The organism is Lactococcus sp. EKM203L, from assembly GCF_011800585.1.
In the GTDB taxonomy this organism is placed as follows: domain Bacteria; phylum Bacillota; class Bacilli; order Lactobacillales; family Streptococcaceae; genus Lactococcus; species Lactococcus lactis.
The window spans coordinates 374,224-431,894 of the sequence record NZ_JAALEQ010000003.1; the positions used below are offsets into that span (position 1 = coordinate 374,224).

Below are 57,671 nucleotides of genomic sequence, written 5' to 3' on the forward strand. Positions count from 1 at the left end.
TACGACCTCTTCATTTTTGATTTCGGGAACTTGTTGACGCATTTCTTCAATGATTCCTGACAAAAAATGATTTGTTCGTAAAGCCTCAGTATTTTGGACACAATCCTCTAATAATTGTTCAGGAAGAATAATTTGACTTCCCAACTTCTTATAAGATTCAACCAATTTTTTTGAGTCATGCAAATGTGCTAAAATATGATTAATTTGGCGGTCTTCCATATCCTCAGGACTTAGTGTATGACCGTCAATCCAAGGTTGAGCAGATAAGGTATCGCCTTCAGCCGTACGTTTTGTCCATAAGACTTTTGGCGTGATTCCCTCAAGATAAATACTCGGCAAAAATGGACTGCCGTTTTTTTTAATAAAAACGCGTTCCTGATCACTTTTCCCAAAAAATGCATTGCCAGAGCCACCTTTAACAGGCGTCATATCCCAATCGGCTTTCATCATCCTTATCTCCTCCTTTCCTTTAAAAATCTATTAATCATTATTTGAACCATTTACTTTATTCCTCAAACTTATGCGTTTGGATAGTGAATTAAAATAGTTTGAGTCAAAATGTCAGCATATTGATATGACTCAGTTGTTTTAGGACCACGAGCCGGAATATTTTCAATAATGAAATGTGTTGCATAGGCTTCAATCAAGTTCACTTTATGACGATTTTCGCGTTTACGACCAAATTGTGAAGTAATTTCAATCGTTTCACCCAAGTGTGCTTGAACTTTTTCACGAATGTCAACGATTTTTCCTATTTCTTGATTTTGGTTATCCATTTTTTCCTCCAAATAAGACGTAAAAGTCGGATTTCTCCGAACGCTTACCTTATAAATCTAATTTTATCCTTGATTATATCTCTCTTTTTTGATTAAAAGAATCAAATTTTATAATGTATTCTTTATCGTTCATTTTTATTAATAAAGAGAATTAGACAATTACTCATATTATAACACGAATTAGTCAAAAAAATCTAGTCGCCATATCGGTTATCAATACTTGCGAATTTATTATGCTCTTTAATAAAGAGTAATTCAACTGTTCCACGGCTTCCTGAACGGTTTTTTTCAATAATAACTTCAACTTTATTATCTTCCAGAATCTCTTCACCGTCTTCATCTTCACCAGTTCCACGTTCATAATAGTCATCTCGATAAAGAAATGCGACAATATCGGCATCTTGCTCGATTGACCCAGATTCACGGATATCAGACAAAACTGGTCGTTTATCTTGACGTTGTTCCACTCCACGTGAGAGCTGTGAAAGGGCAATAACAGGAACTTTTAATTCTTTAGCTAAAATTTTTAACTGACGAGAAATTTCAGAAACTTCTTGTTGACGATTTTCTCGACCAGTTCCAGAAATCAATTGTAAGTAGTCAATAACAATCAAACCAAGATTTCCTGTTTCTTGGGCTAATTTTCTTGAACGCGCCCGAATTTCAGAAATCTTTATCCCTGGTGTGTCATCAATATAAATACTTGCTCTTGATAAAGTCCCTGTTGCCATGAAATAATCATTCCATTCTTGGTCATTTAATTGTCCAGTACGTAAGCTGTGTGAATCAATTGAACCTTCGGCAGCAATCATCCGGCTGACAAGACTTTCTGCCCCCATTTCAAGAGAGAAAATTGCAACTGTCCGGTCTTGCTTTGTCCCAATATTTTGAGCAATATTTAAGGCAAAAGCTGTTTTACCAACCGCTGGACGAGCCGCAAGAATAATCAATTCTTCTTCATGAAGACCTGTTGTCATGTTATCTAAAGCGGGATAACCTGTTGCGATACCTGTAATATTAGACTTTTGTTGAGCTTTTTGCTCAAGGTCATCCATATGAATCGCTAGGACATCAGAAATTTTCTTAAAGCCATTTGTATTACGTCCTTGTTGGACGTCAATTAAACTTTTTTCTGCTTGAGCTAAAATATCGTCCGCTGGTGAATCTTGTTCATAAGCTTTTTCGACTGATTCAGTTAGACGATTTATCAGTTGGCGGAGTAATGATTTTTCAGCAACAATCTTGGCATAATAGGCCGCATTTGCTGCGGTGGGGGTTGCGGTGGCAAGTTCTGCAATATAAGCAATCCCCCCAATTGCCTCCAGCTCCCCTTGACTTTCAAGATGTGAACGAATGGTTAAGACGTCAATTGCTTCACGAGCATCAGATAATTTTTCCATTGTCCGAAAAATTATCTTGTGAGCATTTTTATAGAAATCATCTGAACTTAAAAATTCTTTAATTTCGACTAAGCGTTCGCTATCTAAAAAAACAGCCCCAAGAACGGCCTGCTCAGCAGCTAGGTCTTGAGGCGGGGCTTTTATTAAATCAATTTCGGGCATTTAGTTTAGGCCTCGCTAATTTTGACTTTAACCACGGCTGTCACATCACGGTGAAGTTTAACTGGTACATCTTTTGTTCCCAAAGCTTGAATTTTGTTAATCAATTGAATTTTGCGTTTATCTAACTTGAGATTAAATTGACTTTTAAGGGCTTTTGCGATATCTGCTTTATCTACAGCACCAAAAGTGTGACCTGTTTGTCCAACTTTCATTTTGATTTCAACAACAGTGTCTTCTTTTTCAAGAACTTCTTTAAGGGCTTTTGCTTCTGCTAAAAGTTCTGCTTCTTCTTTTTCCTTAGCTTTGGCTTGACCTTTCACTTCAGAAAGAGCAGCTGCTGTAGCAACTTTTGCCAAATTTTTCTTAATTAAAAAGTTTTGAGCATAACCTGTTGGGACTTCTTTAATTTGACCTTTTTTTCCTTGTCCTTTAACGTCTTCTAAGAATACAACTTTCATTTTTCGTTTTCTCTTTCTTTTAGTATTTCAATTAAATCTTCTTGCACTTCATCGATATATTTTTCATATATTTGGGTTGCAGCATTATTAAAATGTCCACCCCCACCCATTTGCTCCATAATCGTTTGAACATTAAAACCATTTCGAGAACGAGCAGAAATAGAAATATAGCCATTAGTATGTTGTGTAATTGCAAATGCAGCAGTAATCCCTGCCATATCTAGGAGAGTGTCAGCAGCTTTTGCTGTTGCTATATTATCATATTTTTGATGTTTAAGTCCAACTCCTAAAGCAATTCCTGGTAAAACCATTTTTGCATTAAGAACAATTTCATTGGCCTTCTTATATTTATCAAAGTCAGTAGCCATAATCATTTTAATTAAATCGTTATCAGCTCCACGAGAGCGTAGATAAGCTGCTGCTTCAAATGTTCTTTCGGTCGTTGTTTTTGTAAAGTTTTTAGTGTCTAATTCAATACCCGCAAGAACAATACTAGCTTCAATGGTTGACATTTTTCTTTGATTGTTATCATGGAATTGAAGAATTTCGACAGTTAATTCACTAGCAGAGCTTGCTGATGATTCAATATATGACAGAAGTGCATGTTCTGGAAAATCATCATCACGTCTGTGGTGGTCAATGACTACTAATTTCTCAAATGATTTATAGAATTCAAGATTTAAGGTTTGACTTGTTTTTGAATGGTCAACCATGATAAGTAATGAATCTTTTTTCTTCAGTTTTTGGGCAGTTTCTAACTGGACAATATGCGTAAAACCATCAGAAGACTCATTCATTTTATTAATTGCACGCTCAACATCTGGCAATAACTGTTCAGGATCATAAACGACAAAGGCTTCTTTTCCAGACATATTAGCAAATGCCTTCATAGCCACCGCTGCTCCAAGCGCATCCATATCTGTAAAGCGATGTCCTACAATAAAGACATCTTCTGCTTCGGCAATAATTGTCCGAAGTGCTGTTGAAATGGCCCGTGCTCTTGTTCTGCTTTTTTGCGTTCTACTTTCGGAATTACCGCCGAAATAAACAGGACGAGCTTGAGGAGTATTTTCTCTCAGTACAACTTGATCTCCACCACGGACTTGGGCTAATTCAAGATTATTTAGAGCAACTTTACCAATAACTGGAAAATCATTCCAACCATAAGCCACACCAACTGAAAGAGTCAAAGGAATTTCTTTTTGAGATGAAAGTTCTCGAAATTCTTTTAGAACAGAAAATTTATCGTTAATCATTTTTTCAAGAATACGATAATCACAGAAAAAATAATGGCGACTGCTATTAATACGGCGAAGATAAACTCCGTATTTGTCAGCAAATTCTTCTAAAAATGAAGCGATAAAACTATTAATAGCTGTTCGACCGCTGTCAGTAATTAAATCTGTAGCATCATCATAATTGTCAACAGAAATCGCACCAATAACCGCACGACTGTCATTAAATTCTGATTTAAAAGCAACTTCTTTTGTGGCATCAATTAAATAAATAAGATTCTTATCAGAATCAAGTTCTGCGACATATTTTTGCTTACCAAGGGTGATATACTGGTCATCGCTCGCATTTTTCAATATCTTTTTAATATCGTCACGATTGATAACTTTGTCATTTCCCTTAAAAATCATATCAATGAATGGATTAAACCATTCAGGTTCAAAGGTTTCACTATTAAAACGGATGACCCCAATTGGCATATTATCCAAGGTAGCATTGAGCGAATTTTCTGCTTCATCATTAATTTTACGAATAAAATCTTGACGACGCAATTGATAGTTTTGAGTTTGTGATAGTAAAATGAGTGTAATCGCTATGTTCAAAATCAACAAATAAATCCAAATTGACCAACGTGTTGCTGAAACATGAACAACAACAGTCTCAATGATTTGAACAATAACCATTATGATAATAATAGCAAGCGGTGAAAACCGACGGACAAAATTCATAATATTACTCCTATATTCCTCTATTTTAACATAGGACAGAAAAAACTTAAAGAATCACCGATTTGTCAGTGATTTTTTCTTTTAAAATGTTTATTAAGCCTTTATCATCTTTAGTGATGATTCTGTCAGTAATTTTTGAATAGCTGTCAGTGAATCTACCTTTAAGTCAGCCTTCTCTTGATTCATGCCAAAGCGTTTGTCTTCAATTGCCCAAACGGTCGCTCCAGCTGCTTCTCCAGCTTGAATTCCTTTTTCAGAATCCTCAATAATTAATGTTTCAGAAGGTGTTACACCCAATTTCTTCATTGTTGATTGATAAATTTCTGGATTTGGTTTCGTTTGTTTAAAGTCATTTCCTGAAACCACTACTTTAAAATAAGAATTCAATTGATGTATATCTAACATTTGTTTGATATCAAACATTGACGAACTTGAAGCAAGTGCAATTTTTACTTCTTTTTGACGCAAAAATTCTAAAATATCAGGCACATCAGAAAATAAAAGTTCTGCATAAGGCATCGGATGATTTTCTTTGAATTGCTCATAGTCTTCTTGCAATTCACTCGCTTTTTCTTCATCAAAAGACCCTTGCAAAATTCGTGGCCAAATATCTTTCATATTTCCACCAATAAAATCACTAGGCGTCAAGTGGCTAATAGAAATTCCATGACCGCCAAAAAATTCTTCTCTTCTTTGTAAATAATAACGTTCGGTGTCAACAAGAACACCATCCATATCAAAAATCACTGCTTTAAATTTCATAGAACCATTATAGCACAGTATCTAAGCATGGTTCAATATACTTCTTTATAAAAGTATTTTTATTTTCCATGAAAATTAGTTGACGAGACAACTAATTTGAGATATATTATATTCGACGGAGGAATTTATGGAAGACAATCAATATGAATATCAAGGAATCCAATTTATTGGGAAGCTTTCTTCTGAAATTTATAGAAGAGGTTATATTTATTTCACAAAACGCTTAGTGCCTTTTGACATCAATTATATTCAATTGCTTTGTTTGATTTCTTTATATATCAAAGACAATCAAAGCCAAGAACAAATTACTGATGATTTAAGTATCGATAAATCTAGTGTTCATCGAGCAATTAAAGGCCTGATTGAAAAAGAATACGTTAGCAGAGGCCGCGATGAAAAAGATAAACGCGTTTATCGTGTCTCATTGACTCAAAAAGCAAGAGAAATCCAAACTCAAATTGAAGAAATGACAGAAGAGAGAGAATACTTGCTATCAGAGGGAATTGATCCCCAAGAAAAAGCAATTGCATTTAAAGTATTGAATCAAATGACTCAAAATGCAAATCAAATTTATGAAGAGGAAAAGAAGAAAAATGACAAATAATTTAAAAAGAGCGGTTGTATTAGGCGGTGGCGGACATTTTGGTATCGCTTGGGAACTTGGATATCTTAGAGGTCTAGAAGAAGCTGGGCTGCCCATTAGAGAGGCCGATATTTTTGTTGGAACATCTGCTGGTTCACAAGCAAGCGTAATTGTTAGCTCAGATAAAGATTGGGATTTAATCTGGAAGGAACAGATTGAAAAAGAGATTAGTGAAATCACTCCCATCTCCGATGAAAAAATGGGAGAGCTTTTCAAAACATTTGAAAACATTGCTAAAAATTCTCATTCAGCCAAAGACTGGATTGCGGCGGAAGCTGAAATTTCTAAGAAAACCCAACCTTTTATCTCTAAGGAGGAACGATTAGCTATGCTTAAAGAACGTTATGGTTCAGGTCAAGCCCGCTGGAACAGCAAATTACGAATCGTTGCAACCAATATTGAGGATATTGAGCGTCAAGTTTTTGATGAAAATTCAAATGTTGATATTCTAGTGGCTTTACAAGCAAGTGGAGCCCTTCAAGGCGTCTGGCCTTCAGTTGAAATCAATGGAAAACATTTTTTTGATGGTGGTTCTTTTTCAATGGAAAATCCAGATGTCGTTGCTGATGCCGACAAGATGCTTGTTCTTTCAACTGGACTGCCTGTCGATGTTCCATATAAATTAGAGGATTTACTCGCTCAATTAGAGAAAAAAGGGACAGAAACCAGCCTGGTTCTTCCCTCTGAAAAAACAATGAATATTTTAAAAGATTTTAACTATAATACGGTGGAAGCAAAAATTCGTCCCTTTGTTGCTCAAGCAGGTCGTGAACAAGGACAAGCTGAGGCTGCTCTGATAAAAGAACGCTGGTTATAATTCATTTCTTTTGAAGACACTAACTTTCAAACTGTCTCTTATCAAATCAAAACTTACATTAACTACTTTTAATGTAAGTTTTTTAAGTATTGTCATCAAAATAATTATTTATTGAATACTGCAGAAAGAAAATAGGCTATAAATGAGTTATTTATTGAAAATTATCTGAAAATTAGCTATAATAAATCAATTTATAATTTAATTTAATCTTGAAGGAAGGTAATATTTAGTGAAAGTTGCAAAATTTGGAGGTTCGTCTCTCGCATCAGCTTCGCAAATCAAAAAAGTTTTTGATATTGTTCAAGCCGATAAACAAAGAAAATTTATTGTGGTTTCTGCACCAGGCAAACGTTCGGGGGCTGATACTAAAGTTACCGATGCTTTGATTGCTTATTATAAAGCTTATAAATCAGCTGATGAAAAAGGAATTCACTATTATCAGAATTGGATTATTGAAAGATTTCGAGAAATCTATGATGAACTTGGCTTAAAAAGTCCAGTCATTAATCAAATCGCAGAAAATATCAACCATTTAGCCCAGTTAGATTTAGATAATGTTTTTACTTATGATACTTTTTTAGCCGCTGGTGAAAATAATAATGCTAAATTAGTCGCAGATTTTTTCAATCATTCTGGCTTACCAAGTCGCTATGTTCATCCATCAGATGCTGGAATTATGGTTTCATCTGATCCTGGAAATGCTCGATTGCTTGGTGGAGCTTATGAACATATTAAATATCTTAATGAACTTGAAGAAACATTAATCATCCCTGGTTTTTTTGGAATCACAAAAGAGGGTGAGGTTTGCACTTTTTCCCGTGGTGGTTCTGATATTACTGGCTCAATTATTGCGGCTGGTGTGCGAGCTGAACTCTATGAAAACTTTACTGATGTGAATGGAATTTTCGCTGCTCACCCTGGCATCGTTAAGAATCCAGCTTATATCTCTGAATTAACTTACCGTGAAATGCGAGAACTTGCTTATTCTGGTTTTTCTGTTTTACATGACGAAGCACTCGTTCCTGCCTATCGTGCCCATGTTCCTTTGGTCATCAAGAATACAAATAACCCTGATCATCCCGGAACAAAAATTGTTGTTCAAAGAGAGACTAAAGGCTCACCTGTCGTTGGAATTGCTTCATCTAGTGCCTTCTCTTCTCTTTATGTCAGTAAATATCTGATGAACCGTGAGGTTGGATTCGGCCGAAAAGTCCTTTCTGTATTGGAAAATTTAGGAGTTCGTTTTGAGCATATGCCAACTGGTATTGATGACATGTCTATCATTATTCGCAGCCGCTATCTAACTCAACCTATTTCAAAAGCCCTTATTTCTAATCTTACAGAATCGCTCCATCCTGATGAAGTTTATATTGACCGTGATTTCTCTATTATCACCATTGTTGGTGAAGATATGAAGGAACACGTTGGGGTTACCGCTAGAGCAACAGCAGCACTTTCTAAACAAGGCATTTCAATCGCTATGCTTTCGCAAGGTTCAAGCGAAGTTTCCGTCATGTTTATTGTCAAAGAAAAATACGAAAAAGAAGCTCTAAAAGCGATTTATTCAGCCTTTTTTGACTAAAATATGTTAATAAAAAACAGCTCTAAGAGCTGTTTTTTATTCTTCTATTTTTTCGACTTTTTCAAGTGTCTCATTGGAATTACCACGACTGCTAAAATTATTTAATAAGTCAGGGACGTCAATTCCCATTGTTCCTAAGACATCAAGGCCTTGTTTAAGGCTTTCTTGTGACATTCCGAGAATTTTTGACGAACCTTCTCCACCATAAATATTAATAGAATCAACAGCTTGAAGATTACTTGATACACTAGCAACAACTTCTGGAAGAATTTCAAGTGCCATATTCAATTTAGCCGCATCATTCATTTTTTGCATTGCTTCGGCTTTTTTATCAATTGCTTCGGCTTCGGCAAGCCCTTTAAGGCGAATCGCTTCGGCTTCAGCTTTACCAGTTGCTTCAATAGCTGTAGCTTCGGCCATTGCTGTTACTTCACGTTGTTTAGCGGTGGCTTTGGCTGTAGCTTCAATAGCGGCTGCTTCGGCCTGTGCTCTCACTTCGCGTTCACGCGCATCGGCTTCGGCTTTAGCAATTTGTGCAGCCTTGGCAGCTTCAGCAGCTTTTACAACATTAGCTTCATTTTCCTGTGCTTTACGGAGAACTTCTTGAGTTTCTAAGTCAGTTTCTCTTTGCTTTTTAATCAATTCAACTTGCATTTCAGCTTCAGTTGTTTCTTTTTTAGAAATTGCTTCTTGAATCGCGTAAGCTTGGTCAGCAGAGGCTTGGGCTTGGTCAGCTTGAGCTTTTGCTTCAGCAGCAGCAATTGATTGTTCTTGCTCATAGTGAGCTAAACTGATTGCTTTTTCCTTTTGGGCATTGGCAACTTGAGTTGCGGCAAGTGCTTCAGCTTTTTGGGCATCTTGATCAGCCGCTGCTTTTTGAATACGTGTTTCCTTGTCGGCATTTGCAACAGCAATCGCTGCTTCTTGTTGAACACGCGCTACTTCTTTAGCACCTAATGCTTTGATGTAGTTTTGGTCATCACGAATGTCATTAATAACGAATGAAACGATTGAAAGTCCCATTTTTGAGAGGTCAGTCCCTGCTTGACCTTGAACTTCAGCTGAAAACTTATTACGGTCTTCGATTAGTTCAGATACTGTCATTGTTCCAACAATCGCCCGAAGATGTCCACGAAGCACTTGGTCAGCCATTGCGTCACGTTGTTCATCTCTTTTACCTAAAAATTGCTCAGCAGCTGTCGCAATATCTTGCAAAGTAGAACCTACTTTAATCATAGCTGTGGCTTCAACCGTTACTGGAATTTTATCTTTCGAGAGAACTTTTTCCGTTTTAATATCGATTGCAGCAGATTGTAAGCTGAGGTATCTCGCATTTTGGAAGATTGGTAAAACAAAGGTACCAGAACCACGAACCACTTTTAATCGATTCCCTTGTGAGTCTTTATTGACACCTTTTGAACCTAGACCTGAACCATAAACGATAAGGGCCGCTTGAGGTCCTGATTTTTTGTAGTTTGCAGCGATAATTCCTAATAGAATTAAGATGATAACAATCACCACAATTGCCAAAATATAAAGTAGTGGCATAATGTCTCCTTTGTATAATAAATTTTATTTATTTGAGCAATTTTTAGGTTCTCTATTGCTAATAAATCGTTTGTTGATAAGGAATAACGTAAGCAATTCCCGCTTTACTCTCAATAATCAGAACTTGTGCTCCTGATTCAATTTGCTCGATATTATCCTTATTTGGTAGATAAATTTTTGCAGGCATTGTTTTACGTGATTCATTGACAAAGGTCGTCATAACTTCGCCAGTCGCCTCTTTTGAACTGATGGCTGTTGTCAAAATTCCTGTCAATAAATCTTTTTCATCCGCATTATACTTTTGATCGGACATTTTGTTAAAAAATGCCATTCCTGGGAGTAATAAGATTGTTAAAAAGATGATGAGTACAATGATAATCAAAGTAATGATAATAAATAGCATCCCTTATTCTCCTTGAAAGCCTTTTGTTACGCTTTCTTAATATTATACCATTTTATGAAGAAGCTTATCAGTAAAAAATTGTTATTTTCTTATTTATTTTCGTGTTTTTTAGCGGCTACTCTTTTTTGTCGTTCTAGTTCTTTTTTTATTTTTCCTTCTGGAGCAAATTTTTCTTCCCAATCTTCTGGTTTTAAGACTTTGTGTGTAATCGGGTCAAAGTGTGGACGTCCATCTGGAAAAATTTTCCCCATATTTGCTCGATGAACAGCATTGAAGATTTCATAAGGGTCAATTCCTGAAAGAACAAGCGAGCCATAAGTGAAATAGAGCAAATCAATCATAGCATCTACTTGGCCAGTCAAGCTGTCTTCATTATGCTCTTTTAAAGTCACTTTATTTGCTGCCTTATCGACGGCTTGATGTAAATTATTCACAAGTTCTGTAAATTTCTCTTGGTTACCGTCAGCAGAGGCGTAAAGAAATTCGACAATTTCTTCGACTTTGAAATCAGCCCGGAAACTTGCTTCTGTTGGTGAAAAGGCTTTAGGAATTTCTTGTGTTTTTCCGTCCATTAATCGGTGGAAATCTTTTACTTTATTGAAGTTTTGGTCTTTAGAAACAAAGTCTTTTTCAACAGAATAATGAATTAAGCCATAGTAAGCTAATGCTTTGGCGATTCCATCTTGATTATTGGTATCTGTAATATAAGTCGCAATCTTTTTCACTTCTGGTACAGCATTGCCCATCGCAATCCCATAACCAACTCCAGAAATCATCGTCAAATCATTTTCCGAATCGCCAAAACACATGACTTGGTCTAAAGTAAAGCCATAGTGTTCTCCTAATCTTTGAATTCCTGGTAATTTTCCTCCTGATTTTGAAATTAAGTCAACAGAATAAGGATTGCTTCGTGTCACCAGTAATTCTGGAAATGCCTCCTGTAGGCGAGCCGTTTCGTTTCTTGTTGCAACCATCATCGCCTGATAAATTACTTCTTCTTCATTATCAGCTAAATTTGAATTTTGCGGTAAAACTCTGCGAATAATGTGTTTAAAACTGTTTCTTGCCACCCCGGAAGTACCTGAGGGCAAAACGCCTGACAAAAAACTGGCTAAACGTGTCTCGCCAAATTTTAAAAGGCCAGAGCCATTTACACCGTGGGCTGTTCCCAAAGAGATGTCAGAATGGTTTTCAGTGGCATAATTTATCAGGTTTTTTAAGGATTTTTGTTCTAAAGGATTTTGGAAAATCACTTCTTTTGGTGTGAAAATATACTGACCGTTGTAACTTACAGCAAAGTCTAAATCTAAATCTTCTAATAATGGCATGACAAAAGCTGGGCCTCGCCCGGTGGCAATCCCGACAAAAATATCTTTTTGACGTAGCTCTTGTATTGCTTTACGAGTACTTGTTGCTACTCCTCGTGTTGAAGTAAACAGGGTTCCATCTAAATCAAAAAATACTGCTTTTATATCCATCTCTCAAATCTTTTCTAGCTTTGGCAAAGCTTTCATTTATTAACTAAATTATACAGTAATTTTAATTCTATTTCATTTATTAGTTATTTTTTTCTGGACTAAATTTTGATATAATGCTAATGCTGGCTTTTATTCGGAGTCTTTAAATTTAAATATTTAATTATTGTTTATTATAGATAGATAAGGAAATAATGATGAAAAAAATCTTAATTCTCCACACTGGTGGAACAATTTCGATGGCGGAAGATGAAAATGGTCATGTTTCCCCAAATGCAGTCAATCCAATGAATGCTGTGAGCATGCAGTTTGATGAAGTAAACTTAGTGACAGAGGATATTTTTAACTTACCTAGTCCACATGTCACTTTATCAGATATGTTGGTCTTGAAAAATCGAATCAAAACAGCTTTTATTGCTGAGGATTTTGATGGAGTGGTCATTACACATGGAACTGACACACTTGAAGAAACAGCTTTTTTCCTTGACACTACTCTTTCGCGTGGTAAACCAATTGTTTTAACTGGTGCCATGCGCTCAAGTAATGAATTAGGAACTGACGGAATTTATAATTTACTGACAGCTATTCGCGTCGCTGCTGACAGTAATTCAAGTGACCGTGGCGTACTTGTTGTTATGAATGACGAGATTCATTCTGCTCGTTATGTCACTAAAACACACACGACTAATGTTTCAACTTTTCAAACACCTACACATGGTCCTGTCGGTTTACTGACAAAAAATAAAATTATTTATTTCCATAAAGATAGTGAAAATCAACATTTAGATGTTGCAACTGTTCATGGAAAAGTGCCAATTGTCAAAGCATTTGCTGGGATGACTGGGGAAATTTTAGATTTACTCAATTTGGAACAACTAGACGGTCTTGTCATTGAAGCATTAGGTGCGGGAAATCTCCCACCTATTGCTAGTCAATCGCTTCAAAGATTACTAGATGCTAAGGTTCCTGTCGTTCTTGTTTCTCGTTGTTTTAACGGAATTGCTGAACCTGTCTATTCCTATCAAGGCGGTGGTTCACAACTTTATGAAGCAGGCGTGATGTTTGCTGATGAAGTCAATTCTCAAAAAGCGCGTATTAAATTGATTATTGCATTGAATGCTGGCTTGAAAGATTTATCAGAATTACGACCTTTCTTGGAGAATTAAAAAAAATTACTGACAAAAAAGAATCATCAGCTGACTGATGATTCTTTCTTTTACTGATTTAAAGCTCATTAATCAATCGCTACTGACAGAATTATCAGCTGACTGAGAAATTATTTTCGTCAGTAAATTTATTTTAAATTATCTTGTAATTCTTGCCAAATTTGTTGATTTTCTTCTAAAGAATAAGAATTAGCTCCGGAAGCTAGTGCATGGCCTCCGCCATCATGTCTTTTAGCAATTTCATTAATTGGCTTTACTTTTGAACGCATTCTTACTCGGAAATGTCCATCGGCTTGTTCCACAAATATTGCCCAAGATTCAATTCCTCGAATATTTCCCGGTGTAGAAACAATACTTGAAGTTTCTGCGTCACGTAAATCAAATTTTTTCAAAATTTCTTGAGTTAATAAAACACGTGCAGCTCCTTTTTCTGAAACTTCCATATTTTCATAAACAAATCCTTGTAAGCGAGCAACTTTCATATCAAATGACGACATTTCTCGTCCTAAAGCTGGACGGTCAAATGGAAATTCTGCTAATTTTGAAGCTACTTTTAAGGTATTCGGCGAAGTGGCTGGATACAAGAAACGTCCAGTATCTCCAATAATTCCCGCATAAAGGAGGCGGGCGGCTTCTGCATTCAATTTAAGACCTGTTTCAAAGGCAAAATCGGCAACAATTTCTGATGCTGAGCTACGTTCAGGCTCCACTAGCAACAAATCTCCATAAGCATCATCATTTGGATGGTGGTCAATTTTAATTAGAAAATCAGCATTTTTGTAGCGGTCATCGTCAATTCGTGGTGTGTTTGCTGTGTCACAAACAATAGAAAGATATTTTTCATCTTCTCTAAGTTCGACCAAATCCATTTCAGCTAAATAGGTTAAGGTTGGTTCGTCATAACCAACTGCATAAATTCTTTTTTCGGGGAAATTTTCTCTCAGAATTGCTCGAAGTCCTGCTTGAGAACCAATGGCGTCTGGGTCTGGATTTTTATGTCTGTGAATGAGAATAAGCTCATAGGCTTTTATTTTTTCTAAAATTTCGTTCATTTTTTCCTCTTTTATTTTTTATGTTAATTGTACATTGACTAGAACTTTAGCTACGATGTTATTGACATGATAAATTTCACAATCAACCATTGCACCAATTCGTGTTTCTCCAATCACCTTTGGATAAATCTCTAGCACATTGTCAATAGCGGCAGCTCCCATCATATGCATATTTAATGCTTCAATGATGATATTCCGTCGTCTTTTTTTGGCAAAAACACGTTGAACAACTTGCGTAATTAGTTCTGCAAAAACACCATTAGCAATTGTTCCCACGCTATTTATCATAAATGGTTCGACCGTCACGGTGTAGGCTGAGCCTTTTTCTACCAAAGAATTAGCAATATTATCACTGAAAGTGTGAGCCACCTGACTTTCTTCCTGAGCTTTTTGTAAGCTTTGGAGAAGGTCCGATTTGGTAATAATTCCTGCGTAAGTATAATTTTCGTAAACGACAGGCATCATATCATAGCCTTCATAAATCATCTTTTGTGAAACGCTCGCCACTGTCATACTCGCTCTTGCAACATTAGCTCTTGTCATTACTTTATTGAGCGGAGTATCGTTTTTCTTATTTGTAACATCCCGCATGGCAACTACACCCACAACAACATTGTAAGTGTTTACGACGGCAAAACGACTGTCGTTCGTTTTTTTAACTAAATCTAAAAAATCTTTGACTGTATCTTCTTCCCGTAAGGTTGCCCTTTTTTGATGAAAGACATCTCCGACCGTAATAATATCTTTTTTGATAAGTTCATTGGCCAAAGCGTGACTAATACGATTGGCAACGGTAAAGGTATCATAGGATGTCCGTAAAAGAGGAATTCCTAATTGATTAGCATAGTTGACAACTTCTTGGTCCACGTCAAAGCCCCCAGTAACTAAAACAGCATTCTGCTCTCTGAGGGCTAGATTTTGAATCTCTTTTCGGTCACCAACGATAACTAGACCATTGGGCGAGAGGTAGCGCTTGAAGGATTCTCTTTGCATGGCTGAAATGACAAATTTGCTGAATTCGACTTCTAATCCAGCAAGTCCACCTAAAACATCAGCATTAGCTATTTCTGCAAGTTTACCAAAGGTTAATCGATTGGCTACTTTTTGTCCTTTAACTGCCACTCTAACGGTTCCAGAACGGTCATTTACGGCTACCAAACCTAGTATTTCTGCTTCTTTGATTGCGCGATATGCCGTTCCGTCAGCGACTTTCATTCGATTGGCAATCCCACGTACACTGACTTGTTTACCAATTTCCAAACCTTCAATATAATTTAATATTTCTTCGTGCTTTGACATAAAACTTCAAATTTCCCCAATCTCTGAATTTTTTTGATAAATTTCATCGTCACTTTTTCCAAGTTCATATTGTTCAAAATTTCTAATTTTTTTGCTGTATTGATTCGTCCCTTTAAATTTTTTAACTAAGTGATAGCCTGATTTAAGGGCAACTTTTTTAGACGGAACATTTTCTTTATCAATCAATAAAATCAACTTTTTAAGTCCAAATTGTTCAAAAGAAAATTCTGTCAGTACTTTTAATGCTTCTGTCAGTAACCCTTGATTCCAATAATTTTGATTTAAAACATAACCAATTTCCGCAGACTGATTTTTATCAGAAATTTTCACAAAATGAATATCTCCAATCAGCCGATGTTCAGATTTCAACTCAATTGCCCATTTCCCTAAAGGACTTTTCATATAATCGTTAGCAATTGAAAAACGTGTTTCTGAAAGTGACAGATGCGGGGCAAAAACAAATTTTAGATTTTCAGGATTACCTGAATAGTCAAACATGTCCTCAGCGTCTTTTAAATCAAAGGGACGCAAAAGCAATCGCTTTGTTTCAATAATGCTAAACTCAGCTAATTTGACATAAATATTCATGGCACTCCTTTTTGAATGTTTTCATGATTTTAATTATATCATAGTTTTTAACACTAAATTTAATCATTAAGACCTGATAAAAATACAAGCCTATCTGTAAGTGCTAAAGCGCCAACAGCTACGCTTTGACGAAGCGAGTCTTCGCAACTACATCGCTGGCACGGCCAGTGAAGATACGAACAATGAGGATTATGACCGAACGAAGCGGGAACGATAATTTTCCGCTGAGTGAGTAATAAGGTATCTAGGAAGGGCACCATAGTGGCTTCTGTCTGCGCGTTCACGCTTTAGCGTGTTATAAGCAGTGATACTTATATCAGAAAGTCTATGAAAAATGAATGAAGATTTGTAATTTTAGGGCTCATTATTCCTCTCCTATGCTGAGCTATGTTATAATTTTTATGGTAGAAAAAATGAATTATATAAAAATCAATTTAAAATTAAATAACCCCTTAGCTTTCTGGGCAAACTTTTCAGAAAGTGAGCGTTTCTTTTGGTTTGACCCTCAAAAAGAAACTTTTGTTATTGGCTGTGAGCGTTTGAAAGCCATTGGCCTTGAACATGATAAGTTTTCTGACTATCCCTATCTCTTTCATAGTCAGACTTTTTTTGATGACATTAAAGGAGAACTTTGGGAAAATTTCGGTGGCGAAACCATTGCTTTTAAACATTATTTCGTTGTCAATAAGGAAAATTCTTACACCCTCACTTGTGATAGCCCACGAGAAATTCCTGAAATCACTATTCCAAAATTTAAGCATCAACTCACTGAAAAAGCTTCTGATTTTTCGGCTTGGCAAGAACTTTTTTATGCCATTCAAAAAAATTTTGCTGACGGAAAGAGTCGAAAAATTGTCGCTTCAAGAGAACTTGAATTTACAAGTCAAACCTCTTTTGAACTCGAAAGTATCATCCAAAATTTATTAGATAATAATCCAAATGCTTTTATTTTTGCTTATCAAAAAGGAAAAAGAATTTTCCTTGGAGCATCGCCCGAAATTTTAGTTCAAAAAGAAAATGACCAACTCCTTAGTTATGCCTTAGCTGGAACTTTTCCAAAAACAATGGAAAATGCGGGGCAAAAATTGCTGACAGACCCCAAAAATCTTTTAGAGCATGATATTGTTGTCCAAAAAATAAAAAGAAATCTGCTTGAAAAAGCTGAGACAGTAACGGTTGGAACAACCGAATTAATGGAGTTGAAAAATGTTTATCATCTTCGGACAATTTTAAGTGCTAAAAATTCTGAGCTTTCACTTATTGATTGGACAAAACAGCTTCACCCAACGCCTGCTCTTGGAGGAGAGCCTCGTCATGAGGCCCTCGAATTCCTCAGAAAGCATGAAAATCATGAGCGAGGACTATATGCTGCACCTCTTGGCTTAATTGACAGCAAAGGAAATGGCACAATGATTGTCGGAATTCGTTCGGCTTTGATTGTGGACAAGAAACTTTATGCTTATGCAGGGTGTGGAATTATCCCTTCTTCCGATGCTTTAGAAGAATTTAGGGAAACCAAGGTAAAATTAAAAACCATTTTAGAAGCTTTGTAACTTTTTAAAATATTTTACGATTTTAATTTTTAAATTAGAAATGGAGATAGTCATGACCAATGAATATTTAGCTCCCTTTGTTGATGAACTTTTCAATTTAGGGGTTCGTGAAGCTGTTTTTAGTCCAGGTTCACGTTCAACGGCTTTAGCCATGCTCTTTGAGGAATACAAAAAATACGATACTTATGTCAACATTGATGAACGTTCGGCTGCTTTTTTTGCTCTGGGAATTGCTAAAGCGAAAAAACGTCCTGTTGTTTTAGTTTGTACTTCAGGTTCTGCTGCGGCTCATCATTTCCCAGCTGTCCTTGAAGCAAAAATGAGTCGAGTTCCCCTTATTATTTTAACGGCGGACAGACCGGCTGAGCTTCAATTCGTTGGAGCTCCTCAAACAGTCGACCAGACCAGATTTTTTGGAAATTTTGTTAATCATTTTGAAAATCTTGAAGCTCCACATATTCAAAACCAGTCTCAGACAGAAAACTTTTGGACCTATCCACGTAAAGTCGCACAACGAGCTGTCTTATCAGCTATTTCCCCTCTTTCGGGTCCTGTGCAAATCAATGTTCCCTTGCGTGATCCTTTAGTTCCAGAATTAAAAAGTGAAAATTATGAAAAAGGACGTTCTAAACATGCCTTTAAATTTTATAAAGGACAAGCACAAGTAAGTCTTCCATTTGATGAAGCATTGCTTTCTGGAAAAACATTAATTTTAGCCGGTGCCAATTTTGACAAAGATTATTCTGAAGCACTTTTAAAACTTGCGGAACAATTAAAAGCTCCAATTTTAGCGGATCCACTTTCTAATCTGCGTAATCATAATCATCCTTTGGTCATAGACTCTTATGATGCTTTTTTAGCAAATAATGATTTAAAAACTCAATTAAAAGCGGATGCTATTCTGCTTTTTGGACAAATGCCTGTTTCTAAACGTTTGCAACAATTCGTTGCTTTCAATAACGAAGCTGAATTTATTCAAGTTGACCCTGCTCTTGATTATCGCAACCCTAGTTTGACAACGACAACGATGGTTCAGTCTGATGTTCTCCCTTTTGCTTCTTCAATTAAAAAAGTAAATTCTGATAGTTCTTATTTGGAAAAATGGCAAAATGCTCAAGAAAAAATGCGACAACTTCTTGAAAAAGTGACTTATGAAGAAAGTCCTTTTGAAGGACGTTATGTCCAAGAACTACAAAAACATTTGGAAGCACTGGATGCTCAACTTCTTGTTTCAAATAGTATGGAGATCAGAGATATTGACTATTGGTGGAAAAAAGCGGATGCCAAAGTTAGAATTCTAGGAAATCGTGGTGTGAATGGCATTGACGGGACTGAATCAACTGCACTCGGAATTGCTACAACGGGTAAACCGACGGTTTTATTGACTGGGGATTTGTCAATGCTACACGATTTAAATGGTTTAATTGTTGGTAAAACACATGAACTTAATCTGACTATTGTGCTATTTAATAATGACGGTGGTGGGATTTTTCATCATTTAGCTCAAAAAGGCGTACCGAATTTTGATTATCTTTTTTCAACTCCACATGGTTTAAATTTTGCTGGACTGGCTGAGTTGACTGGTTTAGATTATCATTTGGTCAGTGGCTATGCTGATTTTGGTCAGCAATTTGAGGCTTCTCTTCATCAATCTGGCATTCATCTTTTGGAAATTAAAACGGATAAAGATTTAAGTCTTGCTTTACATCAAAAATATACGACTTATGAAAATTGATAAAAAAATAATTACTATTGATGGTTTTGATTATGCTGTCCGTATTTGGGGGACTGGAGAGGTCCTATTTGCACTGCATGGTTTTTCTGAAAGTTCTAATACCTGGCGAAATCTTCATTTGGCCGGCTACAAAATTGTTGCTATCGATTTGTTAGGTCACGGTTCATCAGCAAAGCCAAAGGAACTTGCCCCTTATAAACTTGAGGCGATTTTGAAAAATCTGCACTCGCTATTTGCGCAATTTACTGACGGAAATGCTTTTTCACTTCTTGGCTATTCAATGGGCGGACGATTGGCGCTTCGTTATTGCCTTGCTTATCCGTCAGCTCCTGTTAAATATTTGATTTTAGAGTCAACTGGTCCTGGGCTTTTATCTAGTGAAGACCGCAAAAAAAGACGACTGGCTGACGAAGAATTAGGACAGAAGATTTTGTTAAATGGGTCTGCTTGGTTTGCTGACTTTTGGGCTAATATTTCCCTTTTTGAATCACAAAAAAAGCTGTCAGTAAAAATTCAACAGGAAATTTGGGAAAGCCGTGCAAGCAATTCACCCTTAGCTCTTGCCCAAACTTTGAATGGAACAGGTCAAGGCCAGCTTTTCTATGTTGGCGATAAAATTTCTTTAATAAAATCCAACATTCTCTATTTATCTGGTGATTTAGACGAAAAATATTCAAAAATTGCTAAAGAAATTTTTGCTCCAAATCCGAATGTCACTTGGATTTCTGTTGCTGCTTCTGGTCATAATATTCATCTAGAAAATCCGGTCACCTATCAAAAAATACTAGAGGAATTTTTACCTTAGTCAAAATGCTTTATGATATAATTGAAAAGTAATGACTATATCACTTCTGTCAGTAAAACTGATGAATTAGTTTTACTGACAGAAATAAATACAATAAAAGTATTTTTTCTAAGTGGACTTATGAAGGTTAATGAAAATAATAGAATTTCATAACTTCTAAACACTCAACGACAATCTGACATCAAAAATATCAGTTTGTTGCTGACCCTGAAGTCTAAGCGCTAAAGTGTAAAGACCCTAGGGCCCCTCACATCTTAATTTTAATTGAGTTCGGACTCGCAGAAGTTGATGAAAATAGATAAAATGGAACTTGGGCTATGCCCAGAACCGCATTTTTCTAATTTCCACAACTTCTAGCGCTCGTCCTCACATCTTAAAGGAGAATCATGTCAAAATTTAACTGGGTTGCTCTCAACCGTAACTACGAAGATATTATTTATGAAACTTACAATGGGATTGCCAAAATCACGATCAATCGTCCTGAAGTCCGCAATGCTTTCCGTCCTAAAACGGTTGTGGAAATGATTGATGCTTTTAGCATTGCCCGTGATGATACCAATGTCGGCGTGATTATTTTGACTGGTGCAAATCATGGAAAAGGTGAAGATAAAGAAGCCTTTTGTTCTGGTGGAGACCAAAAAGTACGTGGAAATGGTGGATATGTTGGTGAAGACCAAATTCCTCGTTTGAACGTTTTAGATTTGCAACATTTGATTCGGATTACACCAAAACCTGTCATTGCCATGGTAAATGGTTTTGCCATTGGTGGAGGTCACGTGTTACATATCGTTTGTGATTTGACTATCGCTTCTGAAAACGCAAAATTTGGGCAAACTGGTCCGCGTGTTGGTTCTTTTGATGCTGGTTATGGTGCTGGTTTACTTGCCGCTATGGTTGGGCAAAAGAAAGCACGTGAAATATGGTTCCTCTGCCGTCAATATACTGCCCAAGAAGCAATGGACATGGGAATGGTTAATACTGTTGTTCCATTTGACCGTCTTGAAGAAGAAACCGTTCAATGGGCCCAAGAAATGCTCGCCCTCTCACCAATGGCGCTTCGTATGCTCAAAGGTTCAATGAATGCAGCAACTGACGGACTTGCTGGACTGCAACAATTTGCAGGAGATGCAACACTTATGTTCTATACTACGGATGAAGCCAAAGAAGGACGCGATGCTTTCAAAGAAAAACGCAAACCTGATTTTGACCAATTTCCAAAATTCCCATAAAAATTTCCAAAATTGCTGACAAAGCGTCTTTTTGACGCTTTTTGTGATTTAAAAGTTACTGACAGGGATTTCTGTCAGTAAAAAATACACAGAAAGGAGAAAATCGAGTTCGCTCACATCTTAAAATATGAAATGGTTAAAAAAACAGGCGGAACTTTATCCTCAAAAACAATTTTTAAATGATTCTACTTTTGCCCAAATCAATCAGGAAGTCAATAAGATGGCTGAACATTTGGCTCCTCTTATTGACAATCAATCACGGGTTGCGCTCCTTTCAGAAAACTCTGTTGAAATGGCAGTCGTTTTGTTTGCCTTGCTCGGTTTGTCAAAAGAGGTTCTTCTTTTGAATAGGCATCTGACCGAATACGAGCTGGCTGACCAAATCAAGGAACTCGAGATTGAGACAGTCTTCACATCGGATTTACTGACAGAAAAAGTTACTGACAGCATTTCTTTTTCGGAAATTTGGACTAGTAACCCTTGCCCTGTAAGTCTGTCAGCAGATTTTCCCGATGAAAAAATTGCAGTCATCATGAACACTTCCGCTACTACCGGAAAATTTAAATCTGTCCCTATTACTTGGGGCATGATTTCAAATCACGTCAAAGCCTCAAAGGAAACGCTTGGCGCTTATGACAATGATAATTGGCTTGTCATCTTACCCATGTTTCATGTCTCTGGACTTTCCATTATTATGCGTACTTTATATAATGCAACATCAGCGACCGTTGTTGATAAATTTGATGAAAACCAACTTCTTGAAATGATCAATTCTGGGAAAATCAACATGGTTTCACTCGTCCCAACCCTCCTTACAAGAATTGCTGACAAATTGCATAGCAATAACTTACGTTTAATTCTACTTGGTGGTGAATTTATTCCCGAACCTTTAATCAAAAAATGCCAAGAATTAGGGCTTCCTATTTACAAAACTTATGGAATGACTGAAAGTTTTTCACAATCTGTCACTTTTAATATTTTAGATTTCCCTGATAAAACAAGCTCTGTCGGGCGGCCTTTACCAGGTGTTGAAATTGAGATTCGTCAAGCTGACCTTGCTGGCGTTGGTGAAATTTGGTTAAAATCTCCGATGTTGATGAAAGCTTACCTAGGCCAAAAGCCTTACGGCACAGCTTTTGAAACAGGCGATATTGGTTATCTTGACGCGGACGGTTTTCTCTATCTGCTCAATCGCAGAAAAGATATCATTATTTCTGGCGGTGAAAATATTTACCCCAAAGAAATCGAAGATTTAGTTTATTCTCTTCCTGAAATCAAGGAATGTGCACTTGTTGCTAAGCCAGATGCCAAGTGGGGACAAGTGCCAATTCTCTTCGTTTCAGGCAATATTTCCCAAGAAAAATTAGAAAACTTTCTCACTGAAAAACTGGCAAAATACAAACGACCCCAATCCATCACTTTCATGGATGAATTGCCCAAAAATGCTTCTGGAAAAATCTTGAGAAAAGAGCTTAAAGGATGATAATTGAAAAAATTACAATGTTTCATGTTCAACTCCCTATGAAATTTAATTTTAAGACCGCCAAAGGTTCCTTAAATCTCCGAGATACAATTATTATAAAAGTTGAAAGTCCTAACGGACTTTCGGGATTTGGTGAAGTTGTTGCTTTCACGACTCCTTTTTATACTTCAGAAACTTTTGCTGATTCTTGGAAAATCTTGGAAGAAACTTACCTGCCAGAAATTTTGCAAAAAGAATTCTCACACCCTTTTGAAATACATGAATTTTTTAGAAATCCCTTACCAATGGCACTGGCCGGACTAGAAAATGCACTTCTAGATTTGTATTTTAAAGAAAGAAATAAAAATTTGATTGCTGGTCTTTTCCAAGAAAAATTAGCTGATAAAATCCCACGTGGTGCGGTGCTTGGACAAATGTCTGACGAGCAAACCATTAAGGAAATTGGCCAACTTATTAACAGTGGCGTCAAAAGAATTAAATTAAAAATTAGTCCACAAATTGGGACTGACTTGATTAAAAAGCTGGTAAAAAGATATCCACAAATTACATTTGCTCTTGATGCCAATCGAAGTTTTCAACTGACAGACTGGCCAGTCATCAAAGAGCTAGACGAACTTGGTCTGGCTTGTATCGAAGAACCTTTTGATATCAAAGATTTATCCGAATTAAAATTACTGACAGAAAACTTCTTAACACCAATTTGCTTTGACGAATCCGTTCAAGATTTAGAAAGTCTAAAAATACTGACAGAACTTCCTTTTCAAACGATGCTCAATGTAAAAATAGGTCGTTTAGGTGGACTTTATCAAACGCAAAAAGCTATCGAATTTTGCAGACAGCATCAGATTGGCTTTTGGATTGGCAGTATGGTTGAGTCTGGTATCTCAAAAATACTCCATGTCCAACTAGCTGCGCTTTCTGGAAATGCTATGGCCGGTGATTTATCCGATTCTAAGCATTATTTTGACATAGACCTCATTCAACCAGAAATTGCATTTCCAAACGGTTGGATGACCGTCCCGACTGGAATTGGTATCGGTCTGTCAGTTAATGAAACGCTACTCAAAGGTTATACTGTAAATAAATTAATTATGACCTACTTTAGATGAACGAAAAAGAAAAAAACTGGAACCTCTACTTACAGGTGAATTTTACTTCGCAAATTTCATCCACAACCTTGAAGCTCTGCTTCAAGCAGAACCACTTTTTTCCTACATCCGCTCCGTTGTCTCTTTTGGCAATGTCGCTAGCTACGTTATCGGTTCCAGCTAAGTACTGTTCTTCGCTACGCTCGAATGTCCATGCTAAAGCGCAACGAGAATCGCAAGTACTTGCTGGCAGGGCAAGCGTCAGCCAAAAAGGCATTTTTCATCATTTCAAGACAGTCAGCGACAAACTTGCTTGTCGCTGTCCCCGAAGCTCGTGCACTAAAGTGCTAAGGCCCTAGGGCGGTCTCACATCTTATTAAGGAGATTTTCCAATGAACATGATTGACCAACTCAATATCACAGATTTTCAAGTTTTTACTGACGAGAATTCTGACAAGTTTGTCAGTAAAATTTATAAATTCTCAAGTAAAATGATTCTCAGCGATTTTCATGCTCAACCACAAGGCTTTTTAAATGGAGGTGCAAGTCTTGCTCTCGCTGAAATCACAGCTGGTATGGCAAGTAATGCAATCGGCTCCGGTCAATACTTTGCCTTTGGTCAAAGCATTAACGCCAACCATCTCAATCCAAAAAAATGCGAAGGTTTCGTAAATGCCCGCGGTCTTCTCCTCAAAAATGGCAAACGCAACCATGTCTGGGAAATCAAAATCACTGACGAAAATGAAACGCTCATTTCTCAAATCACAGTGGTCAATGCTTTGGTACCACAAAAAAACTCTGACAAATAGTCAGAGTTTTTTTAGACGGCGTAAGTTAACCATTTTCTCTTATAAAATAAACCTCAAATTCATCAGCAACCTTATCACTTCCTGAAGGAAGAATTCTCGTTTTTACTTTATTTTTATTAATAACTTTATAACGGAAAAAAGCTTCTTCTCCTCTTTTATTAATATTTATTTTCACTGGTCGAAAACCATCTTTGTCGAGTTCATTCAATGGGCGATAAACAGAATTTTCTCTTACAAATTCCCCATCAATATTCCCTCGACCATTTTTCAATTCTCTAAATATTAACTCCACTTGTTCTTTACCATATTTAAAATGAGACTCATTATCCAAATTGGCTCGATAAAATTGTACCTTGAGCTCTTTAGACATTGGTAATCTTACATCTGAAATCCAAGCGCCATGCAAAAAATGAATTGAATCTTTTTTATTTTTCTTCTCATTTTGACTTTTAGTCAAACTCTGACAAGATTTAAAAATTACTAAAGGAATCAAAATTACCACTAAAACTAAAATTACCCATTTCATATTTTTCCAATTTTCATTTTTCATAAACTCCTCCTTTGTCATCTTTATAATGATACTTTACCATAAATAAGGATACAAAAAAAGAGCACATAAGCTCCATACTTAGTGCTGCTACCGTCAGGTCCTGACACGCTTCGTAAGAAACTTATTGCTCCGAAAACTATTATAACACAATTTATTTTTTTCGTCTATTTTTAAAGAAATCTTGCATAATTTTTGCACACTCGTCTTCTAAAATCCCCGATTCTACTTGGACTCGATGGTTCAGTCGCTTGTCTTCTAAAATCTGATAAAGACTGACCGTTCCTCCAAATTTAGGATTTGTCGCTCCAAAGTAAACTTGTGGAATCCGCGCTAACCCAATTGCTCCGGCACACATGACACAAGGTTCAATGGTGACAAAGAGGGCGCAATCAAGAAGTCTCCAATTTCCCACTGCCTGATTTGCCGCTTCAATCGCGCAAACTTCAGCATGATGTGTCGCCCGACCATCAAGCTCTCGCCTATTGAAATCACGCGCAATAATTTCGCCGTCTTTGACGATGACAACTCCAATCGGAACTTCCTCATTTTCAGCTGCTTTCTGCGCTTCTTTGAGTGCTTCCTTCATAAAAAATTCTTTTTCTTCTTCTGTAAAATTCATTTATCCTAAAAATTTCTCTTGTTCAAGACAATATATTTTGACTGGAACTGCTTCAAATTGTTCTAATGTCCCATTGACAACTGTATTATCTAAACAAATATAGTTTCGTTGTTTCCCAAATAAAAAACCACTCACATGACCAACAAAGACCTGAACATCAGTGTTTGGTACGCCCACAGCTTTAGCAACACTATTTCGCCGTTCAAAAGAATCACCTGGCAAATGTTCCCAAAACAAATCTTTTGTCTTCTCTTTTTCATAAGAAAGGCACATTTTTGCACTATGAGAGAGTACCACCCACTTATTTCCAATTTTTTCAATCAACTGTTCTGGCTGACCAAAGTTATTTTTCATTTCTGTCAGTAAAAATTGTCTGTCAGTAACTGACAGCTTTTTCCAGTTTTCAATTGAATACTGCCAGCCATTTGGTGGAGCCCCTTCATAAATATAAATCGTTCCAATTGCATTTGAAAGTTGCTCTTCATCCGTTTTACCGTCACTTGCAAGCTCTGACCACATTTGCTCATGATTTCCCATCATGACTGTCACATGATAACCAGCATCTGGCAAAGTTTTCAACAAATAAAGTAAAGCATCAAAGCCAAAACGGCCATGATCAATGCTATCTCCCAAGACAAAAAGCCGGTCATTTTTACTAAAATGAATCTCTGTCAGCGTTTTTTTCAAGCCAGATAAGCGTCCATGAATGTCAGAAACAAATAAATTACGCTGATAGTGCTTATCATCACTGACAAACCTCGTTTTAGAACTGTCAGCACTTTTTTTAACCAATTGTTCAATCTGACTTTTCGTTTTTGGTGGATTGTAATTAAGCACACAATTTTGGATACTGACAAAACCAAAGAAAATTCCTGTCAGTAAAATGATAAATGAAATGAGGAAAATTAGCTTTTTAAAAGGGCTTATCAAAGTTGCCATTTTTTATGCGGAACTGCTAAATCAGTAATGACAGCATCCCCTGCTGCTTCTTTTGCTTCTGTCAGTAAAATATCCAAATCACCAAATTGTGGCAGATGAGTCAAAATTAATTTTTTAACCTTTGCATCCTTAGCAATTTGACCGGCTTCAATTGATGATAAGTGATTAGGCATTTTTGCTTTATCTTTAAAGAAATAAACATCAGCAAGAAGAAGGTCAGCCTCTTTGGCAAAGTCAGTCAATTCATCAAAATAACCCGTATCTCCAGTATAAATCAAAACTTGTCCCGTTCTGCGTTCAACAATGCGCATGGCATAATTCACCACAGGATGAACTGTTTTTAGAAAAGTAATATCAAAAGGACCAACTTTTGTTCCATTTTCGACATCATAAAGATGACCTTCCGAAACCTTATCCAAAGTTAATTTAGAAAATTCATATTCATTTTCCCCATGGCCATAAATAGGCAACATCATTCCATCCCAACCATCTTGACCCAATGGATAAAGCTGACGATATTGGCGAAGAGCACCCAAATCTGCAATATGGTCTTCATGATAATGACTCAAAATAACTGCATCAAGTTGAGTTGGTTGCAATTCATGTTCAAGTTCTGTCACCGCGCGTGAACCACAATCTAAAAGCATGTTAAAGCCTGATTCTGATTGTAAAAGATAAGAGGTTGTTCCGGCATCGCGCGTAGGATATCCGCCCCAAACACCTAGTGCTGTTAATTTCATATTTTTTTCTCGCTTTCTTTATTTTTTGCTTAAGTCTATTATAACAAAGCAAAGCTAATTTAGCTTATGCGCCATTTAATCTTTACTGACAAACAAAAAAAGTGGTAGAATCCACCACTTTTACTTTATTTCCAAATTTTATCCACAATCTTTTTAATATGTGCTAATTTAGCCCATTCTTCTTCCTCAGTCAAATCGTTTCCTTCTTCTGTAGAAGCAAATCCACATTGTGTTGAAAGTGCCAAATTTTCAAGTGGAATCGATTCAAGCGCCTCGTCTAAGCGAGCTTTAATGTCTTCATACTTTTCAAGTTCTGGATGTTTAGAAGTGAAAAGTCCTAACACAAGCAAGACATCTTTTCTTTGATTCCAAATTTCTGCTAAGGGAGCAAAAGAACCTGAGCGAGCATCATCGTATTCTAAAAAGAAAGTATCATAATTAAGCTGACCTAAGTATTTTGCCACAGGCTCATAAGAACCCTCAAATAAATAAGTTGATTTGAAATTTCCTCGACAAATATGAGTTGAAACTCTCAAGTCCTCAGGCAAATCCTTCAAGAGCTTATTAACAAGATAGACAATGTCTTCACACATCTTAACATACTTTTCATGGTTTTCTGGATCATCTAATAATCTGGCAATAAGATAAGCCCAAGTCGTATCGTCCAGTTGAATATAACGCGCACCCAATTCATAAAAATGGAGCAAAGTTTCATGATAAGCTTGAGCCAAATCATCTAAGAATTCTTCCCAACTTCCATAAAATTCTGGCCAACGGTCTGAACGACCATCACGATTAGGAATTAACGAAGGTGAAGGAATAGTAACTTTAGGTTCAACTCCTTCTGGTAAAAGACTTTTTAAATAGTTAAAATCCGCAAAAAAGGGATGTTCTGGGTTAAAAGCTACTTTACCAGTCAATTCAATATTAGTTGTCCTTGTTTTTGCACCATGGAATTTATAAGAATCCTCTTGTTCATAAGTCCCAACTCCATTAAGCCCCCAGAGGAAATCTAAGTGCCACCACGAACGATTAAATTCTCCATCTGTCACCGCTTTAAGGCCAACGTTCACTTCTTCTTTCACTAATCTCTTAATTTCAGATTCTTGAATTTTTTTAAAGTCACTTAATGGAAGTTGCCCTTCTGAATAAGCCAAACGTGCTTCTTTTAAAGTTTGGGGACGGAGAAAACTTCCAACGTGGTCAAAATGATAATGCTTATAAGTTTTTGTCATGAAATTACCTAGATTCTATTAGTTTAACTCATTCCATTGTAGCAAAGCGTCATTTCTTTGGTCTTAGAAATTTTTAATGACATGATGTAAATATTTAATATTAAATTCAAGTGATTGACTTAGGAGTCAGACTGGTATAAACTTTTACTTATAAGAGAGGTAGAGAGATGAAAGCAATTGGAACTATTGATTCTAGCAAAAATTTTATTGACTTTGAAATAGAAAAGCCAATCTTAAGACCCCATGATTTATTGATAAAAGTCGAGGCAATCTCAATCAATCCAGTTGATACAAAGGTTAGAAAAGGGATTAAAGGAAATTTAGCAGAACCAAAAATTCTAGGTTGGGATGGTTTAGGAACTGTCGTCGAACTTGGGAGTGAAACTAAGCTTTTTAAGGTTGGGGATAAAGTGTTTTGGGCCGGTGATGTTACTCGTTCAGGTTCAAATGCTGAATTTCAAGCCGTTGATGAACGAATTGTTGGTTTTGCTCCCAAAAATTTGACCAAAGAAAAAGCAGTCGCTATGCCTCTAACAAGTTTGACTGCCTATGAACTTCTCTTTGAAAAACTAGAAGTGACTGATAAATCTAAAGGAAAATCACTCCTCATTATTAATGGTGCAGGTGGTGTTGGCTCAGTAGCAATCCAAATGGCCAAAAATGCTGGATTGACAGTAATTGCTACGGCATCAAATCCCCAAGCCATTGAATGGGTCAAAAATTTTGGCGCCGATTATACCGTCAATCATCATGAAAATTTGGTTCCTCAAGTTCATGAACTTGGCTTTAAGTTTGTAGATTATATTTTAATTTTAAATGCCGTTGTTGAACATATGCCAGCAGTAAATGAGTTAATTGCGCCACAAGGTTCGATTGCAAATATTGTTGAACCAGGGCAAGCTATTAATTTAGATCAACTAGCTCATAAATCTGCACGTTTTAACTTTGAATGGATGTTTACAAAAGTCGTCTCAAATACATCTGATTTACAAAGTCAACATGATATTTTAAATAAAGTTTCTGAATGGCTAGATAATGACGTTCTAAAAAGTACAATGACTCAGAATCTCGGACCAATTACTGCTGAGAATGTGAAAAAAGCTCATGAACTCATTGAAGAAAATCATACAATAGGGAAAATTATCCTATCTTAACGCTTAAAAAAATCCTCTTATTTGAGGATTTTTATATTTCATCAAAATGAACAATTAGATAAACGGCCCCTATCATGAAAGTAGAGCCCATCATCGTCCAACTTCCAAACCAATTTCCAGCAAGTGTTGCAATAGCTGCTCCAGCAAAGAAAATACTGATAAGCGCGGCATATATACCAACTGACCGAAGTTTTTGTTTATCTTTGGTAATGATATACTGAGCAAGATTTGCCGACATGGACTTCATATTACCTGTCATAAAGATACTTCCGTAAGCACGACCATGAACTTTTGTAAAAGTATCATATTGAATCGCCATAAAGTAAGAGAAAATCCCAACATAAAAGGAAACAGGAATCTTCAAGCCCAAACCATAAGCCAAGGCAAAAATTGTCACCCCTAACCATTGAACCAATAACAAATAAGAGGCATCAAAACGGCGACGTTTCATCAAATAGTGAGAATAAAAGCCCCGAGTCATTACTCCTAATATAAAGAAGATAATCGGAATTGCAAAATCCCAAAACCTAGCAAAATCTCCTTTAGCAATATTAATCCCCGCCTGAATAACATTCCCTGATTGTGCACCAATAAAACGGTCATTAAAATGAAAAAATGAGAAACCATCCATAAAACCTGCATTTAATGCAAAAATTAATGCAATACGCAGTTTTTCTTTAACTTGTCTATCCATAATTAGAATTATATCACAAAGATTATTCTCATTGTTTTTCAATAATGGTTTCAATTTCACTTTTTTATTTATTATTCTAGATTTAAGTAATATATTAAATAGTGAAGCGGATTCAAAAGACTAAAAGAATCAACTTTTTTGAGTTATAATGGATTTAAATAATTAAGAAGACAAGCGATTTTTCACTTTACTAACGAGGAGGAGTTAAAATGAACGGCTATCAACAACAATACACTTGTATCAAATGTGGCAATCATAATTTTGAAGAAGATCAACTTCAAGCAACCGGTGGAAATTTTTCAAAGATTTTTGATGTTCAAAATAAGAAATTTATTACTATTTCTTGTTCTCAATGTGGTTATACAGAACTCTACAAAGCACAAACGAGTACGGGAATGAATATTTTAGATTTTTTACTGAACGGTTAGCTTAGGTAGTCAATAAATTTGAAAATAAGACTTAGGTCTTATTTTTATTTAAGAAAATTAAGTTATAATGTAAAGTACATACTTTAAGAAAAGGAAGAGAGTCTTTATGGCCGTTTTGGAATTAAAAAATATTAGGAAATCCTATTTTCTTGGAAAAGAAGAATTTCCTGTCCTCAAAGGAATCAACCTCGAGTTTGAACGTGGTGATTTCGTCAGTCTCCTAGGAGAATCCGGGGGAGGTAAGTCAACTTTGATGAATATCATCGGAGGACTTGACCGTAAATATGAGGGGGATGTCATCGTTGACGGCCTTGCTCAAAAAACAAAAAAAGAAAAAGATATGGATGCTTACCGTCGAGATACTATCGGTTTCATCTTCCAATCTTTCAATCTTGTTAGCTATTTGAGTGTATTAGATAACATTTTAATCAGCCTTAAAATGACAAGCTTATCTGATAAAGAGCGTCATGAAAGAGCGATTGAGCTCACAAAACAAGTTGGTCTTTATGAACACCGTAAGAAAAATCCATCACAACTTTCTGGAGGACAAAAACAAAGAGTCGCAATCGCGCGTGCCCTAGCTTCTGACCCTGAAATTATTCTTGCTGATGAACCTACTGGTGCTCTTGACTCACAAAACACGAAAGAAGTTTTAGCGCTCTTACGTCAAATTGCTCAATCTGGTAAAACAGTAATCGTCGTTACTCACTCACAAGAAGTTGCTGATTACGGTACAAGAATTATCCGTTTGGCCGATGGACAAATCACAGGTGACGAACGTCTAAAAGAACCCTATCCTGTTGAATCACATCAACGGATGAACTCAAAAGCATTGTCATATCGTGATACTTTCAGAACAGCCTTTAAACACTTTACTCACTCTTGGAAAATTAATTTATTAATTGCAATCGGAACAGCAATCGGCCTGTTCTCAGTCATCTTTTTCTTAGGACTAGGAAATGGTGCAACCAAATATATGAATGACACCATTACTTCAAGTGTCAATCCGAATGTGGTTACCATCTTCAAGCGGACAACAACTGATAATAAATTAGGAAATGAGCAAGCACTCCAACAAACGCAACAAGAACTTGGAAATGCTGCTACTAACCTTGACAGTACTCATCTTTCAAAATTGAAAAAAGTTGATAACGTCAAAAAAGTTGAGCCAACTTATTCAATTTCTGGCTTAGGAACACTTACTGCCAGTGATAAATCTAAATCTGGTTTAATGACTCTTGATACTTGGACTCAATCAAATATCAATGATGATTACGTTGCCGGTTCAAAACCTGCTGATGGCGAAATCGCAATCTATGCTAGTGATGCTAAAGAATTAAATAAAGATTATAAATCATTAGTTGGTAAGAAAATTACTTTAAAAATTCCAGCTAAAACAGCTGCTGGAGCAAGTGTTGAAGTTACAAAAGAATTCACTGTATCTGGTATTTTGAAAAATCCTCAAGGCCCAGCAAGCTCTTCTAGCAGCCTAATTGCCACTTACAATACTGTCAAAGCTGCTCTTGAATCTGCTAATGCAGATAGTGATGCCACTTATGCAGTAGTTACAGTTAATAAAGTAGATAATGTCAAATCAACAACTTCTGACATTCAAAACTTGAAAATTGATGGAACAAAAGCATTTGTTACATATAGTGTTACTTCATTCCTCGATGTCATCACTAATATTACAAATATCGTCAGCTATGTTCTTGCCGCTATTGCCGGAATCAGTTTGATTGTCTCAATCTTTATGATTGTTGTTACTACTTACATGTCTGTTGCTGAACGGACAAAAGAAATTGGTGTTATCCGCGCACTCGGTGGACGTAAGAAAGATATTTCTCGTCTCTTCACCGCTGAAAGCTTGATTCTTGGTCTGTCATCAGCCGCTATCGCTATTGGATTTGCCTACCTCGGACAATTCCTCATCAATAAAGCTCTAAGTAGTTTCCTTGACGGGGCAAGTATCGTTCAAATTTCTGGTGGACACATTATCTTTGCGATTATCGTTGCTGTATTAATTGCTCTCCTCGCAAGTTTAGCTCCAAGTGGACGTGCAGCACGTTTGAACACAATTGAAGCCCTCGCTTCTGAATAACATACAAATTCTTCTGTCAGTCATTTCAAATGACTGACAGAACTTGTAGATGAAGTTTATCTACTGACAGCCTCTGTCAGTAAACCTATGATTTCAAAAAATAGACCTTGCCAAAAGACAAAGCCTATTTTTTGTACTTTATATTGTTTGGTGGCCTTCCAGCCTTATGTTAGAATTAAAGTAATAGACAAATAAAAGGAGTATTAATGCAAGAAATAATTATCCAAGTCATGAACCAATTTGGCTACTTTGGTGTTGCCTTTCTCATTATGATTGAGAACATCTTCCCACCAATTCCTTCCGAAGTAATCTTAACTTTCGGTGGTTTCATGACTACTTATAGCGAACTGGGGATTATCGGCATGATTATCGCAGCCACTATTGGTTCTGTGCTTGGTGCATTGATACTCTACTTCATCGGTCGTCTTTTAAGCGTTGAACGCTTAGAAAAATTAGTTTCTGGACGTTTAGGAAAAGTACTTCGTCTTAAACCAGAGGACATCACAAAAACTGAAAAATGGTTTTTAAAGAGAGGATATGCAACAATCTTCTTCTGTCGATTCATTCCTTTAATTAGAAGTCTAATTTCAATCCCTGCTGGTTCTGCTAAAATGAAACTCCCAAGTTTTCTTATTTTAACAACCTTGGGAACACTTATTTGGAACATTGTTCTAGTGTGCCTTGGAGCCGCTCTTGGTGATAACTGGGAGATGATTGCTGGAATTCTTGATTCTTACTCTTCAGTTGTGGTTGTGATTTTAGGGATTATTTTCATCCTTGCGATTCTTATCTTTGTCAAGAAACGATTTTTCCCCAAAAATAAAAACTATTCATCTGATACAGAAAAATAAGCTTTAATGCTTATTTTTTTTATAAAATTTCATTAACTTTTGTTATAATTGGTAATACAAAGGAGATTTTATGGTATATAAAGGGCGTTTAGCCGGTTTTATTGATGCAATTATTGCAGTAATAATGACTATTATGTTATTAGAATTCGAATTACCTAAAACAGATTGAATTCTTGATTTTCTGAAAGATAATCTCGTCTATCTGATTGCTTACCTTTTGAGTTTTATCTATGTTACAACTTCTTGGTTTAATCAACAATATATGCTTTCACAGGCTGAGAAAATCACTCGTCGAATCTATCATAGTTGCATGATTTGGGTACTCTCATTATCAATGCTTCCTGTACTTTCTGCTTGGGCTGGACGCACAATGGACTTCTTTCATGATTTCGGAATCCACTCACCAAAAGCACCTGCCCTACTCTTTATCGTGATGATTTATATTTGGGGATTTGCATATAGTTATATGACCGATTGTTTTATTGCTGACAATCCTAAAGAAAAGGCTGAACTAATCGCTCAAATGGAAGTTTATCACTATTTACGGAATCCTTTTTGGAAGATTGGAATGGTCATTAGCTTCATTATCACTTTCTTCTATCCCCCTTTTGTATTCATTTATACAGCAGGAGAAATGATTATTGCAACAATAAGAAATCAAAATAAAAAAAGCTCAACTTAAATCGTTGAGCTTTTTAGTTTATTGACCAACAGTCAATTGTTCTGAAACATACTTAGCATAGAGTGGATGTGTGGCAACAAGTTCATTATGTTTGCCACTCCCTGTGATTTGACCTTTTTCAATGAAGTAAATCTTATCCGCATCAACAATTGTTGAAAGTCTATGCGCAATTACGAGCGTTGTGCGACCTTTCATCAAACTATCTAAAGCCTTTTGAACCATTGATTCTGATTCACTATCCAAACTAGCCGTTGCTTCATCAAGCATCAGGATTTTTGGATTTCTCAAGAAAGCACGAGCAATTGCTAAACGTTGTCTTTGACCACCAGATATTTTCACACCTCGTTCACCAACTTCCGTATTAAGTTGATCAGGCATATTTTCAACAAAGCTTCTTGCAAAAGCTAAGTCAAGAACTTGCCAAAGGTCTTCATCTGTATAGTCTCCTTCAAGTCCATAAGTTAAATTTTCACGAATGGTTCCAGCCATAATTGCTGAATCTTGACTGACAAAACCAATTTGACTCCGCCAATTTTCCAAAGAAATATTATCAATCGGTTGACCATCAATTGTAATTTCTCCTGCCGTTGGTTGATAAAAACGTTCTAAAAGAGAGAAAATTGTTGATTTACCACCACCTGAAGGTCCGGCAAAGGCAATAATTGAATTAGGTTGAGCTTCAAAAGAGATATCACGTAAAATTTGTTCAGAATCATCATAAGCAAAGTCAACATGGCGAGCTGAGAGGGTTTTTCCTTCCAAATCAAGACTTTCTCCTTGATGAAGTACTTCTTGTTCTTCATCAAGTAATTCGGTCAAACGACCTGTTGATCCTGAAGCTTTAGCAAGTTCTGTAAAGAAAGTCGCCACAGTTGGTACGGCTCCGATTAAGTTCATCAAATACATCATCATTCCAAGCAAAGTTCCAAGACTCATGACTCCTGTTGCGATGAGATAAATTCCGTAAGCAAGAAGTCCAAAGATCATCAGCATCATTGATAACATCATAACTGGTGACATCAAACCATCAAAGATGGCTTCTTTTACCCCAATTTTATAAAGGGCATTGACATCATTTTCTGCTTTTTTAGAGGCTTGTTTTTCAGCATTTGAAGATTTTACTAAGCGAATTTCTGATAATGATTCACTAGCAATCCCTTGGAAATTTGCTAAAGAATCTTGTCTAGTTCGCCCAATTTTTTGGCCAAAAGTCATAATCGGGAACATAATGAGCATAACTACTGGAACAGCAATAATCATGGCAAGGGTCAAACGCCATTGCATCTGAAGCATGAAGACAATTGAACCAACCAAAAGTAAAATAGACGTAAAAGCTTGTGGAATACTGTTTGCAATTAAATTTTTAACTTGGGTGGTATCGTTGGCTAAACGAGAACTCATTTCTCCTGTTTTAACTTCATCAAAATATTTTACTGGCAGATGAATCATTTTATCCCAGACACGCGTCCTTAGATTTTTTACAACTGATTCACCAAATATCCCAAGGACAATTGCTGCAATAGCCGAAACAGCAGCTGAACCAATATAAAGAGCGATAACTAAGACAACTTTGCCACCGTTTACTCCATGTCCAAAACTATTAACAAGTGGTTGAACCATTTTGGGGACTTGTAATTGAATTAGTGTTCCAACGATTCCTGCTAGAATCCCAATGATAAAGAAAAGATAACGTGGCTTTGCAGCACGAATCAATTTGACGAAATGTTTAATGGATGTTTTGTCAACCGCTTTTCCTTCGATACGATTGGCCATTTGTGGACCTCTTTCCATTGTTTGCTTACTTCCTTTTTCTAATTATTGAATTTCAAGACGAAAAGAAATGATTTCAATTACTTTTCGTCTTGAATTATTTTTTATTCTTCCAAATAAACTTTGAGGTTTTCTAAGACAAGTTGATAGCCCGCTGGATTTAGATGCGCTCCATCAAAAGTTAATTCTTTTTTCAAATTGCCATTTTCATCAGATAAACCATCATTAACATCAATAAAGTGAAAATGATGGTTATCTGCAAGTTTTTTTATTTTATCTGAAGCTTTTTGAAACTTTTCATTACTTCTCGTTTCAAATAAAGTTTTTTCATCTGAGTCTTGACCAAAATCAACCGTATTAATCGGATAGTAGCGCATCACATAAACTTGCGTTTGAGGTAATTTACTTTCTATTTGAGAAAGAATTTGATCATAGTTATTCAAAAACTCTTCTTCTGGAATCTCAAAACCGATATCATTCGTTCCAATATTAATAAAGATTTTTGAAGGTTCCAAATTAAAAATTTGACTCTCTATGTGTTCTAATAAAAATGAGGTCGTCGTGGCTCTAACCGCCCGATTGTAGATATAGTGTGAAAAAGTAACTTCTCCAGCTTCCTCCCACTTCTCAATAGGAAATATCTCCATTAATGATGAGCCAACAAATAAAGTTTGTCCCTTTTTTGCTGATAGGTTTGCCTTGTCATAGTTTTTAAGAAGTTCTTCTTGAAAAGCTGCAAGCTGAGGGTTTATCGTAAGAGCTTTGGTTTCTTTTGACATTATCTTCTCCTATAAATTTAGCTATTTTAAATTCACTCTACTTTGTTTAATTGAGCCACAAACTGTTTCTCAGCTTCTGGTAAAAACTCAATCGGGTGTTTTTTAGACTCTAGCTTTATCATTGATTTTGCAATAATTTTATCGTGCCAGTTAAAAGGGGTCAAATTATTTACCTCCCCTCCAAAGTTTGCGATAGCTACAGCTTTTTTGCGCAAAGGTTCGGCGATTTCTTTTTTAATCACTTTCGTAAAACTATCATATTCAACCATTGTAACGAATGCCGCAAAAGGTTTCGTTTGCAAAATTTCTTGATATTTTTTTAAGAAACTGCCTACTGAACGTTCAAATTTATGACTATAAACAGGGCTGGCAACAATCACAGCATCAAAATCTTTAGGATTTACTACTTCAGCATTTAAATCCACAAGTGTGACCTGATTTAAATGTATCGCTAGCTTTCTAGCGCACTTGGCAGTATTTCCTGTCTTACCAGCGTAAGCGATGAGTGTTCTCATTTTCCGCTCCTTATCTATTCAATCCTTAGAAATCATCCCAGTTTTCTGGTTTTTTAGGTTCTTTATTTTTGTCTGTCTTTGGTTTAGAATCAAAATCTGGACGATGGTTTCCGTCAAAATCACCAAAACGATTTTTCATTTCATCTGAAAAGTGATCCCAATGTTCATTAAAATCGGCTTGATCTCTCCCACCAAAATTATTTTTAAAGCTATCTTTGAGCTGCTTACCAAAGGCTTTCCAATCTTCACCAAACGGAGCTTGTGAGCGTTCGTCACGACGCATACGATTTTGTCCACGTTTCATTTCTTGAGATGAACGACGCATTTCACGTTGCCAATTTTGCATTTCACGGCGCATGTGATTCCCAAATGCATGACGGTCATGAGCATTCATCATATTTTCCATAAATGGATTTCCGAAAAATTGTGCCATTCGTTGGAAATCTTGATCATTACGTGCGTCGTTATTTTCTACTAATTTTTCCATTAGAAAGGCTAATTGTTCTTGTTCTTCATCTGTTAGATTGCCAAAAATTGTTTCTGAAATATCATTATGCATTGTATCACGTGTTTCTTGAGCTTCACGACCTTTATCAGTCAAGGAAATGCGGCTGACACGTTTATCATTCTCATCTTGTTTACGAATAACCATTTCCGCTTCTTCTAATTGTTTAACCTGAGCTGTTACACTTGAAGGTTTAATATCAAGAAGTTCGGCAATTTCTGCATTGGTTAGACCATCTTTATTCCATAATTCAACGAGTAAACCTTGAGCTCCATTGCGGTTACCGCGATTTTTCATTTGTTTTGAAATCCCATCTGCTCTTAAAGCAAAAAGGATGTTTGGATTGTGCAATAGTTTTGAAAATAGATTCAATAAGTTGTTTGTTTGTTCTGACATTATGTATTCTCCTTATATCAAATTCTTTGTAATTCGTCATCAAAAGCATAGATTAGTCGTTCATCTGGGCCTTCAATAAGTCTGATGAACCAATTCAATTTTTGAATTATTATTTTTATCATCTTAATCATTGGTTCTCCTTTACTATCTTTTAATTTCTTGAAAAGTTTAAATTAATTAGTTAGTTTATTTTTTATTTACCTAACAAAAAAGATTATAAAACATTTAATTAGTTTTGTCAACACAAAAACTAACTAAATTAAAAAAATCAGCCCATAGACTGATTTTTTATATTATTCATTTCCTAAATCAAGTTGATAAAGTTCCTTAAATGTTGGATTATTCTCCAGTAATGACGCGGGTTTCCCATCAAATTTAATCGAGCCATTTTCTAAAAATAGAACTCGGTCCATATGATGAACACCTAATAAATGATGAGTAATAAAAATAATTGATTTATCACGGAGCTGTTCAAAAAAGAGACTTAAGAGTTGATTTTCTGTGATTGGGTCAAGTGATACAGTTGGTTCATCAAGAATTACAACATCAACATCTGATAAAAGAACCCGTGCCAAGGCTAAGCGTTGACGTTCTCCACCAGAGAATCGTTCTCCCGCTTCATCTACTGGTGTCAGAAGTTTTTGAGGTAATGATTCAACCATTTTACGGAGGCCAACTAATTCAAGAGCTTCCCAAATTTCAGCATCACTGGCATTGAGTTTCGCCAAAGTCAAATTAGAACGAAGGCTTGTCGCAAAAAGATAAGGGGATTGATTAATGACACCAATTTTTTCTTCAACATTTTTAGCTTTAGATGGCTCAACACCAGAAAATTGAATACTTCCACTTTGGGGAACTAAATCTCCTCTGATTAATCCGGCAAGTGTTGATTTACCCACACCTGAACGTCCCAATAGAGCGATATGTTCTCCTTGTTTAACTTCTAAATTAAAATTATCAAAGATTTTTTTATTTTCTTCAAATGAAAATTGGAGATTATTGATGACTAAATCTGTAGAAACAATTTCCTCAGTCCTTACTTCTTCGTCTTGGTCTGGTAAGTCATTTAAACGATTGATTGAATCGCCATAACGTTGCGTTTCAACCACCGCATCAGACAAAGGAGAAAAAGCATCAAATAAAGGGAAGGCAGCAAGACTAACTGCCGCAATATAATTAGGCGCGTCTCCCAATCTTAAGGCACCAGAAGACCAAATCATCAAATAGATCACTAATGCGCCATAGACAACTTGTAAAAATAAATTTCTTCTACGTCCGAAAGCTAATAGTTTGGCTTGAATTTTTCTAGCAGATAATTCAGAACCTCGATAAGCTGTCAGAAAATCTTCTTTTCGTCCTGAAAGCACCCAATCTTGTAATCCTAAAATATCATCTGTCAAATGAGAAAAAAGTTGATTGCGATAAATTTTGAGTTCTTCATCTAATTTTACTGTAAATTTCAAAGAAATTAATGGCAAGATAACAATCAAAAATCCTAAGAAGAGCGCTAAACCTAAAGCAAACCAAAGTGAGAAAAATCCTCCAGCAATAATTAGAGCAATCGATAAACTTCCAGCAATTAAAACTGGAAATAATGTTCTCAAAAAGAGGTCTTGTAGATTTCCAATATCTTCATTAAGAACACCCAATAAGTCACCTAAACGGTAACGATCTGCTAATGTAACGGCCGTTTTTTCCAGTCGCAAATAGAGTTTTTTTCGTAAGAGACTTGTGATTTTTAAAATCCAATTATGAGAAGTTAATCTTTCGACATAATGCATCACTGGTCGTCCAATCCCAAAAATACGTACAAAGAGAACTGGAACATAAATCATTAAAATATTTTCTGGTTTTGTTGCTGATTTAGAAATGACATATCCTGAGCTGAACATCAAAAGTCCCGCCATCGAAATTGTAATCGTTCCTAAGAAAATAGATAGAATAAAGCCTGAACGATTTTTTTTCAAAAATGGAGAAATCCAGTCATTACCGAACAAAATATTTTTTAATTTCATTATTTCTGACCCCCATTATCTGACGAAGCTTGGCTGACAGAGCTGTCAGTAGATTTATCATTTACTGACGAAAAGTTTGACCTCTCAGATTCTTTTTCTTCTTGGTCCTTTACTGATTCGCTCGTTTCATTGTCTAATAAATTTTTGTCATCATCAACCCCACGCATCTGACTAAGTAATTTTTGATAGTAAGTATTTTCAGATAATAGTTGTTCAGGAGTTCCAATTCCTGCGACCTGTCCCTCGTTTAATACAATGACCAAATCCATTGATGAAAGCCAATGAAGACGATGAGTAGCAATGAAAACAAGTTTATTTTCAAGTAAAGGTAAAATATTTGCTTTAATTTCTAATTCGGTTTCAATGTCCAGATGAGCTGTCGGTTCATCAAGAAACAAAATATTGCGGGTATGACTTAAAAATGCTCTGGCTAATGCAACACGTTGAGCCTGTCCCCCTGAAATTGTACGGCCACTGGCCCCAATTTGTCCATCAAGACCAATTTCATCGATAAGACTTTCTAAACCAGCAAGTTTTGCTGCTGCTTTGATTTCGTCATCAGTAGAATCAGGTTCGTAAAAAGCTAAATTTTCACGAAAAGTTCCTGCAAAAATATAAGTCTTTTGTGGAATGAATTGAACTGACTGACGATAGTTTTCGTCAGTTAAAGAAGTCAAACTTTGCTCATTTAGTTTAATTTCACCAGCTGTTGGTTTTAGAAATCCAGCCAGCATTGAAAGCAATGTTGATTTACCAGAACCTGAATTTCCGACAATGGCAATTTTTTTAAAGCCATTTACTGACAGATTAACATTTGAGATTCCACGCCCTGTGTCATAAATTTTTCCTAACTCTGTCAGTTGAAGTTGTGAATTTGCACTCCAAGTTACTTTTTCTGTAAGTACTGACAAAGTATTTTCCTCAGTTGATAGAACTTCATTAACAGCTGCCAAAGCATTTTTTCCATTAAGCGTCGCATGATAATCACTTGCAAAATCACGCAGTGGAAGGAAATATTCTGGCGCTAAAATTAGAGCCGCTAAAGCTGGAAAAAGTAAAATATCACCGCTCATTAACCGAAGTCCCAAAAAAAGTGCGACAACAGCAACCGAAAGACTTGCAAAAAAATCAAGGGCAAAGGTTGAAAGCATAGCAATTCTCAATGCGCCCATCGTTTCTTTACGAAAGTCTTCAGAAGTTTTATAAATTGAATTTGAGTAATCTTTAGACAATCCAAAATATTTCAATGTAGAAATTCCACGCAATGAATCTAAAAAGTGATTTGATAAATATTGGAAAGTTTTATATTGACGTTCAGCACGTCCTTGTGCTGCGTATCCCAATAGAATCATAAAAATAATTGCAAAAGGAAATGTCAAAGTTAACACAATTCCACTTTGCCAATCAAGAAAATACACTGGAATCAAAATTAACATTGGGATGATCATCATATTTAAGACTTTGGATAGGACCAATTTAATATAATTTTCAACCTGATCAATTCCTGTGATTACTGTTGTTGCAGCTGAGCCCGAACCTAAATTAGCAATAGCAACTGGACCAAGTCGGAAAAATTTATCCAACATATCCCCCCGCAATTTTGTTGCTAATTGGTAAGCAAGTTTATCCAGAGCCTTTGAACGACCAAAATTAATAATTTCACGGCTCAAAAAGCAAGCAAAAAAGCCCAAAACCCAAGGAATGGTATGAGAAAATAATTGTCCTTGCCAAAGCTTAGTAATCGCAGTAGCTAGAAATAAAGCTTGACCAGCAATTGCAATGAATTGAAAAACTGCCAGAATCCCCAATATCGGAAACATTCTTCTTACACCTGGCAGTTCAAAAAGAGATTTATCAATCATGTTTAAAGTTACTGATGAGATAATATTTTACTGACAGAACTTACCAACAAAGCTGACAGTTCCTAAAATCTGCTCATAGAATTTCTGTCAGTAAAATAAAATTCCTCAGTTCCTTTCTAAAAAATTTAGGTCAGAAAAATTTTCCTGACCATAATATGTAGTTGTCTTAATTAATTATATCAATTTACAAACTAATCTGAAAATAACTGGTTCAACCAGTTATTTTCATGTTTTATTTTTTAATTCTTTTTCTGAAAATGAAATAGGTCCAGCCCATATAGATGAGTACAAATGGTAAGATAACCAGAGTAATGATCGTCATTGTTTTCAAAGTATAGCCTGTTGAACTAGCATTTTTAATCAAAATACTGTGAGCAGGGTTAGTTGCAATCATTACACGTGGGAAAATCCCTTGGAAAATCAATGCAACAAGGGCAATGAAAGTCAAACCTGAAGCCAAGAAAGCAGACATTTCTTTTCCTGCACGAACAGATAAATGTGCCACAAGAGTTAGAATAACAATCAAAGCAAGTAAAACTAAAGTTCCAATAAAATGTTTTTCAAAGAAATCAGTGAAAATAGCTAGCAATACAGCAAATACAACTTCACCAGCATAAAGAACAAAATAGAGGATATTAGCTATCTTTGCAGCTCTCTCACGCAAAGCTCCCTCTGTTTTCAAAGCTAAATAATTTAAGCCATGAAGCCAAGCTAAGAGCGTTACAGCAACACCACCAACGACTGACAAAAAGTTAACGTAAGTAGTAAAAGTAGCAGTCACATTTCCTTTAGCATCCATTGGAACGCCTTGAATCATACTTGTAAACATCAATCCAAAGAGAAATGGAATAGCAAAACTTGCAACGCCCAAAACTTTTGTCCAGAGCATTTTTCCTTTTTCCGTATGTGAGTGATGACGAAATTCAAATGTTACTCCCCGGAAAATCAAACCTACTAAAATCAAAAATAGAATAAGATAGAAACCAGAGAACAATGAAGCATACCAATAAGGGAATGAAGCAAACATTGCCCCACCGGCAGTTAATAACCAAACTTCATTCAAATCCCAAACTGGGCCAATTGATCCGATAGCTTGTTCAACCTCACGTTTGTCCTTGGCAATTGTGATTGCACTCATTCCTACACCGTAGTCAAAACCTTCGAGGAAGAAAAAGCCACTAAATAATACTCCAACAATAATAAACCAAAAAAGTTGTAATCCAGTCATTATTTATCCACCCCTTTCTCATCAGTTTCTTTTTGAATTTCACTATCTTCTTTTGATGAAGAAGCAAAATTTTCTTGACTAAATGAATCTAAAGAAACATAAGCTGTTTCCGCTCCTTCTACTCCTTGTTTCATTCTTTGAAGCGTAAAGTAAACCATTACAGCACCAAGGAAACAGAACAGGAAGAAATAGACGATATTTGAGAATAAAAGTGAACCGACAGAAACATTTGGTGAAACTGAATCTTTGATTGTAAATAAACCATAAACTGTCCAAGGATAACGACCAAGTTCAGTAACTAACCAACCTGAGGTAATCGCAAGGAAAGGTGCAAATAGCATCCAACGATAAACTTGTAAGCCAAATTTATTTTCATATAGACTTGGTTTTTTCTTTCTAGTCCAAAATAGCCCCAGAGCAGAAAGTAAAATCATTAACATTGATAGACCGGCCATAATCCGGAAAGTCCAGAAGAGAACCGTTACTGGTGGGAAGAAATTTCCGCCAATTTCTTTAGCTACATCAGGATATTTCTTTTGAAGTTGAGCGTTAATTTCATTCATCCCTTCAACCGAACCGCTTGGACGGTGATAAGTCAGAATTGAAAGCATATAAGGAATTTGAATTCCAAATACTTCTTTGTGGTCAGCTTCATTAAAGAAGGCAACCATATCCCAAGCCGCAGGGTCAGGTGTTGTTTCATAAACCCCTTCAGTTGCAGCAAATTTCATAGGTTGAGAGTTTTTAACTTCAATCATTTGTTGGTCACCAGCAACAAAGTTACCAACTGCACCGATTAGAGCTACTAAAAGTCCTAAACGTAAAACTGGTTTAAACATATCAATTTCACGATTTTTAAGAATTTGATAAGCTGAAATACCAGCAACCACAAAACCACCAGTTACAAGGAAACCTGTTGCCACGTGGCTAAATTCCAAAATAGTTTGAGGATTTGTCAAAAGGGCAGAGAAACTTGTTAATGTTGCTCGTCCACCTTTAACTTCATATCCCACTGGATTTTGCATCCATGAGTTTGCCGCTAAAATCCATAAAGATGATAAGAAGGTCCCAACAAATACAATCCAAAGTGTTGCATTGTGCAATTTCTTACCCAATTTATCCCAACCAAACATCCATACTCCAAGGAATGTAGATTCCAAGAAGAAGGCAAGTAAGGCCTCAACGGCTAAAGGTGCGCCAAATATATCACCAACATAGCGGGAATAATCTGACCAGTTCATTCCAAATTGAAATTCTTGGATAATACCGGTTACGACCCCTACTGCAAAGGATAAGAGCATAATTGATCCAAAAAATTTCGTCCGTTTTTTCCATTTTTCATCACCAGTTTTCACATAGATAGTTTCCATGATCGCTGTCATGAGAACCATTCCGACAGAAAGTGGTACAAAGAAAAAGTGGAAGATTGTCGTCATCGCAAACTGAAAGCGTGCGAGAGTTTCAATGGTAAACATTGTTTATCTCCTTATTTTTTATTTACTATATATCAAATAGATATAGACTAATTTTAAAAATATTTTTATCTAAGACTAATTTTGTCCTTGGTTTAATAAAAATATTTATTTTATTAATAAATAAAATAAGAGAATTTTTAAAGTTAACAAGATTTTTCAATAATAATTAATAATTAAAAATATCAGTTCTAATCGTAAATCTATAACTTTTCACTATTTCTTATCAATTTATTTATTAATTTAGCAACAGAAAAACAATAATTATTTTTTCTACAGGCCTCTTCTCAGTATCTTTTCAAACACAAAATGTTCAAAGTTTTTAGTAAACTCATATTTCTTAGTCAACCACTTTTAATGGATGACCGTGCTTGAGTATCCTTACTTTGAATTTTATATTTTTAATAACAGAGTAACTGCGAGTTTTCGAATAAAAATAGCTTTGCTTCTCACCTCTATCCTCTATAAGTTTTATTTGTAAATAAGTGATTTCATACTTTATTTTAGCATTTGTGAATGTCTTTGGCCTTTTAACCAAAGGCACTAATATCTGCAAATAATTTAAAATCACGTTACACTATATTTTATCATAATGTAAGCGCAGATAAAAACGATTGATTTGTAAAAGACTTTTAACAAGTGTAACTTTTCAGACACTTCTATAGTTTTTAAAATACAAAAAACCTATCATTAAAGATAGGTTTTATTAATTACTAATTAACGAACATCTCCCATTAATTTCAAAATAGGTTTTTTGACAATAAGGAGGATAATTCCCACGATAATACCAATAATACCAGTAATCGCAAAGAAGTGAACTTCTGTTGCTGCTTTAAAGAGTGGTGTAATTTGAGCATTGATTGCTTGTGAAGTTGAATCTGCCAAGAACCACATCGCCATCATTTGTGATTGGAAAGCAACTGGAGCTAATTTTGTTGAAACTGATAATCCAACTGGTGAAACAAGTAATTCACCTGCCATTTGGACAGCAAACATCAATACTAACCAAAGAGCACTTGCACGACCAGAAGTTCCGTTCAAGAGACCTGGAAGTGTCATAATCAAATAAGAAATCCCTGTCAACATCAAACCAAGACCAAATTTTACAATTGTTGAAGGTTGACGTTCACCCAATTTATTCCAAAGACGAACAAAGATAGGTGACAAGAGAACGATGAAGAGCGGGTTCAATAATTGATACCAAGAAGGGTCAATATGGAAAGTAATTCCAAACCAAGTTGGGTCCAAATTAGAACGTGATTCTCCCCAAACCGCAATAATTGTAGAACTTTGTTCTTCAATTGCCCAAAAGACAATAGCAGAAAGGAACAAAGGAATATATGCTGTTAATTTACGACGTTCATCTGATTCTACCTTTTTAGAGGTAAACATCATTACGAAATAAATAATTGGAACAACAATACCGATAATTGATAAAACATTAATGAAGTTATTAATGAAATTAGCTGGACTTGCTTGATAAAGTAAGAAGAAACCAATAATTGCGACAATAACAACAATTGTCAATGTAATAAGAAAATTACGTCTTGCTTTTGAATCCATTGGATTTGAAGGCTCGCGTCCAATTTCTGGGAAGTGACGAAGACGTCCATACCAATAAGCAAATAATGCAAAAATCATACCGATAGCTGCAAGTGAGAATCCTAAGTGATAATTCACGCCTTGTCCAACTGTCCCAACAATCAATGGAGCAATCAGAGAACCCATGTTAATTCCGACAACAAAGATATTGAATCCAGTGTCACGACGTGAGTCATCTTTAGAATAAAGATGTCCAACCATATTTGAAATATTCGGTTTAAGCATCCCTGTTCCCAAGATAATTAAGAATAATGCCACGAACAGTGAAGATAAACCAAATGGTGTTGCTAAAGCGATGTGTCCCAAAGTGATTAAAATTCCACCAAGGAAGATTGTGCGCGAAGCGCCCAACAAGCGGTCAGCAACCCACCCTCCAACAATTGTTGAAAGATAGACAAGTGCACCATAGATACTTACAATCGCCATTGCTTGAGCTTTAGGAAGTCCTAAACCTGCGTTGTCAGCAGTTGTCAATGCATAGAGGTAATAAACCAGAATGGCACGCATCCCATAGTAAGAAAAACGCTCCCAGAACTCAGTCTGAAAAAGCGTCAATAGGCCGCGAGGTTGACCGAAAAATGTTTTTTCTGTTTTGTTTAAGTTTTGCATAGATTATATTATAAAGTTTTCTATACAACTTGTCAAGTTGTCAAACAATTTTGCCTATACAGATTCTTTGAAAAACGCGGGAAAAAGAGGGACAATAACAAAATTTCATAGATATTTATTTATATTTTCTTCTTTTCTAAAATAAGATTTAGCTAAAAAATATAGTTTTTATCATTTTTTACTGACAAATAAATCTGTCAGTAAAAAAACTTGCATCAGCAAGTTTTAAATTTTCATCTTTAATTCTAAATTTGTTTTTCCACTAATCACTTTTTCTGTCAGTAATTTTTTTAATTCTGGTAAGAATTTCAGATTTTGTAAAAAAGTAATTTCTTGAACTTCTATATTAAGCTCATCTTCACTCGGATTAATGAGTTCAACAAAAACTTCTGAATCTGTATATCGCAATATTCCTAACAACCTGTCAGTAAAAAAAGTTGAAAACTCTCCATATTTCAAGCTATTTTCTGACAGACGTTTTTGCGTCCAACTTTTATAAACATTGTAAACATTGGGTGAAATGTTATCCCAAGGAAAATATTTACGATTGTCAGGGTCTTTTCCACCTGACAATCCTGCTTCATCTCCATAGTAAATACAAGGAATTCCTGGTAATACAAAAAGCATTGCTAACGCTACTGACAAATTCTTTTCTCCAATCATTGTCAAAATTCGTTCAGTATCATGAGTCCCTAGATTGTTTAAATTATTATAAAAAATATCTTTAGGATAATTCTCTTGCAAAGTCATCAATTGATGAGCGACATCTTGACTAGAACGATGACCATTTAATAAATTAATAATTAAATCACGAAACGGATAATTCATAGCAGCTTGCAAACTTCCACCAAGAATATAATTTCTTCTTTTTCCATAAGAAATTTTGTTGGAAGCATCTTCCCAAATTTCACCAATCAATATCTTATCTGAATAAGAGTCAAGATTTTCTCGAATTCCTTTAATAAATGAATCAGGGAGTTCATCAGCAACATCCAGACGCCAACCATCAATACCCAAGTCATTCCATTTAGCTAAAACAGAATTTTTCTCACCATAAATAAAATTGCGAAAAGAATCATTATCTTTGTCTATTTCAGGCAAATCTTTAATTCCCCACCAAGATTTATACTCAAAAGGATAATTTTCAAATTTAAACCAATCAAAATAAGGTGAATCAGGATTTTTAGCTGCTCCCTCATCATCGCCATAATCACCATTAATATTGAAATAAAGCGAGTTTTTTCCTACATGAGAAAAAACACCATCCAAAATCAAATGCATTTTTTCTTGATGAAGCAACTGAATCAATTCTTCAAAATCTTCCTGCCTACCTAGCATTGAATCAATTTTTAGGTAATCATTCGTATCATAGCGATGGTTACTTGTACCGGAAAAAATGGGATTAAGATAAATCGCATTGATTCCCAGTTCTTTTAAGTAAGGAATTTTTTTAATAATTCCTCTTAAATTTCCACCGAAAAAATCCCAACGTGCAATATCACCATTTTCTTCTTTAACATAAAAAGGACTATCCGTTTTTCTTCCATAGATAAAAGAATTGGGTTTTGGATGATTGATTTGACCATTTTCATTTCCATTATAGAAACGATCTGGGAAAATTTGATAGAAAACTGCTTCACGATACCAGCTGGGAGCTTGGTCTTCTTTTTCAAATACAGTCAGCTGATAAGGTTTAACATCATTTTCATCAGTATATAGAAGTCCCTCTCCTCCTATGCCAGAACAACCATAAAATCGCCTAGTTTCTCCCAAATCCGAAGACTCGACTATTTCAAAATGATAAAAGTAAAGTCCTGACTCTTCATCAAAAGGAATGGTAACTCTAAAATTCCCGCCTGAATCTTTGGTCATAGAAAATTCATAACGTTTTCCAAAATCACGTCGAATTACACATGTCACAAGTACAGAAGGTCGGTCAGTTGTAAAACTCAAGTTCATTGAGTTTCCAACCTTGATGGCCCCAAAAGGTTGTTTATAATCTAAATTCCACGGATTATAATAATACATCTAATTCTCATTTCCTTTATTAACACTTAAGGCTAAAGGCTCCTAAAATTTACTCTGTCAGTAACAAAAATTTCTGTCAGTAAATTTCTTCATTCTTTTTTAGCCTTTATATACCAAATGTCATCAGCATATTCCCTAACTGTTCGGTCAGAACTAAAACGTCCCACATTGGCAATATTCATTAAACTTGCTTGAGTCCATGCTTTTTGGTCACGGTAAAGTTTTTCAAGTTCAGCTTGTGCCCGAACATAATCATTAAAATCACGAAGTACAAAATATTCATCATTATAAACGGTGAGCGAATCAAAAATTTCGCGACCTTCACTTTTAATATTTGGCACCGTTCCGTCAATTAAGGCATTCAAAATTCGATTAACTACTGGATTTTGCTCATAAATATCACGCGCATTATAATTACCATTGCGATAATATTCATAAACTTCATCCTTAGTCAGCCCAAAAACAAAATTATTTCCATCCCCTGCCGCTTCAAAAATTTCAATATTTGCGCCATCAAGTGTTCCAATGGTTAAAGCACCATTTAGCATAAACTTCATATTTGAAGTTCCAGATGCTTCTTTAGAGGCCAAAGAAATTTGTTCTCCAACATTGGCTGCTGGGATAATCACTTCCGCCAAACTTACATTATAATTTTCCATAAAGACAACTTTGAGTTTATCTTTAATCGTTTGATCATTATTAATCATATTTGCTATTTCGTTAATTACTTTAATGATAGATTTAGCATAATGATATGAAGGAGCCGCTTTTGCCCCGAAAATAAATACTCGAGGAACCATATCTAATTCCGGATTATCTTTCAAATCAAAATATAATTTTAGAATATGCAAAGCATTTAACAATTGTCGCTTATAAGCATGCAGCCGTTTTACTTGAACATCAAAAATCGCATCAGGATTAACCGTAATTCCATTTTGTTCTTTAATCACCGCAGCCAATCGTAGCTTGTCATCAAATTTAGCTTTTTGAAGTTGTTCAAGTGTTTTTTCATCATTTTTAAAATTTTTCAGCAGCTTCAATTCATCTAAATCATGACGCCATGATTTACCAATTGTTTCATCAATAATTCCAGACAAGCGTTCATTTGCAATCTGAATCCAACGACGGTCAGCAATTCCATTTGTCTTATTATTAAAACGTTCAGGATAAATTTCATAGAAATCATGAAGTTCAACATCCTTTAATAAATCAGAATGCAATTTGGCTACGCCATTGGTTGAATGTGAACCAATGATTGACAAGTTGGCCATATGAATTTGTCCATCTTTGATAATTCTCGTATTATGCACCAGCGTTGCACCCACCTTAGGAAGCAACTCAGCCGTACGTCTCCGGTCAATCTCCACAATAATTTGATAAATTCGGGGCAAAAGTTGTTTAATCATCTCTTCTGGCCACTTTTCCAAAGCTTCCGATAAAATTGTATGATTGGTATAAGACATTACCTTAAGGGTTGTATCCCAAGCTCGATTCCAGCCCACTCCATATTCATCAACTAAAAGGCGCATGAATTCTGGAACACAAAGTGCAGGATGCGTATCATTAATATGGACAGCAATATAATCCCCAATTTTTCGAATATCTTTTTTTTGTGTTCCTTTATAGTGGTGCAAAATTCGTTGAAGTCCAGCAGAAACAAAGAAATATTCTTGCTTCAAACGTAAAAGTCGCCCATCATAATTAGAATCATCTGGATAAAGTTCAGCAGAGAGCATCGAAGTTTGTCGCATATAATCCAAATTTTGAAATTTAGGGTCTAATTCCTCTGGCACTTCTGAGCGCCACAGACACATATTATTGACCGTTGTATTTTCAAAACCAACCATGGGCGTATCATATGGAACAGCTAGAACACGTTCCTGGTCCTTATAATGAGGAATAAGATTTCCTTTTCCATCATCTTCTAACCAAACTTCACCACCAAATGTTACTTCAACTGCTTTGTCTGCTCTACGTACTTCCCAAGGATTCCCATTATTTAGCCAAGAATCAGGTAATTCTACTTGGTAACCATCTACTATTTTTTGTTTGAATAATCCATACCGATAGCGAATGCCATTTCCATTTCCTGGAAGCCCCGTTGAAGCTAAAGAATCCATGAAACAGCTAGCTAAGCGCCCCAAACCTCCATTTCCAATGGCCATATCTGGTTCTATCTTAGCAACCTCATCCAGTTCAATTCCAAAATCATTTAACCCTTCTCGAACGGTATTTAAAATACCTAAGTTAAGTAAATTTGATTTAAGCATTTTTCCTGGTAAAAATTCAATCGAAAAATAATATGCTTGTTTTTTTCCAGTTTCATCCTTATATTGATTATCGGCTACCCAAATATTAGCATAGTAATGTTTCACAACAGATGCCAATGCATCATAAATTTCTTGATAACCTGCTTTTGTCAGGTCAGTCGCAAATTTTGAAGTTAGACGCTCTTCGAAATCTTGCTTAAATTGTTTTTTAGAAAGTTTCAATCGTCGCTCCTTTATTATTCTCAAACATCTTTTATTTTAAAATGAATTCTACCACAATTTAATCGCAAGCGCAATCGTTTGCGAGATTTTATAATTCTTGATAGAGTTCAATGTATTGTTGAGCCTTCGTTCCCCAAGAAAAATCTTTACTCATTGCTGATAAAACCATTTTATTTAAGACTTCTGGTTCTTTTCCATAAACTTCAAGTGCACGATTAATCGTCTCCAATAAAATCTGTCCTTCAAAATCAACAAAACCAAATCCTGTTCCTTCTTTGCTAATAGGATTAAATGGAATCACAGTATCTTTCAAACCACCAATTTCATGAACGATTGGTAAAGTTCCATATCTCATTGCAATCATCTGTGATAGGCCACAAGGTTCAAAAGCAGATGGCATCAAGAAGAAATCAGAACCAGCATAAATTTCCTGAGCAAATTGAAGGTCAAATGCAATATTTGCTGACAACTTATCTGGATATTTTTGAGAAAAATCTCTAAAACCTTCTTCAATTTCAGGGAAACCTGTTCCTAGTAGGACAATTTGAACATTTTCTTCCAATACTTTTTCCAACTGACTCAAAACTAAATCAAATCCTTTTTGATTCGTTAAACGGGAGACCATCCCAATCAATGGAACATTTGGATTCAATGGTAATCCTGTTCGCTTTTGGAGTTCTGCTTTCATTTGACCTTTACCAGAAAGCTCTTCCTCGCTGAAATGGTAAGGAATTAATATATCATTTTCAGGATTATAGATATCATAATCTATCCCATTTAAAATTCCAGAAACTTTTCCATCTACATATTGCAAAATCGCTTCTAAACCACAACCAAATTCTGAGGTCTGGATTTCCTTAGCGTAAGTTGGCGAAACTGTATTAACCCGATCCGCATATAAAATTCCTGTTTTGAGCATATTTAGCATACCATTATGACGGACCACTCCTTCAAAATAGCGCTCCATTCCCATACCAAAAAGCTCACTTAAAGCATCTCCATGCATCAAGCCTTGAAATTCAATATTATGAATGGTCAGTACTGTTTTAATTTTTTCATAGACCTTAATCCAGTTGTATTTTTCTTTAAGTAAAAAGGGAACCATTGCAGTCTGCCAATCATTGACATGCAAAACATCTGGAATGAAATCTAACTTTTCTAAGAGTTGGCAAAGAGCCAAGTCAAAAAAGGCAAAGCGCTCTCCATCATCGCCATAACCATAGAGTTGTCCCCTACCAAAATAATGTTCATTATCTAGAAAATAATACTTCACACCCTCTTTTTCTAGACTTTTAACTCCAACATATTCGTGTCGCCAACCAACATCAACAAAATCATAAAATTCATCTTTTAAAAGTGAACGATATTCTTCTTTCATTTCATTCTTAAAATAAGGAAGGATCACAGCAACTGAATCTATCTCACTTTTTTTAGCCAATTCTTTGGGCAGTGCTCCAGCTACATCTCCAAGTCCTCCCGTCTTAAAAAAGGGGGCACATTCACTTGATGCAAATAAAACTTTCATTTTTCTCTCTTTCATTTCCTCTTTAAAATATAATTCTTTTTTTGAATTTTATTCAAGAACGCCGATAAATATTATCAGCGTCATTTGTCTTCTATAAGATATCTGCGGTAACAACTGTTCCTTTAGGAATCACTACTGGTTTTTCTGAACTACCAATAATTTTGACATTATTTTCGACAACCACTCCTTTATCAATGATGGCAAATTTAACTTGAGCGCCACTTTTAACTTCAGAGTTGGTAAAAACTAATGATTCTTCAATTAAGGCATCATCTTGAATCTTAACTCCACGAGAAATGAGAGAATTTTTTACTTTACCATTGATAATACAACCAGAACCTAATTGACTATTCTCCACTTTACTATTCTCAGAAAAATAAGTGGGAACTTCATTTTTAATCTTAGTATAAACAGGTTGGCTACTATATAAAAGAGAGGTAAAATTTTGGGGGTCGAGCATGACCATATTGGCATCATAAAATGACTTAATATTAGTGATATTACTCATATAACCTGTGTATTCATAAGTATTCACATCATAGTTCTTCATATAAACACGAATGAGACGGGCAATTGAAGTCAATTCTCCTATATCTTGCATCTCTTTTATAAAATTAATCAACCAATCGGTGTTCACGATAAAGAGATTCAAACAAAGGGCTTCTTTTTCTTGGGGATTTTCTAATTGATTAACATAACAGTTACTCATTTTCCCTGATTCATCAAAACGAAGAATAGTATCATACTCACTTGCTAAATCTGGAGAAACTTTTTTATAAACGGTGGTTATTTCCTTACCTGCCAATTTATGTATTTTAAGAACAGCCGTTAAATCGACATTACAAATAAATTTACTGCCCAAAAGAACTGTATATGGTGCTTTAGATTTACGCAAAAAATTTAACTGTTGAGCAAAATAATCCTTACCTTGTTCCCTTAAACGGTCAAAATCTTGTTGAATATAGACAAAGTAACGACTATTAAAGCCATCCAAGCCCCATTCGCCACCTGAACCTAGATGGTCAAAAACAGATTGCGTTTCTCCTTCATTAAAGGTCATAAAAATATTATCTACATGGGCATTTGATAATGATGACAATGGAAAATCAATCAAACGATATTTACAATCAAAAGGAAGAGTAGCGATTGGACGAACCTCTGTTAGGGGGCTTAAGTGTTTGCTTGAAGAAATATTTGAGAGGATTGCTGCCATTTTATTACTATTGTTCATTTTTATTTTCTCCTTTAATTTCTCCGTGACCAATCACTGCGACTTCATTTTCACCGATTATTTCTACATTATCACCAATTTTTGCATTTTCACCAATGATTGCATTTTTGATTGTAACGTTTTCCCCAATAAATGTCCCAGACATAATGAAACTGTCCTCTATCACTGTTCCTTCTTGAACATGGACATTCTGTGAAAGGATTGAATGAACAACTGTTCCATCAACGTAACAGCCATCACCAACAAGTGCATTTTTTACATTGGATTTTTCTGTGATAAACTGTGGAGCTGAAATATCATTATGTGAATAAATCCGCCAAGATTTATCTGTAATATTTAGTTCATTATTTAAATCAAGAAATTCCATACTGGATTGATGAAGAGAATCAATGGTTCCAACGTCTTTCCAATATCCCTTAAAGCGGTAAGCGAACACATTTTCCCCAGCTTCAATATAAGCCGGGATAACATCTCCACCGAAATCTTCCATTGGATTTCCTTTCGAGTAACCATTCACAAGAACTTCACGAAGCCTTTTCCAATTGAAAATATAGATTCCCATTGAAGCAAGATTTGATTTTGGTTCTTTAGGTTTTTCTTCAAATTCAATAATTCGGTCATTATCATCGGTGTTCATGATTCCAAAACGGCTTGCTTCTTCAAGTGGAACTTCCATCACCGAAACTGTTAAACTAGCTTCACGTTCTTTATGGCTTTCTAACATGGCTTCATAATCCATTTTATAAATATGATCTCCCGAGAGAATGAGAACATATTCTGGATTTTGCTGGTCAATATAAGAGATATTTTGATAAACAGCGTGAGAGGTTCCTTCAAACCATTTAGAACCTTCTTGTGAAGAATAGGGTTGGAGAATAGTGACTCCACTATTGATTCCATTTAACCCCCATGGTGCTCCATTTCCAATATGAGCATTTAGAGTTAAAGGTTGGTACTGAGTAATGACGCCAACATTTTTTACATTGGAATTTGCACAATTTGATAAGGCAAAATCAATGATACGATAACGACCTCCAAAAGGAACAGCAGGTTTTGCAACATCTTTTGTCAATTTACCTAAACGCGTCCCTTGACCACCAGCAAGAATAAGACCAAGCATTTCAATTGCCATAATGAAACCTCCATTTTTTTCACAAAATTTTTGTTTTTTTACATATTTATTATTATTTTATAATTTATACTTTCTAATTCAAAATGATTTACTTTGAAATTTAATAGGCCCTTTTACTTTCTTTGATAAATTTCTTTAAAAATTCAGTCCAATCCTGATTATCAATCAATGTTTCAAGTTGACAATGCAATCGGTAATTCCAGTAATGGTATGGATTTGCTGGAATATTAATTTGTTCGGATTTTGCATCTTCTTTTCGCAATTGTTCACTCATTGCTAACCAATCTTGAATAGGTAAGATAACCATCATCGCATTGGAGTTTAAATGCCTTTTAACTATCTCTTGGATAATTTCTGCACTTGCATAATAAGGAGCTTCGCCATACCAACCCATGACTTCATTGTAGTAACGTTGAATTTCCTCATGATTTTCTTCCCACCAAGCTCTTAGTGGACTTGTATCGTGACTTGAAGTCGTTAGGACCGATAAATAGGGAACTTCGTTTAAAGGACTGACAAATCGATTATCTGAAGGCATTCTCTCAATTATCAAACGTAGAATATTAAGATGATTCATGACATCTGGTACATTGGCGGGAACCATTCCTAAATCTTCACCACAAGCCAACATATTCGTAGCATCTTTTAAAACTGGTAATTTTTCATAGGCCTTTTCTTTCCAAAATTCATAATTCCTTCCATAAAAATAGTCATTATAAAGTTTTTCAAGCCGTCCTTTATAGTCATCACCAAATTCTCGAAAGCTGATTGTTTGTATTAAAGAAATACGTGGATGATATTTCTCTGGATTCTCATCATCTTTTAATAATATTATATTTTCATGTAATTTATAAAGTCCTTCTCGCACCCAATCTTCTAATTGAGCTTTTTCTACTTTTTTCTGGTTATTATACTCATTTTGAAATGTATAATTTCCATTACCTATATAATCCAGAAATGTTTGAATAATCCAATCTCGATTATCTCGGCCAAAAATTTTATCAATTACCCAATCCTTGATGAAAGGATTAATAAACCGCTCGAGGCCCCATTGCCTTAATGGAATACCATAGTTATTTTCAATTTCTTCTGCTGACAAGGCAATAGCTGGTGAAAATTGGCCCAATAAACCTCTTACGGAATCCTCTGGCATCTGCCATATTCTAAAGAAACCAAGAATATGGTCCAGCCGATAAGCATCAAAATAATTAGACATGGCTGTTAACCGTTTTTTCCACCATGCATAACCATCTTCGGCCATTTTTTTCCAATTGTAGGTTGGAAAGCCCCAATTTTGTCCATTTACAGCAAAAATATCAGGAGGAGCGCCAGCTTGTTTATCAAGATGAAAAAGTTCTGGATGAGTCCAAGCGTCTACGGAATCATGAGCAATTCCAATTGCGATATCTCCTTTTAGTGCAATTCCTAATTGATGACAATAGTCAACGGCTTCTGAAAGTTGATAATGCAAAAGGTATTGCACAAAGATATACAAATCCAATTGATTACTTTCTGAAGTTAACTTTTCAAAGAAATCTTCACTATAAGTGGCATACTTTCCCCAATTCATAAAATTAGCACTTTGATTGATATCTCTTAAATACGAAAATGCCGCATAGTCCTTTAACCAATCCTCATTTTGCTGATAAAATTGCTGATAATCTTTGCTTGCTTTAAATTTATGAGCTGAGTTTTGATAAATAATTTCAGCATATTCCCATTT

At 35.7% G+C, this 57,671-nt stretch carries 50 protein-coding genes, 1 other RNA gene and 1 pseudogene (2 of these 52 only partly in view); 18 read left to right on the top strand and 34 right to left on the bottom strand.

Annotated features, from left to right (window positions below):
* From HFD15_RS07590 to HFD15_RS07615, 6 genes are all read right to left on the bottom strand, one after another.
* Window positions 1-450 carry the 5' portion of a phosphotransferase family protein gene (locus HFD15_RS07590; RefSeq protein ID WP_003132467.1) on the bottom strand. 324 nt of this gene lie to the left of the window's left edge, so the window shows 450 of its 774 coding nt (coding positions 1-450); its start codon is at window positions 448-450; its stop codon lies beyond the left edge, outside the window.
* A gap of 68 nt (window positions 451-518) precedes the next feature.
* Complete coding sequence (locus tag HFD15_RS07595; RefSeq protein WP_010905542.1) at window positions 519-776, bottom strand: Veg family protein; 258 nt, start codon at window positions 774-776, stop codon at window positions 519-521.
* 194 nt (window positions 777-970) lie between these two features.
* Window positions 971-2,338, bottom strand: coding sequence for a replicative DNA helicase (dnaB, locus tag HFD15_RS07600; RefSeq protein ID WP_058208757.1), 1,368 nt, complete (start codon window positions 2,336-2,338; stop codon window positions 971-973).
* Between the two features lie 5 nt (window positions 2,339-2,343).
* Window positions 2,344-2,796 carry a 50S ribosomal protein L9 gene (gene rplI / locus HFD15_RS07605; protein ID WP_003132464.1) on the bottom strand — a complete coding sequence of 151 codons (453 nt, stop codon included), beginning with the start codon at window positions 2,794-2,796 and terminating at the stop codon, window positions 2,344-2,346.
* A complete protein-coding gene (locus HFD15_RS07610) occupies window positions 2,793-4,757 on the bottom strand; it encodes a DHH family phosphoesterase (RefSeq protein ID WP_003132463.1) in 1,965 nt (654 codons plus the stop codon). Before HFD15_RS07610 ends, rplI begins: the two co-directional genes overlap by 4 nt.
* A 93-nt stretch (window positions 4,758-4,850) precedes the next feature.
* Entirely contained in the window at window positions 4,851-5,519 is a 669-nt protein-coding gene (locus HFD15_RS07615) for an HAD family phosphatase (RefSeq protein WP_058208755.1), read from the bottom strand.
* A 127-nt stretch (window positions 5,520-5,646) separates the two neighbouring features.
* Between HFD15_RS07615 and HFD15_RS07620 the strand changes: the two genes are divergently transcribed.
* The 3 genes from HFD15_RS07620 to HFD15_RS07630 all read left to right on the top strand — a co-directional run bounded on the left by HFD15_RS07620 (window position 5,647) and on the right by HFD15_RS07630 (window position 8,561).
* Window positions 5,647-6,123, top strand: a complete 477-nt coding sequence (locus HFD15_RS07620; RefSeq protein WP_058208754.1) for a MarR family winged helix-turn-helix transcriptional regulator — start codon at window positions 5,647-5,649, stop codon at window positions 6,121-6,123.
* Window positions 6,113-6,979, top strand: coding sequence for a patatin-like phospholipase family protein (locus HFD15_RS07625; protein ID WP_058203252.1), 867 nt, complete (start codon window positions 6,113-6,115; stop codon window positions 6,977-6,979). Before HFD15_RS07620 ends, HFD15_RS07625 begins: the two co-directional genes overlap by 11 nt.
* Window positions 6,980-7,208: 229 nt before the next feature.
* On the top strand, window positions 7,209-8,561 hold the full coding sequence (locus HFD15_RS07630; RefSeq protein WP_003132457.1) for an aspartate kinase: 1,353 nt from the start codon (window positions 7,209-7,211) through the stop codon (window positions 8,559-8,561).
* A 36-nt stretch (window positions 8,562-8,597) separates the two neighbouring features.
* Here the strand turns inward: HFD15_RS07630 and HFD15_RS07635 are convergent, their stop codons facing one another.
* From HFD15_RS07635 to HFD15_RS07645, 3 genes are all read right to left on the bottom strand, one after another.
* Entirely contained in the window at window positions 8,598-10,109 is a 1,512-nt protein-coding gene (locus HFD15_RS07635) for a flotillin family protein (RefSeq protein WP_010905537.1), read from the bottom strand.
* Window positions 10,110-10,167: 58 nt separating this feature from the next.
* Complete coding sequence (locus HFD15_RS07640) at window positions 10,168-10,512, bottom strand: hypothetical protein (RefSeq protein ID WP_003132455.1); 345 nt, start codon at window positions 10,510-10,512, stop codon at window positions 10,168-10,170.
* Window positions 10,513-10,601: 89 nt separating this feature from the next.
* Complete coding sequence (locus HFD15_RS07645; protein WP_012897434.1) at window positions 10,602-11,990, bottom strand: Cof-type HAD-IIB family hydrolase; 1,389 nt, start codon at window positions 11,988-11,990, stop codon at window positions 10,602-10,604.
* 194 nt (window positions 11,991-12,184) lie between these two features.
* Here HFD15_RS07645 and HFD15_RS07650 point away from each other — a divergent pair, with 194 nt between their 5' ends.
* Window positions 12,185-13,153, top strand: coding sequence for an asparaginase (locus HFD15_RS07650; protein WP_026138879.1), 969 nt, complete (start codon window positions 12,185-12,187; stop codon window positions 13,151-13,153).
* A gap of 128 nt (window positions 13,154-13,281) precedes the next feature.
* Here HFD15_RS07650 and HFD15_RS07655 read toward each other — a convergent pair whose 3' ends face one another.
* Genes HFD15_RS07655 through HFD15_RS07665 form a run of 3 tightly spaced genes read right to left on the bottom strand, consistent with a single transcriptional unit; the run spans window position 13,282 to window position 16,092 of the window.
* Entirely contained in the window at window positions 13,282-14,205 is a 924-nt protein-coding gene (locus tag HFD15_RS07655; protein WP_023188883.1) for a bifunctional oligoribonuclease/PAP phosphatase NrnA, read from the bottom strand.
* Window positions 14,206-14,223: 18 nt separating this feature from the next.
* The gene (locus HFD15_RS07660) at window positions 14,224-15,504 is read right to left on the bottom strand and encodes a DRTGG domain-containing protein (protein ID WP_003132450.1); all 1,281 of its coding nucleotides are present in this window, start codon (window positions 15,502-15,504) and stop codon (window positions 14,224-14,226) included.
* A gap of 6 nt (window positions 15,505-15,510) precedes the next feature.
* Window positions 15,511-16,092 carry a GNAT family N-acetyltransferase gene (locus tag HFD15_RS07665; RefSeq protein WP_167593359.1) on the bottom strand — a complete coding sequence of 194 codons (582 nt, stop codon included), beginning with the start codon at window positions 16,090-16,092 and terminating at the stop codon, window positions 15,511-15,513.
* A gap of 413 nt (window positions 16,093-16,505) precedes the next feature.
* Here HFD15_RS07665 and HFD15_RS07670 point away from each other — a divergent pair, with 413 nt between their 5' ends.
* From HFD15_RS07670 to HFD15_RS07700, 9 genes are all read left to right on the top strand, one after another.
* The gene (locus tag HFD15_RS07670; protein WP_058208753.1) at window positions 16,506-17,645 is read left to right on the top strand and encodes an isochorismate synthase; all 1,140 of its coding nucleotides are present in this window, start codon (window positions 16,506-16,508) and stop codon (window positions 17,643-17,645) included.
* 52 nt (window positions 17,646-17,697) lie between these two features.
* Complete coding sequence (gene menD / locus HFD15_RS07675) at window positions 17,698-19,380, top strand: 2-succinyl-5-enolpyruvyl-6-hydroxy-3-cyclohexene-1-carboxylic-acid synthase (RefSeq protein ID WP_058208752.1); 1,683 nt, start codon at window positions 17,698-17,700, stop codon at window positions 19,378-19,380.
* On the top strand, window positions 19,370-20,185 hold the full coding sequence (gene menH / locus HFD15_RS07680; RefSeq protein ID WP_058208751.1) for a 2-succinyl-6-hydroxy-2,4-cyclohexadiene-1-carboxylate synthase: 816 nt from the start codon (window positions 19,370-19,372) through the stop codon (window positions 20,183-20,185). The genes menD and menH overlap by 11 nt, the downstream gene beginning before the upstream one ends.
* A gap of 21 nt (window positions 20,186-20,206) precedes the next feature.
* A complete protein-coding gene (locus HFD15_RS14525) occupies window positions 20,207-20,338 on the top strand; it encodes a hypothetical protein (protein ID WP_023188887.1) in 132 nt (43 codons plus the stop codon).
* Window positions 20,339-20,571: 233 nt separating this feature from the next.
* Window positions 20,572-21,414 carry a 1,4-dihydroxy-2-naphthoyl-CoA synthase gene (menB, locus tag HFD15_RS07685; RefSeq protein ID WP_058208750.1) on the top strand — a complete coding sequence of 281 codons (843 nt, stop codon included), beginning with the start codon at window positions 20,572-20,574 and terminating at the stop codon, window positions 21,412-21,414.
* A 127-nt stretch (window positions 21,415-21,541) separates the two neighbouring features.
* The gene (menE, locus tag HFD15_RS07690) at window positions 21,542-22,897 is read left to right on the top strand and encodes an o-succinylbenzoate--CoA ligase (protein WP_167593360.1); all 1,356 of its coding nucleotides are present in this window, start codon (window positions 21,542-21,544) and stop codon (window positions 22,895-22,897) included.
* Entirely contained in the window at window positions 22,894-24,006 is a 1,113-nt protein-coding gene (menC, locus tag HFD15_RS07695) for an o-succinylbenzoate synthase (RefSeq protein WP_023188890.1), read from the top strand. Before menE ends, menC begins: the two co-directional genes overlap by 4 nt.
* Before the next feature lie 192 nt (window positions 24,007-24,198).
* Entirely contained in the window at window positions 24,199-24,336 is a 138-nt protein-coding gene (locus HFD15_RS14325) for a hypothetical protein (protein WP_155273343.1), read from the top strand.
* A 41-nt stretch (window positions 24,337-24,377) separates the two neighbouring features.
* Entirely contained in the window at window positions 24,378-24,794 is a 417-nt protein-coding gene (locus tag HFD15_RS07700) for a PaaI family thioesterase (RefSeq protein WP_023188891.1), read from the top strand.
* A gap of 25 nt (window positions 24,795-24,819) precedes the next feature.
* On the opposite strand, the gene HFD15_RS07705 is transcribed toward HFD15_RS07700, so the two are convergent.
* From HFD15_RS07705 to HFD15_RS07730, 6 genes are all read right to left on the bottom strand, one after another.
* Window positions 24,820-25,344 carry a hypothetical protein gene (locus tag HFD15_RS07705; protein ID WP_025016749.1) on the bottom strand — a complete coding sequence of 175 codons (525 nt, stop codon included), beginning with the start codon at window positions 25,342-25,344 and terminating at the stop codon, window positions 24,820-24,822.
* A gap of 50 nt (window positions 25,345-25,394) precedes the next feature.
* Window positions 25,395-25,480: signal recognition particle sRNA small type (ffs, locus tag HFD15_RS07710), an RNA gene on the bottom strand.
* 15 nt (window positions 25,481-25,495) lie between these two features.
* Window positions 25,496-25,963 (bottom strand): tRNA adenosine(34) deaminase TadA, encoded by a 468-nt coding sequence (gene tadA / locus HFD15_RS07715; RefSeq protein WP_003129664.1) that lies wholly within the window; start codon window positions 25,961-25,963, stop codon window positions 25,496-25,498.
* Window positions 25,964-26,902: a metallophosphoesterase gene (locus HFD15_RS07720; protein ID WP_058208748.1), complete on the bottom strand. Its 939-nt coding sequence runs from the start codon at window positions 26,900-26,902 to the stop codon at window positions 25,964-25,966.
* Complete coding sequence (locus HFD15_RS07725) at window positions 26,890-27,642, bottom strand: MBL fold metallo-hydrolase (protein WP_017864291.1); 753 nt, start codon at window positions 27,640-27,642, stop codon at window positions 26,890-26,892. Before HFD15_RS07725 ends, HFD15_RS07720 begins: the two co-directional genes overlap by 13 nt.
* Before the next feature lie 125 nt (window positions 27,643-27,767).
* Window positions 27,768-28,877 (bottom strand): vitamin B12 independent methionine synthase, encoded by a 1,110-nt coding sequence (locus HFD15_RS07730; RefSeq protein ID WP_003129660.1) that lies wholly within the window; start codon window positions 28,875-28,877, stop codon window positions 27,768-27,770.
* Between the two features lie 167 nt (window positions 28,878-29,044).
* Here HFD15_RS07730 and HFD15_RS07735 point away from each other — a divergent pair, with 167 nt between their 5' ends.
* On the top strand, window positions 29,045-30,031 hold the full coding sequence (locus HFD15_RS07735; protein ID WP_017864290.1) for a zinc-binding alcohol dehydrogenase family protein: 987 nt from the start codon (window positions 29,045-29,047) through the stop codon (window positions 30,029-30,031).
* Between the two features lie 31 nt (window positions 30,032-30,062).
* Here the strand turns inward: HFD15_RS07735 and HFD15_RS07740 are convergent, their stop codons facing one another.
* Complete coding sequence (locus tag HFD15_RS07740; protein WP_058208747.1) at window positions 30,063-30,725, bottom strand: YoaK family protein; 663 nt, start codon at window positions 30,723-30,725, stop codon at window positions 30,063-30,065.
* Between the two features lie 209 nt (window positions 30,726-30,934).
* On the opposite strand from HFD15_RS07740, the gene HFD15_RS07745 reads away from it, so the two are divergent.
* The 4 genes and pseudogenes from HFD15_RS07745 to HFD15_RS07760 all read left to right on the top strand — a co-directional run bounded on the left by HFD15_RS07745 (window position 30,935) and on the right by HFD15_RS07760 (window position 34,787).
* Complete coding sequence (locus tag HFD15_RS07745) at window positions 30,935-31,153, top strand: zinc ribbon domain-containing protein (RefSeq protein WP_003129656.1); 219 nt, start codon at window positions 30,935-30,937, stop codon at window positions 31,151-31,153.
* Window positions 31,154-31,259: 106 nt separating this feature from the next.
* Window positions 31,260-33,254 carry an ATP-binding cassette domain-containing protein gene (locus HFD15_RS07750; RefSeq protein WP_012897420.1) on the top strand — a complete coding sequence of 665 codons (1,995 nt, stop codon included), beginning with the start codon at window positions 31,260-31,262 and terminating at the stop codon, window positions 33,252-33,254.
* A gap of 206 nt (window positions 33,255-33,460) precedes the next feature.
* Window positions 33,461-34,105 carry a DedA family protein gene (locus HFD15_RS07755; protein WP_058208746.1) on the top strand — a complete coding sequence of 215 codons (645 nt, stop codon included), beginning with the start codon at window positions 33,461-33,463 and terminating at the stop codon, window positions 34,103-34,105.
* A 70-nt stretch (window positions 34,106-34,175) separates the two neighbouring features.
* Window positions 34,176-34,787: pseudogene (locus HFD15_RS07760) on the top strand (TMEM175 family protein).
* Window positions 34,788-34,805: 18 nt separating this feature from the next.
* Here HFD15_RS07760 and lmrA read toward each other — a convergent pair.
* The 15 genes from lmrA to HFD15_RS07835 all read right to left on the bottom strand — a co-directional run.
* Window positions 34,806-36,560: a multidrug efflux ABC transporter LmrA gene (gene lmrA / locus HFD15_RS07765; protein WP_167593378.1), complete on the bottom strand. Its 1,755-nt coding sequence runs from the start codon at window positions 36,558-36,560 to the stop codon at window positions 34,806-34,808.
* 101 nt (window positions 36,561-36,661) lie between these two features.
* Window positions 36,662-37,336 carry an SGNH/GDSL hydrolase family protein gene (locus HFD15_RS07770; protein WP_012897417.1) on the bottom strand — a complete coding sequence of 225 codons (675 nt, stop codon included), beginning with the start codon at window positions 37,334-37,336 and terminating at the stop codon, window positions 36,662-36,664.
* Between the two features lie 32 nt (window positions 37,337-37,368).
* Window positions 37,369-37,851: a flavodoxin domain-containing protein gene (locus HFD15_RS07775; RefSeq protein ID WP_058208745.1), complete on the bottom strand. Its 483-nt coding sequence runs from the start codon at window positions 37,849-37,851 to the stop codon at window positions 37,369-37,371.
* 25 nt (window positions 37,852-37,876) lie between these two features.
* Window positions 37,877-38,752: a MarR family winged helix-turn-helix transcriptional regulator gene (locus HFD15_RS07780; RefSeq protein ID WP_167593361.1), complete on the bottom strand. Its 876-nt coding sequence runs from the start codon at window positions 38,750-38,752 to the stop codon at window positions 37,877-37,879.
* A 293-nt stretch (window positions 38,753-39,045) separates the two neighbouring features.
* Window positions 39,046-40,767: a thiol reductant ABC exporter subunit CydC gene (gene cydC / locus HFD15_RS07785; RefSeq protein WP_003129642.1), complete on the bottom strand. Its 1,722-nt coding sequence runs from the start codon at window positions 40,765-40,767 to the stop codon at window positions 39,046-39,048.
* Complete coding sequence (cydD, locus tag HFD15_RS07790; protein WP_017864281.1) at window positions 40,767-42,629, bottom strand: thiol reductant ABC exporter subunit CydD; 1,863 nt, start codon at window positions 42,627-42,629, stop codon at window positions 40,767-40,769. Before cydD ends, cydC begins: the two co-directional genes overlap by 1 nt.
* A gap of 232 nt (window positions 42,630-42,861) precedes the next feature.
* A complete protein-coding gene (gene cydB / locus HFD15_RS07795; RefSeq protein WP_023188901.1) occupies window positions 42,862-43,857 on the bottom strand; it encodes a cytochrome d ubiquinol oxidase subunit II in 996 nt (331 codons plus the stop codon).
* Window positions 43,857-45,332: a cytochrome ubiquinol oxidase subunit I gene (locus HFD15_RS07800; protein WP_010905520.1), complete on the bottom strand. Its 1,476-nt coding sequence runs from the start codon at window positions 45,330-45,332 to the stop codon at window positions 43,857-43,859. The genes cydB and HFD15_RS07800 overlap by 1 nt, the downstream gene beginning before the upstream one ends.
* Window positions 45,333-46,046: 714 nt before the next feature.
* Window positions 46,047-47,540 (bottom strand): peptide MFS transporter, encoded by a 1,494-nt coding sequence (locus HFD15_RS07805; protein ID WP_010905519.1) that lies wholly within the window; start codon window positions 47,538-47,540, stop codon window positions 46,047-46,049.
* 225 nt (window positions 47,541-47,765) lie between these two features.
* Window positions 47,766-49,568 carry a glycoside hydrolase family 13 protein gene (locus HFD15_RS07810; protein WP_039114875.1) on the bottom strand — a complete coding sequence of 601 codons (1,803 nt, stop codon included), beginning with the start codon at window positions 49,566-49,568 and terminating at the stop codon, window positions 47,766-47,768.
* A gap of 89 nt (window positions 49,569-49,657) precedes the next feature.
* Window positions 49,658-52,060, bottom strand: a complete 2,403-nt coding sequence (locus HFD15_RS07815; RefSeq protein ID WP_029343574.1) for a glycogen/starch/alpha-glucan phosphorylase — start codon at window positions 52,058-52,060, stop codon at window positions 49,658-49,660.
* An 88-nt stretch (window positions 52,061-52,148) separates the two neighbouring features.
* Window positions 52,149-53,585, bottom strand: a complete 1,437-nt coding sequence (glgA, locus tag HFD15_RS07820; protein ID WP_058208068.1) for a glycogen synthase GlgA — start codon at window positions 53,583-53,585, stop codon at window positions 52,149-52,151.
* 91 nt (window positions 53,586-53,676) lie between these two features.
* Window positions 53,677-54,816: a glucose-1-phosphate adenylyltransferase subunit GlgD gene (gene glgD, locus HFD15_RS07825; protein WP_014570453.1), complete on the bottom strand. Its 1,140-nt coding sequence runs from the start codon at window positions 54,814-54,816 to the stop codon at window positions 53,677-53,679.
* Window positions 54,806-55,948, bottom strand: a complete 1,143-nt coding sequence (locus HFD15_RS07830) for a glucose-1-phosphate adenylyltransferase (protein WP_012897406.1) — start codon at window positions 55,946-55,948, stop codon at window positions 54,806-54,808. Before HFD15_RS07830 ends, glgD begins: the two co-directional genes overlap by 11 nt.
* 100 nt (window positions 55,949-56,048) lie before the next feature.
* Window positions 56,049-57,671 carry the 3' portion of a 4-alpha-glucanotransferase gene (locus tag HFD15_RS07835; protein WP_058207886.1) on the bottom strand. Its footprint extends 381 nt past the window's final position, so only the last 1,623 of its 2,004 coding nucleotides appear in the window; its start codon lies off the right edge, out of view — the gene reads right to left on this strand; its stop codon occupies window positions 56,049-56,051.

What these genes read in the sequence shown, in the direction of transcription:
- HFD15_RS07595 (WP_010905542.1), bottom strand. Translation starts at nt 776, where the DNA reads ATGGATAACCAAAATCAAGAAATAGGAAAAATCGTTGACATTCGTGAA.
- dnaB (WP_058208757.1), bottom strand. Translation starts at nt 2,338, where the DNA reads ATGCCCGAAATTGATTTAATAAAAGCCCCGCCTCAAGACCTAGCTGCT.
- rplI (WP_003132464.1), bottom strand. Translation starts at nt 2,796, where the DNA reads ATGAAAGTTGTATTCTTAGAAGACGTTAAAGGACAAGGAAAAAAAGGT.
- HFD15_RS07610 (WP_003132463.1), bottom strand. Translation starts at nt 4,757, where the DNA reads ATGAATTTTGTCCGTCGGTTTTCACCGCTTGCTATTATTATCATAATG.
- HFD15_RS07615 (WP_058208755.1), bottom strand. Translation starts at nt 5,519, where the DNA reads ATGAAATTTAAAGCAGTGATTTTTGATATGGATGGTGTTCTTGTTGAC.
- HFD15_RS07620 (WP_058208754.1), top strand. Translation starts at nt 5,647, where the DNA reads ATGGAAGACAATCAATATGAATATCAAGGAATCCAATTTATTGGGAAG.
- HFD15_RS07625 (WP_058203252.1), top strand. Translation starts at nt 6,113, where the DNA reads ATGACAAATAATTTAAAAAGAGCGGTTGTATTAGGCGGTGGCGGACAT.
- HFD15_RS07635 (WP_010905537.1), bottom strand. Translation starts at nt 10,109, where the DNA reads ATGCCACTACTTTATATTTTGGCAATTGTGGTGATTGTTATCATCTTA.
- HFD15_RS07640 (WP_003132455.1), bottom strand. Translation starts at nt 10,512, where the DNA reads ATGCTATTTATTATCATTACTTTGATTATCATTGTACTCATCATCTTT.
- HFD15_RS07645 (WP_012897434.1), bottom strand. Translation starts at nt 11,990, where the DNA reads ATGGATATAAAAGCAGTATTTTTTGATTTAGATGGAACCCTGTTTACT.
- HFD15_RS07650 (WP_026138879.1), top strand. Translation starts at nt 12,185, where the DNA reads ATGAAAAAAATCTTAATTCTCCACACTGGTGGAACAATTTCGATGGCG.
- HFD15_RS07655 (WP_023188883.1), bottom strand. Translation starts at nt 14,205, where the DNA reads ATGAACGAAATTTTAGAAAAAATAAAAGCCTATGAGCTTATTCTCATT.
- HFD15_RS07660 (WP_003132450.1), bottom strand. Translation starts at nt 15,504, where the DNA reads ATGTCAAAGCACGAAGAAATATTAAATTATATTGAAGGTTTGGAAATT.
- HFD15_RS07665 (WP_167593359.1), bottom strand. Translation starts at nt 16,092, where the DNA reads ATGAATATTTATGTCAAATTAGCTGAGTTTAGCATTATTGAAACAAAG.
- HFD15_RS07670 (WP_058208753.1), top strand. Translation starts at nt 16,506, where the DNA reads ATGAATTATATAAAAATCAATTTAAAATTAAATAACCCCTTAGCTTTC.
- menD (WP_058208752.1), top strand. Translation starts at nt 17,698, where the DNA reads ATGACCAATGAATATTTAGCTCCCTTTGTTGATGAACTTTTCAATTTA.
- menH (WP_058208751.1), top strand. Translation starts at nt 19,370, where the DNA reads ATGAAAATTGATAAAAAAATAATTACTATTGATGGTTTTGATTATGCT.
- menB (WP_058208750.1), top strand. Translation starts at nt 20,572, where the DNA reads ATGTCAAAATTTAACTGGGTTGCTCTCAACCGTAACTACGAAGATATT.
- menE (WP_167593360.1), top strand. Translation starts at nt 21,542, where the DNA reads ATGAAATGGTTAAAAAAACAGGCGGAACTTTATCCTCAAAAACAATTT.
- menC (WP_023188890.1), top strand. Translation starts at nt 22,894, where the DNA reads ATGATAATTGAAAAAATTACAATGTTTCATGTTCAACTCCCTATGAAA.
- HFD15_RS14325 (WP_155273343.1), top strand. Translation starts at nt 24,199, where the DNA reads ATGCTAAAGCGCAACGAGAATCGCAAGTACTTGCTGGCAGGGCAAGCG.
- HFD15_RS07700 (WP_023188891.1), top strand. Translation starts at nt 24,378, where the DNA reads ATGAACATGATTGACCAACTCAATATCACAGATTTTCAAGTTTTTACT.
- HFD15_RS07705 (WP_025016749.1), bottom strand. Translation starts at nt 25,344, where the DNA reads ATGAAAAATGAAAATTGGAAAAATATGAAATGGGTAATTTTAGTTTTA.
- tadA (WP_003129664.1), bottom strand. Translation starts at nt 25,963, where the DNA reads ATGAATTTTACAGAAGAAGAAAAAGAATTTTTTATGAAGGAAGCACTC.
- HFD15_RS07720 (WP_058208748.1), bottom strand. Translation starts at nt 26,902, where the DNA reads ATGGCAACTTTGATAAGCCCTTTTAAAAAGCTAATTTTCCTCATTTCA.
- HFD15_RS07725 (WP_017864291.1), bottom strand. Translation starts at nt 27,642, where the DNA reads ATGAAATTAACAGCACTAGGTGTTTGGGGCGGATATCCTACGCGCGAT.
- HFD15_RS07730 (WP_003129660.1), bottom strand. Translation starts at nt 28,877, where the DNA reads ATGACAAAAACTTATAAGCATTATCATTTTGACCACGTTGGAAGTTTT.
- HFD15_RS07735 (WP_017864290.1), top strand. Translation starts at nt 29,045, where the DNA reads ATGAAAGCAATTGGAACTATTGATTCTAGCAAAAATTTTATTGACTTT.
- HFD15_RS07740 (WP_058208747.1), bottom strand. Translation starts at nt 30,725, where the DNA reads ATGGATAGACAAGTTAAAGAAAAACTGCGTATTGCATTAATTTTTGCA.
- HFD15_RS07745 (WP_003129656.1), top strand. Translation starts at nt 30,935, where the DNA reads ATGAACGGCTATCAACAACAATACACTTGTATCAAATGTGGCAATCAT.
- HFD15_RS07750 (WP_012897420.1), top strand. Translation starts at nt 31,260, where the DNA reads ATGGCCGTTTTGGAATTAAAAAATATTAGGAAATCCTATTTTCTTGGA.
- HFD15_RS07755 (WP_058208746.1), top strand. Translation starts at nt 33,461, where the DNA reads ATGCAAGAAATAATTATCCAAGTCATGAACCAATTTGGCTACTTTGGT.
- lmrA (WP_167593378.1), bottom strand. Translation starts at nt 36,560, where the DNA reads ATGGCCAATCGTATCGAAGGAAAAGCGGTTGACAAAACATCCATTAAA.
- HFD15_RS07770 (WP_012897417.1), bottom strand. Translation starts at nt 37,336, where the DNA reads ATGTCAAAAGAAACCAAAGCTCTTACGATAAACCCTCAGCTTGCAGCT.
- HFD15_RS07775 (WP_058208745.1), bottom strand. Translation starts at nt 37,851, where the DNA reads ATGAGAACACTCATCGCTTACGCTGGTAAGACAGGAAATACTGCCAAG.
- HFD15_RS07780 (WP_167593361.1), bottom strand. Translation starts at nt 38,752, where the DNA reads ATGTCAGAACAAACAAACAACTTATTGAATCTATTTTCAAAACTATTG.
- cydC (WP_003129642.1), bottom strand. Translation starts at nt 40,767, where the DNA reads ATGAAATTAAAAAATATTTTGTTCGGTAATGACTGGATTTCTCCATTT.
- cydD (WP_017864281.1), bottom strand. Translation starts at nt 42,629, where the DNA reads ATGATTGATAAATCTCTTTTTGAACTGCCAGGTGTAAGAAGAATGTTT.
- cydB (WP_023188901.1), bottom strand. Translation starts at nt 43,857, where the DNA reads ATGACTGGATTACAACTTTTTTGGTTTATTATTGTTGGAGTATTATTT.
- HFD15_RS07800 (WP_010905520.1), bottom strand. Translation starts at nt 45,332, where the DNA reads ATGTTTACCATTGAAACTCTCGCACGCTTTCAGTTTGCGATGACGACA.
- HFD15_RS07805 (WP_010905519.1), bottom strand. Translation starts at nt 47,540, where the DNA reads ATGCAAAACTTAAACAAAACAGAAAAAACATTTTTCGGTCAACCTCGC.
- HFD15_RS07810 (WP_039114875.1), bottom strand. Translation starts at nt 49,568, where the DNA reads ATGTATTATTATAATCCGTGGAATTTAGATTATAAACAACCTTTTGGG.
- glgA (WP_058208068.1), bottom strand. Translation starts at nt 53,585, where the DNA reads ATGAAAGTTTTATTTGCATCAAGTGAATGTGCCCCCTTTTTTAAGACG.
- glgD (WP_014570453.1), bottom strand. Translation starts at nt 54,816, where the DNA reads ATGAACAATAGTAATAAAATGGCAGCAATCCTCTCAAATATTTCTTCA.
- HFD15_RS07830 (WP_012897406.1), bottom strand. Translation starts at nt 55,948, where the DNA reads ATGGCAATTGAAATGCTTGGTCTTATTCTTGCTGGTGGTCAAGGGACG.